The following is a 57,671-nucleotide window of genomic DNA, read 5'->3' on the forward strand; positions in this document are numbered from 1 at the left end:
TGTCCGCTGCCTTCCATCGCCTCCATTGCTTCTGACACATAGTAGACGATTTCGTCGATCGCTTCTTCTTTTTTCGTCTCCCACTTCGCAATGATCGGCGGGAGCTCCAATGTGATGCCTTTTTTGGTCGTTTGATCCTCAACACGGAGGGTGTCTTTTTCTCTGTCAAAAAAGAAGGATCGGTTCTCGTGCTGCAGGCGCTGTTTTAATAAATCCGCCAGCTTCCTTGAGGTCATTTTCAAAGCCCGTGGCCTCCTTTATGCTTTAGCAAGGGAATCGGTTAAAAATTGCTCAATTTCTTCTTTTGTTTTACGGTCTTTGCTGACGAAGCGGTTCACTTCTTTTCCTCCGTTAAACACAACAAAACTCGGAATGCCGTAAATTTCCCATTCCGCGCATGTATCAATAAATTGATCGCGGTCTACGTAGTAATAAGTGAATTCAGGAAAGTCCGCTTCCAGCTCAGGGAGAAACGGCTCCACAAAGCGGCAGTCCGGGCACCAATCCGCTGAAAACATAAATACCGCCCAATCGTCTTGTACCGCTTTTTGCAATTCTTCCGTGCTTTCAATCTTTTTCATTGTCATTCCTCCATCTGGATTATGAGTTTTTTATATGCTGATGTTTGTCCAATTGGATCATACCAGACTGTGTACGGCAAGACCAACTATATGCAATATCATTATCATATTTCATTTGCATTATCAAGCAAGTTTCGTTTACCATTTTGCTTGTAGCCGTACGAAAATCTGAATATGTACATAAGGAGGGGCAAAAGATGCAGTTTGTCGTGTATTTAGCGGGTGAAATCCACAGTGATTGGCGGGATGAGATCAAACAAAAAGCAACGGCGCTGGACCTGCCGATTACGTTTGTCGGCCCGATGGAAAACCATGAACGCTCAGACAATATCGGAGAAGAGATTATGGGCGTGCAGCCCGATTCTGTTTTAAAAGACGCCAGAGCTTCTGATATCAACAATTTCCGTACAGAGGTGCTGATGGAAAATGCCGATTTTGTGATCGCCCTGTTTGGCGCGAAATATAAACAGTGGAATACCGCAATGGATGCTTCTTATGCCATCGCAAAAGGAAAGCCGCTCATTCTCATCCGTCCGAAAGAACTTCATCATCCGCTGAAAGAGCTTTCCGGAAAAGCCAATATCACGGTCGAAACCGTCAATCAAGCGATGAAAGCACTCTCTTATTTATTTGAAACAGAATAAGCAGGCCGCCTTTATGCGGTCCTGCTTATTTTTTTACACATTTTCTCTGATCGTTTCGACCGTCTGTTTGTCACTCGCCATGACCAGCTTAATGAGCATTTCTTTCGCCGCGGCATAATCATCGACATGGATGATAGCGGCATTTGTATGAATGTATCTTGAACAAATGCCGATGACGGCAGACGGAACCCCGCTGTTTGATATGTGAACCCGTCCGGCATCCGTTCCCCCGCCTGAAGCGAAATATTGATAAGGGATATTGTGCGTTTCCGCCATATCAAGGACGAACTCTCTCATCCCGCGGTGCATGACCGTCGTTCTGTCGAGAATGCGGAGCAGCACCCCCTCGCCGAGACGGCCGAACAGCTCCTTATCGCCGCTCATATCATTTGCCGGGCTGGCATCAAGCGCGAAGAAGAGATCAGGCTGAATCATATTGGCCGCTGTCTGCGCCCCTCTAAGGCCGACTTCCTCCTGAACGGTGGCCCCGGCGTACAGATTGTTCGGCAGGTCTTTTCCGTGCAGCTCTTTTAATAGTTCAATGCTTAACCCGCAGCCGTAGCGATTATCCCACGCTTTGGACAATATTTTCTTCTCGTTGGCCATCGGGGTGAACGGGCAGACCGGCACGACCTGCTGTCCCGGTCTGATTCCCATTCTGACCGCGTCCTCTCTGTCATCGGCACCGATATCAATCATCATATTTTTGATCTCCATCGGCATTGCGCGCTGGGCATCTGTTAAAATGTGGGGCGGGATGCTTGAGATGACGCCGATAATCGGTCCGTTATCCGTCTGCACCTCGACGCGCTGGGCAAGCAGCACCTGACTCCACCAGCCGCCGAGCGTCTGAAATCTCAGCATGCCGTTATCCGTAATCTGCGTTACCATAAACCCGACTTCGTCCATATGGCCGGCTACCATAACGGTCGGCGCATCTTCAGCGCCGCGCCTTACTCCGAAAACACTTCCGAGTCTGTCCTGCACGATGTCATCCGCATATTTCGCAAGCTCCCGTTTCATAAAGGAGCGGACCTGATGTTCATTTCCCGGTGCGCCGGGAAGCTGCGTCAGCGTCCGGAAAAGCGTTTTCGTTTCCTCATTCATATTTTCCCCTCATTTCTATGTAATGCTTTTATTTTATTAGAAAAACAACCGTTTTCCAAGCGCTCAGATTGAATGGGCTGGAAAACCGCCGCTTTACTTAACACCGTCTGGCATCTTCTGTATAATAAAAACTACGACATAATTGGAGGTGCTTCATATTGAAATTACGTCATTTTCTCTTAGGTGCAGGAGTCGGATTATGCGCTGCCATCGCAGTTAAAAAGTATGCGATGAAACCTTATATCTCTTCAGAAAAAGCGCTCCGTATCGTGAAAGCGGCTTTTAAACAGCGCGGGCCGATAGACGGATCATGGATTTACACAGAGCCCGAGCCCTACCAGGTAAACGGAGAAACCATCCAGGTATACAAAACCGGCGTGACACGTTCGGCATTCGGCGAACTGGAGCAATATGAAGTTATGGTCAATGCAAAAACAGGCCAGATTGTCGATGTCATTGATTCTGTCGCCTCATAATTCGGACAAGCAAAAAATAAAGCCCAAAACCATCAGCGTTTTGGGCTTTATTCGGTTACATCGGCCGAATTCGTTTATATACGGGGTGCCACATCGCGTCCTGCACCGCTTGGATCAGATCCTCGGGTTCCGTTTCCGCTACACCGTCCTGAATCGCAGCTTTCGCTACAGCTACCGCCACAGTTGCCGATACCGTCCTGAGATCCTCCACTTTCGGAAGCATCGGCGCCCCCGGCTTGCCGACGTCCACCATACCGGCGATGGCATTCGCGCAGGCAACGAACATATTGTCCGTAATGATCCTTGCTTTTGTCACAATCGTGCCGAGTCCGAGTCCCGGGAATACGAGCGCGTTATTCGCCTGTCCGATATGGTAGGTAACGCCGTTATACGCGACAGGCGGGAATGGACTTCCCGTCGTGACAAGCGCGCGGCCTTCCGTCCATTTAATTAAATCTTCAGGTTTTGCTTCTGATAATGTGGTCGGGTTTGACATCGGCAAAATAGCGGGCCGTTTGACATGTGAGGCCATTTCTTTGACGATTTCTTCCGTAAATGCGCCTGATACGGTGGATGTGCCGATCAGAATCGTCGGCTTGGCCTGACGCACCGTCTCCGCCAGATCAATTGATCCGCCTTCACCGCTGCGGCCGTACTCTTTCACTTCATCAGCAGAGCGGGCGTACGGAACCTGAAAATCACGCAAGTCCTTCATATCATCCGTTAACAATCCGTTTCTGTCGATACACCAAAAATGGCTGTAGGATTCATCTTCGCTTAATCCGTCATGCACCATGGCTTCGCGCAGCTGCTCAGCAATTCCGATACCGGCCGTTCCCGCGCCGAAGACGACGACTTTATGCTCTTTTAAAGGCACTTTTGATGCTTTCGCACACGCTAAAACAGCTGCAAGCGATACCGCACCCGTTCCTTGAATGTCGTCGTTAAACGTACAGACTTTATCTTTATACCGTTTTAATATGCCGCGGGCGTTAGCCGTACCGAAATCCTCCCAATGAAGCAGCGCATTCGGGAATGTTTCCCGGGCAAGCGAGACATACTCATCAATAAAGCGGTCATATTTCTCGCCGCGCACTCTTGAATGCTGGTTTCCGACGTAAAGCGGGTCATTTAAGAGGCTTTCCTGATTTGTCCCCGCGTCCAATACGACCGCAAGCACTCGTGACGGATCAATTCCGGCCGCCGCCGTATACACCGCGAGTTTTCCGACAGAAATGGCGATGCCGCCGACGCCCCAGTCACCGATTCCCAGAATGCCCTCCGCATCTGTGGCAACGATTAAGTCAATGTTTTCATTTTTTCCGAACTGCTGAAATGCGGCGCGCATTCCTTCAGGGTCATCTATTGACAAATACAGACCGCGGGGTTTTCTGTACTCATGGCTGTAACGCTGGATCGCAGTGCCGACGGTCGGCGTATATACGATCGGCAGCATTTCGCCTAAATGATCATTTAACAGCCTGTAAAATAACGTTTCATTCCGGTCATGGAGAGCGGTCAAGTAGACATTTTTGCTCAGCTCATCAGGCTGCGAACTGAATTGTTCGTAGGCCCGCCTCGCCTGCTCTTCGATTGTCAATACTTTCGGCGGCAGAAATCCCTCGAGTCCGAGTTCCTCTCTTTCCTCCTGTGTAAAGGCCACCCCTTTATTTAAAAAAGGCGTAGAAAGCACTTCCAGTCCGCGCAAGGTTGTTTTAATTTCTCCGTCTTTCGTCACTTGAAATTGATTCACCTGTCTCTTCCTTTCAAAGCAATTTGTCTTAGGTTTGCTTTTATTCCCGAAATTCATACAGGTAAATCATCGATCCGCCTATTTTTTCTCCCGTCTGACAGATGCAGCCACTTCGCCGTCTTCTCCCCATTTTACCGCTCTGTAAATCGCGTCGTGATAGAAAATCAGCCAGGCATCTTTTTCTGCCGCGAACGTCTGCCATTTCTGCTTTTCTGGAATAGAGGTCATCGGATAATCATCATAGGCCAGCACCCATAACGGATTTTTATGCGCGTTCGTCGGCATCAGGTCGGCAAAATGCACAGCCGTCTCCCCTCCGTCTTCTAAGACGATGACGCTGTGGCCGCCGCTGTGGCCGCCGGTGTGATGCATCGTAATGCCTTCTGTCAGCTGATACTCGTTCTCAAAGGTTTCGACCTGATCTTGTACCGCCTCCCAATTTTCTCTCCAATATGTATTTTTCGATCTGATATTAGGATTTCTCATTTCGCGCCACTCTGTTGCAGAAGTGATAATGCGGGCATTCGGGAAAACAGAGACAAGCTCCTCTCCGCTGTATTCCGTCAAGCCGCATGCATGGTCAAAATGAAGATGGGTCATCGCGGCAATATGAATGTCCTCACAGGAAAGCCCGAGTTCACGAAGAGATTGTTTCAGATTGGATTCCTGTGTTACGCCGTAATTCCTTTTTTGTTTATCAGAGAATTTCCCTCTGCCGATACCCGCGTCAACCAATATATTCAGGCCGTTTTTTCTGATCAGAATCGGGTCTGTTCTTAATTCAATCTGGTTTTTGTCATTTACGGGGTATTTTCTCGACCATAAAGGCTTCGGGACAACGCCGAACATCGCTCCTCCGTCCATATGCGTTACACCGCCGTCCAGCCATGTTAATGAAATATTCCCAATATTCAATGTCTCCATCTTGATCCCTCCTGATGTAATGGTAGCAAATGGCGGCATAAAAAAACAGACTCCTGCATCAGAGTCTGTCTTTTGTTCTCCATTCAACTTCGGCCCGGTAAATCGGCTGGCCGAGCGCGGAGAATTTTTCTTCGTATTCTGTCATAATATTGCCCTTCGGATTGCTGTTGTGCAGATCAAGGCTGACTTCCGTCAGAAGCAGGCCGTATTCGGAAAAGCTTTTCAGAGAGTATTCGAATAAACCGCGGTTATCGGTTTTAAAATGAATCTCACCTGTTTCGCCCATCACTTCTTCGTATTTTTTCAAGAACGTTTTAAATGTTAAACGGCGCTTTTCGTGACGGTTTTTCGGCCACGGGTCAGAAAAGTTTAAATATACGCGCTTGATTTCTCCCCGTTCAAATACGTCATTCAGTGTTTCCGCGTCTATATTTAACAAACGGACATTGTGAGCCTCGCTGTCCTTTACTTTTTGAACGGCAGTGACGATGACGCTTTTAAACAGCTCAATTCCGATATAGTTGATATCCGGATTCTGCTTGGCCATTCCTGAAATGAACTGCCCTTTTCCCGTACCGACTTCAATATGGATCGGGTTGTCATTGCCAAAGACCGTGTTCCATCGCCCTTTATACTGGGCCGGATCACTGATGGCGATGTCAGCGTTTTCTGCCAGAAAATCATTCGCCCAAGGTTTATGGCGCATTCTCATATGATTGACACCTCTATCTATAATTTCGAGTAACAACATACCATGAAACATAAAGAGCCGCAAGCGCCTTTTAAAGGCGCCGGCTGCATAAAAAAAGAGGCTCCCCGGTCCGGAACACTCATGTGATGCATAAAACCGCACCGCTTTGCACAATGTATGACACAGAAAGGATGTGTATATGAATCATGGGCTTAACAAGCGAACATCAGGTCCGGTTATTAAAGGACATATTGGCCGACCATCAATTGGATTGCTGCGGCACGGTTGCCGAGTATGAACAGCTGGAGCGCGTCATCAAATCACTGATGGCCAACACCGGGCTTGATTCAAATATAAAAAACGTGCTCGAGGATGTCTACCGCTACAGCCAGTCCGGCATCACGGCCGATTCCATCGACACGCATATTCAGGAGCACCAAAACCATTTGTCCCAATGGGTGGAGCAGATGGATTCGTACTCCTGACTACTTGACAATCCGCTTCATCAGGGCATGAAGCTCTTCCATGGCATCATGATACGCTTTGTCGTTTCCTTTTGATTTGTGCCAGGCGATGAAGGTGATGGTCTCCGATAACATGTACCATGCCATCCGCAGCCGAAGCCCTTCCGTGAGCTTCATGCCGTACATCCCAAGCCAGCTGTCCCACGCTGGCTCTTCGACGTAATGATACAATAAAGGGCCGAGATCCATGGCCGGATCGGCTATCATGGCGCCGTCCCAATCTATTAAATACAGCTGGTTGTCTTCAGACAGAAGCCAGTTATTATGATTCACATCACAATGGCAAACGACTTTTTCACCGAATTGCACCTGATCCACATGAGCTTCCAAATAAGCAAGGCCTTCCTGAATAAGCGGCGAAAATTGCCGCACGGCAAAGACGGCCTGCTTCAGCTGCGACAAAAGGGTGCCCGGATCAAGCGGTTCTTTTCCCAATCTTTTCAGCATGTCGAGCAAAGCTTTTGATGTGTGGATTTTGCGGAGCAGCTCAGCCACCGGGCGTCCGCTCATATCCTTTGCCTTCAGCTCCCTGCCCGCCATCCAATGCTGAGCCGTAATGACGTCTCCGTTTTCCATCCGTTTCGTCCAAACCAGCTTCGGAACAATGCCTTCGGCGGATAACACGGCTAAAAAGGGCGAGCTATTACGTTTTAAAAAAAGCTGTTGGCCGTTATGTTTCGCATAATATGCATCTCCTGTAGCTCCTCCGGCGGGGAAGATCTCCCAATCGCTACCTAGTAATTGTCCCAACCAGTTCATATCAATGTTCAACCCATCATTTCTTAAAATATTTTAGAATAGGCCTCCAGCCTTTCTCTATTGGCGGAGCGTCCTGTCATAAACAATTTCATGAGAATAAAAAAGACAGCTATTGAGAGTCTCATATGCTAATCAATAGCCGTCCTATAAATTTTAGCGCTACAGCACAAACTTCGTCAAGCAAAACTAGCAAGAACACCTGTGAATTCTGAAGATTTATGCCGGAACCGCTCTTTGCCGTGAAACATTTGACGGGTTTCATTTGTTTATTATGTTTTTATTTTCAACGGCGTACCGCCCGGCATAAGCCGAAACGGCGTCGTTCCGATCAGCTCGCCGTCAGCGTGAAACGGAATTTTCCCATCTGTTTCAAAAACGAATTCCTTCCCCTTTATCATCGTCACTCCGTCCATTTTGATATGCCGGCCGAAGCTCATCGCCCATAAAAAACGATACAGCGAGAAAAAGGACAGGTTTTCTGCGATGACAATATCAAAATGGTTTTGACGGGGATTTGCTGAAGGCGCCGCTTTCATGCCGCCTCCGTAATAAGGGTGATTAGCCGCAATGACAAACCAGACATTGCGGAATTCACGCCTCTGGCCGTCTGCCGTGCAATTAAATCTGAACGGCTGAAACCTCGAGGCCGTATGTAAATGCGCGAGCGGGTAAATCACAAAGCCGAGACGCAAAAACCGAAGAACGCGCGAAAACGGAAAATTCGCCGCTGCTTTCAAAACTGAGGCATCGAAGCCGACAGACAGGTGGTTAATAAAATAAAGTGATTGCGCTTTGTCATGAAAAAAGTTGATGTTTCCCGCAAAAAATTTCCGTGTGAGCGGGCGGTGCAGACTTTTGATTTCTTGGAGAAGCGCCGACTTCTTAATACCGAGCCCTTTGGAAAAGTCATTGTACGAACCGGCAGGCACAAAGGTCAGCTCAATCTGATCCGTTCCTTTCAGTCCGTTAATGACTTCATGCATCGTCCCGTCACCGCCGATGACGAACAGCCGCTTAAGCTTATGATCCTGCATCATTGAAATCTGTCTCGCTAGCACCTCCGCATGTCCGGGATGCCCGGTCAAAAAAGAGCGGTGGCTGACCCCGCGCCTGGTCAGCTCTTTTTGAACTGATTTCCAGACACGCCGGCCCCGCCCGCCTCCTGAGACCGGATTAATAATAAAAAACCATTGACTCATCGTTTGTTTTCACCTGCTTCATAGATGAAGAGACAGCCGCCAAACGTCCGTTTTAATCAAGCCATTCCTGTCTCCGGCTTGAATCGCTCAAGCCGTAAGACAAGAGAGCCTTCGCCGCCTTGAGCTGGTGGTGCTTGATCGGCGCCGTATTTTTCTGCTGCTTTTCCAGCCACTCTGCGGCAGTCCGTTTATCAGCTATTTCCAGCCCGTACGGCGGCTCCGGGTAATCAATATAAGACGTTCTGCTGAGCAAAAGCTTCCGCACGGGAATGTCGGCCTGCTTTTCTTTTACGATTTGCGAAACGACCGAGCCCGTACGGTGCAGGCTGAGAGACGGATTCAATACTTGGCGCGTGCTGCCGGAGCCCCTTTCTTCCCAAAAACGGTGTTTTGATCCGATATATACGCTGTCCTCTTCCGCTTCCATAAAAGCAGCGCAGAAGATCTCCAGCGGCGAGATGATGATCATGCTCAGTTCGACGGACGCCTGCTGAATTTGCAGAACCGGATGATACATCACAAAATAGGAATCGGGCAGCTTTTGAGCCAGCATTTTTAACATCCTGTCCCTTTTGACCGCCTGCGAAAGCTCAGACTTTTGAGAAAGCGTGGAGCTCGCCCATTTTAATTGAAAGTCATACAGCTGATCTTTGAAAAAAGACGCGAGCTCAGACTTTCGAGACGGGAGATTCCCGAACAGCGCCTCTTCTCCCTCCGGCTCATCAAACCATTGGTGCCTCTTTTCATTTATATCGGCCGTATTTTCTTCTTTTCTCTTTTTTAAAGAAAATTTTTTCCTGGCCGGCGCTTGATCGGTTTCCCCGCCTGCAGCCGTTTCCGTTTCTTTTTCTTCCGTCATCCGGTCAAACGCTTCAAGAAGCGCCTTCCAGCGTTCTTTCTTCAGCCGGATAAACTGGTTCATATAATGATATGGATCAAGTTCATATCTGGATATGCAGTCGTGAATTTTGATGATCTGTGCCATGTGATTTCTCCACTCCGAATATTTGTTTATGTCAATTGAAACTGTGCGATTTCTTCGTATTTAGGCGACCGGTCAAGATGGGTCTGAAACAGTGAAAACCGGCTGACGGCACTTTGCACCCTGCCGCTTTCAAACGGCACATCGTCAGGAAACGGCCGGTCTCCCGCCCACTTCCGCGCCATCGTCATATGAGGGTGATAAGGCCGTTTTTCCACTTGAAAACCGGCTTTCAAAACAGCCTGTTTTATTTTTTCCCGCAAATCAAAGAGCAGTTCATTCCGTTCGGGCTCAAGGTGAAGCACTCTCGGCTGTCTGCGGTCGCCGAAAATATCCAGATGCTGAAACTGTACGGTAAACGGCTGCGCTGCCGACGCAGCATCTGCGAGCAGAGACGATAATTTCGCAAGCCGTTCTTCATCCGCGGCTCCGAGAAAAATGAGTGTAATATGATAGTCATGCGGGTGCACCCATTTTTTGAATGATAACGCCGGCTCCTTTTTGGCTGCTTCCCAAATCGGTTCAGCAATGTCAGCCGGAATCGGAATGCCGATAAAATAATGCGGCAATGAAGCTTTCATACGAGGATCTCCCCCTCTTTGGTTATGGTGTTATTATAAAACGGATAAGCGGAGAGGAGAACCCTGTCCGCTCATTATGATAGGATATTATGTACCGAACGTTTTATACAGAAAGGAATGAGCCGGCCTTGAAAATCGTAAACAGCACGGCGGAGCTGATCGGCGGCACACCGATCGTAAAGCTCAATCGCCTTCAGCCAGAACATGCAGCACAGGTCTATTTAAAATTAGAATCGTTTAACCCGAGCGGCAGTGTCAAAGACAGAGCGGCTTACAATATGATCATTGAAGCGGAAAACAGCGGGCATTTAAAACCCGGCTCTGTCATCATCGAACCGACAAGCGGCAACACAGGCATCGGCCTGGCGATGAACGCGGCGGCGCGCGGCTACAAGGCAATCCTCGTCATGCCTGACACGATGACGAAAGAACGCATCAACCTCCTGAAAGCGTACGGCGCGGAGGTTGTGTTAACACCAGGGGCGGAAAGAATGCCCGGCAGCATCAAAAAAGCGAAAGAACTCGCCGAACAGATTCCGGGAAGTTTTATCCCGATGCAATTCGATAACGGCGCTAATCCAGATGCCCACCGAAAAACGACCGCCATTGAAATCTATCAGGCCGTTCAGCAGCTCAACAGACCGCTCGGTGCTTTTGTGGCAACGGCGGGAACGGGCGGAACCATTACCGGAACCGGAGAAACGCTGAAGGAGCTTTTCCCGGATATGATTGTTCATGTCGCCGAGCCCGCGGGATCTCCCGTCCTGTCTGGCGGAAAACCCGGCGCTCATAAGCTTGTCGGGACAAGCCCCGGATTTATTCCCGGCATACTGAATCAGGACGTTTACGATGAAATCATGAAAATATCTGATGAGGATGCGTATACGACAACACGTCGTCTGGCCCGGGAAGAAGGTATACTCGTCGGCCCGTCTTCAGGCGCCGCCTGCTTCGCCGCCATTGAAACCGCAAAACGCCTCCCTTCCGAACAGATCGTCATCTGTATGACGGCCGATACGGGAGAACGTTATTTATCAACGGATTTATGGTCATTTGAATGATAAAAAGGGATGCCGCTTTCGGCGTCCCTTTTTATTATCACTTGGCAAGCTCATAAATGGCTTCGGCATATAAAGCCGTTGACCGGAGAAGGTCATCAATTTCAATGTACTCATCCTTTTGATGCGCGCTGTCAGGCCGGCCGGGGAACAGCGGTCCGAACGCGACGCCCGCCGAAAGGGATCTCGCATACGTTCCTCCGCCGATTGAAATCAGATCCGCTTTCTTTCCCGTCTGTCCTTCGTAAACCTTTTGAAGCGTCTTTACGAGCGGATGATCGGCAGAAACGTGGTGCGGTTTGCTGTCTTTAAATTCTTCAAGCCGGCATTCTTCAGCAGACGTAAAAGCATCACGGATGACTTTGCTGTCTGAAGTGACGGGATAACGGATGTTGATGCCGAGTTCTCCTTCCTCACCCTTTCTGTATGTAAAGGTGCCGACATTCAATGTAAGCTCTCCGCTGATGTCATCCCTGCAATCGATTTTCAGTTTTTTGCCTCGTGTATCATTTAAAAAATAGTCACTGACGGTTTTGACAAAGTGCTTTCCGGCTTCATCCAGCTCCGTTCCGTTAAGGCATTCAGCAAGCTTTAAGCCGGCATTGACACCATTATCCGGTTCCATCGCGTGGCATGATTTTCCGTATACCCGAAGCGTCAGTTTTCCATTTTCCGAAACTGCTTCACCTTGTGTTTTTGACTGCTCCAGCCATTTGCTGAAATATGCGTGCACGGCATCAAGACCGTCCCCTTCAATAACCGCTTCAGCCGCATCCGGCACCATGTTCAAGCGCAGTCCTGAACGGAATGACAGAAGCCCGTTTTTTGCGTCTTTGTCAGAAGCGCTTTTTGCAATGCGCAGTGACGCATCTATAATCCCTTTTTCCGCGTTAATGATCGGAAAATCGGCGTCAGGAGCAAAGCCGATGTCAGGCATTTTTTCGTGTTTGAAGTAGTGATCCACGCATCTCCAATCACTTTCTTCATCCGTTCCGATGATGATTCTCACGCGTTTGGATAAAGGAAGCTGCATGTCTTTGACGATTTTCAGCGCGTAAAACGCCGCCATTGTCGGCCCTTTATCATCTATGGCGCCTCTGGCATATATCCGGCCGTCCCTGATATCGGCTGAAAACGGATCGCTCGTCCAGCCGTCTCCGGGCGGAACGACATCGACGTGGCACAAAACGCCGACGATTTCGTCACCCGTTCCCCATTCAATATGGCCCGCATAGCCGTCAAGATTCTTTACGGTGAAGCCTTCTTTTTCACCGAATTCCAGCAGTGACGTCAGGCTGGCATTGACGCCTTCTCCAAACGGCCGGCCGGGACCGGCTGTTGATTCGTCCATTACGCTGTTGATCTGCAAAAACTTCTGCGTGTCACGGATCAGATCTTCTTTGTTTCTGATGACTTCAACTTCCCAGTTCATCACAAATCCCCTTTCTTGATAAAGACTTGCAAAATGTCGATAAAACGAATAATATAGATGATGTTTTGAAAAAATGTTCGTCATTGGAGGTACTTATGTTTCATCTCGACAAGCATCAAACGACAATAAAAAGAGAAATTACCGCGGGATTGACCACCTTTTTCACAATGGTGTATATCATTGTCGTCAATCCGGTGATCCTTTCCAATGCGGGAATTCCGTTTGACCAGGTGTTCACCGCGACGATTATCGCTTCCATTGTCGGAACTTTATGGATGGCTCTCGCTGCAAATTTTCCGATCGCCATTGCCCCCGGCATGGGCTTAAACGCGTATCTTGCCTTTCACGTTGTCGGCACAGGCAGCGGCATTACGTATCAGACGGCTTTCAGCGCCGTTTTTATCGCGGGAGTCATCTTTATTATTTTATCGTTAACGCCTTTAAGAAAACAACTTATAGAAGCGATTCCGGACAATTTAAAATACGGAATTACGACCGGCATCGGCTTATTTATCGCTTTTATCGGCTTACGCCAATCCGGAATCATCACGGCTGATAAATCTAATCTTGTCGCACTCGGCGATCTTCATTCGCCCGCCGTCATTTTAACGCTTATCGGACTTATCATCAGTATTGTACTGATGGTGCTGAATGTAAACGGGGCTCTGTTCATCGGAATGGCGCTGACCGCCGTCATTGCCTTTTTGACCGGGCAGATCCATTTCGCGAAAGGATTCATGTCCTTCCCGCACCTGCCGGAGGGGCTTTTGATCACAAATCCGTTCGGTGCCCTCGGGGATGTCGTGCATCACGGTCTGTACGCCGTTGTGTTTTCTTTTCTTCTTGTTACGATTTTTGACACAACCGGCACCATGATCGGTGTCGCCGAACAAGCGGGATTGATCAAAAACAATCAGCTGCCGAATGCCAGAAGAGCGCTTTTGGCTGATTCGACCGCTACGACGGTGGGAAGTATCTTCGGCACCAGCCCGACGACCGCGTTCGTTGAATCTTCAGCAGGTGTGGCGGCCGGCGGAAGAACGGGTCTGACGGCGCTGACGATAGCCGTTATGTTTGCCGTTTCCATGTTTTTCAGCCCGCTTGTCAGCGTCTTATCGGAAGTGTCCGCGATTACGTCACCGGCTCTGATTATTGTCGGCAGCCTGATGATGGGCGCGGTATCGAATATCCGCTGGAATGAGCTTGATGAAGCGTTCCCGGCCTTTCTCGTCATTTTGGCGATGCCTTTAACGTCCAGTATTTCAACCGGAATCGCACTCGGCTTCATTTCATATCCGCTTGTTAAAGCAGCTAAGAAAAAATGGCGCGAAATCCATCCTTTAGTCATCATCTTCGCCGTACTGTTTTTTATTCAGCTTTTTATTTTGAACGGACATTAAGAAAAATCCCTTTCCTTTTTCGGAAAGGGATTTTCACATATAAAGAACGGAAAGAATCGCGGCAATGAGACACCAGGCGGAACAGATGACTTGGATGACGGTTAATGCGCTGTTTCGCGCCCGGAAATAATCATCACTGTCTCTCTTGATACCGCTTAAAACCGGTTTATCCGTGATCCGGTCAAATAAAAGCGACGCGGCATAGCGGCTGACGATCGCAAACAAAATGAGGACTGCCGGCTTCAGTAAGAGCGGAAGAACGAGAATAAGAGCCGTAAAAGCCGCGGTTAAAAGGTAAAGCTGCCGGAGATACCCGCCGTTTCGGATCAGCACTTTAAAGAACAATTCTTTCCACGCCGTATACGCCGACCGTTTTGTAAAGATGTGCTTTGAGCGGGGATATAAAAACGGCTTGCTCCGCCCTTTATTTTTACCATTCGGGAGCTGCACATCATGGCTGAGCATCAAAACAAAGGCCGCGAAAGAAAGCTTGCGCCTGTTCTCCTCAAGCACTTCTTCCTCAAAGGCTGATAATGTCTCCGTCCCTTTCCAAGTCAAAAGGGCGGAACAGATGAACAATATACATCCCGCCGGCCAAAGCCAATACCATTCGGCGGCAAAGACGATCATAAAAAACGCACCCGCCATCAGAACCATCACTTTCAGCCAGCCCGCCGCCTGATTCCCGAATGTCCGCCTGCTGTTTTTTCTGTGCCGATGTACGGCTAATATCGCGGTATGGAAGCCGAACAGACAGCAAAACATACCTGAATATGCCGGTAAGGTACAGTCACCGTACTGGCGCCATAAGGGAAATAACAATACGGCAAGCGCACCCCATTTGATAAGGGAAAGGAACATCGAATACAAAAGCGCGTACCTTTTCAGCTTTTGCATCAGATGTTTTGCATGCACCAAAAATACGTGATCCGCTTCCAGCAAAAAGGTATGAATAAAACCCGTGCACAACAGCAGGGCACTGAATACATACAGCCAGCCCCATCCTAATACTCCTGCCGCTCCATTAAGAAGCCCCCTGCCGTTCAGCCATTCAGCATATTGATAAACGGCAAATGCGGCAGCGGGAAGAACGATATACAGCGCGACCGTCCAATCAATGACCGTCTGAAACACCTTCCATTGATACCGCCAATAATGAAACAGCCTTTGAAAAAACAAAGCCCGCCCGGTCATCGCTGACTGCTCCGAACCGCTGAATAAAAGCAATCCAGCAGTGAACGGCTCCCCGTTTTTTCCTGAAGCTCCTCTAACGTGCCTTGAAGAAGCAGAGCGCCCTGATCCAGCAAATAAAACCGGTCGCAGATTTTTTCCGCCGTATCCAGAACATGAGTGCACATCAAAATCCCCGCGCCCCTTTCTTTCTCAGCAATCAGCATGTCGGTAAACAGCTTCGTTGAGATCGGATCAAGTCCGATAAAAGGCTCATCAATGATGTAAATATCCGGCTTCGCCAAAAATGCCTGTATAAGCATCAATTTTTGCTGCATCCCTTTTGAAAAGCCGGAAGGCAAATCATGTTTTACAGACGTCAGCGAAAACTCTTCAAGCAGCCGCCCTGCCCGCTCACGGCATTCTTCCCCTTCTATACCCCGCAATGACCCGGTCAGCTCGAGGTGCTCCCAAAGCGTCAGTTCATCGTAAAAACTCGGACGCTCCGGTATGTAAGCATAAGATGAATCATTCCACTCAATACCGCCTTCTATATCCCGGGACAGCCCGAGAACCGCCTTTATCACTGTACTTTTCCCCGCGCCGTTCGCTCCGATTAAACCGGCAATTTCACCAGCGTTGACTGACAGAGATACATCAGAAATCACCTTCGGCCTGTCAGCATAACCGGCGCAGACAATGTTTGCATTCAATAATTCTCCCAAACTTCTCACTCCCCCGTTTTCATACGGACATGTATAAAAAAAGTTTCAGTTTCCATAATAATAAAAGCGGACCGGGCATAGTAATGCACCAAGGCGGCACCCATTTGGAAAAAATTATCTGCGCTTATTCCTAGATTCATGTTGTCCATATCGTGTATAATGGAGGCAGTTAAAAGAGAAAAAACAGAATGTCATCCTTTGTTGCTTATTCGTACGAAGTTTTAGAGTCGAAAGTTGTGGTATATCAAGTCCATCCGATCTTATGATAGGGAGTGGTTTTTTGAAACCTTCAACAAATCGTATGCTGACTCGGATTAAATCAGTTTACATGTTCATCCAGGAAAAAGGTCTTGTGACAACACAGGAACTGGTTGATGAATTCGGCATTACACCTAGAACCATTCAGCGAGACTTAAATGTGTTAGCATACAATGATCTTGTTCATAGTCCTAGCCGAGGCAAGTGGGAGACAACACGAAAAAAAGTGAAAATTACATCTTAAGCGAACAATTACATAAGGCCCTTTTCGGCCTGACATGCTGCAAGGCAAAGCAGCGTCTTTGCCTTGTTTTTTGTTCCTCTATATAAAAAGCCCAAAACAAATCTGTTTTGGGCTTTTCTGATATCGATTACACTTCAGCGCCTCTCAGCGTTTCGAGCTCCTCTTCAGTCAGCTCGCGGAATTCCCCCGGTTTAAGATCCGGGTCAAGAGGAACAGCCCCCATCGAAAGCCGCTTCAAATAAGCCACTTCATTTCCGACAGCCTTTGCCATCAGCTTCACCTGATGATATTTGCCTTCTGTAATGGTCAAGTGAATCACCGTTTCATCCGGGCTTTCTGTAATAATTTCAACGGCTGCCGGCTTCGTCTTATAGCCTCCTTCAATGACGACGCCTCTTTCCAGATGAACGATGTCTTCCGGTGACAGAGGTGAAGTTAACCGGACCTCATATGTTTTGGGCACATGCTTTTTCGGAGAAAGCAGGCGATGAGCGAGCTGCCCGTCATTGGTCAGAAGCAAAAAGCCTTCCGTATCCTTATCAAGACGTCCCGCCGGAAACGGTTCAAATCGCTGTTCTTCAGGCGTCAGCAGATCAACCACCGTTTGCTGGCGGCTGTCTTCGGTAGCGGACAGCACTCCTTGCGGCTTATTCATCATGACATAAATAAATTCACGATAGTCTGCCGGCTCTCCGTATACCGTGATGTCCTGTTTTTCCGGATCGACATGGGTTTTCACATCTTTCGCCGGCTCTCCGTCAATCATGACAGCCCCAGCCTTGACGATTTTTTTCACATCTTTTCTTGAGCCGAATCCGCTGTTGGCAAGCAGCTTATCAAGTCTCATCCTGATCCTCTCCTTTAAAAAGAAAAGCCCGCGATAAGCGGACTATTCATTATTCTTAATGGGCGGAATGCCTGCCTCTCCTCAAAACGCGGGGCAGACGGTTTCCAAACATTTTTTGTAAAAATCCGATTCGGTACGCGGCAAACATGTACACCGCACCGCCGGCAGCGGCGCAGACAAAGACGACAATCGCCGCATGCACCTGGCCGCTTTGGTATGTTACAAAGAAACTGAGCAGCCATTGAGTCAGCTTGACCGCGACTCCCATCACGACGGACAGGACTGCAATTAAAATAACCCGTTTTATAAGTACCGTATACGAATAGCCCGCATGGCGCTTAATCATAATAAAACCGTACAGAAGAGAAGCGATATAACCGAGCGCCGTTGCCAAGATGGCCCCGTCTCCCTGAAACAGCTTGATCAGCGGCACGTTCAGCACCACTTTTATAATGACGCCGATGAAAAGGCTCACGACAGCAAATTTCTGCTTATTAATCCCTTGCAGGATCGCGGCGTTTACGGTAAACAGAGAAAACAGAATCGCGACAGGCGCGTACCAGAACAATATATCCTGTCCGATATCCGGGCGAAGACTTTCAGAGCCGTAGAAGAACGTATAGGCCGGACCCGATAACACGGACATCCCGACAACAGCGGGAATAACCAAAAACAGAATGATTTGCATCGTCTGGTTAATCTGCTGGTTCAAAAGCTTATAATTCCTGCTCGTAAACGATTCAGTAATCGTCGGAATCAGCGTCAGACCGAAAGCGGTCGCCAGAGAAACCGGGATCATCACAAGCTTCGGCACATAAAGGGTGACAATCGCAAGCATGTCCTGGCTGATATCCTTATGACCCGCTGCAATCATCGCTTTATTAAACGTATTCGTATCGATATATGAATACAAAGGAATCGCCAGTCCGACAAATACGTAAGGAGCGGCATAACTGAAAAGCTCAATGAACATTTTTTTATAACTTAAGTTCGCAGACGGGACGAGATTCGGCTTCATCGCCAGAAGATCGCCCTTCCGCTTATTCCAGTAAATATAAAGGACGACAAGCCCTCCGAATGATCCGATCAGCGCCGCGAAAGTCGCGTATCCGACTGCGATGACAAGGCCGCCGTTAATCACTCTTAAAATCAAATACGTGGCGCCCAATAAAAAGATGATCCGGGCAAGCTGCTCCACAACCTGTGAAACGGCTGTCGGCCCCATCATCTGATGACCTTGGAAAAAACCGCGCACAAGACTCATAATCGGCACGACCAAAAGTGCCAGACTGACCATCCGGATGACATAAACGACGTGGTCAATCGTAAGTCCGTTGTTACTCGTGCCGCCGAGAGATGTTTCCGCAAAAAACGGCGCTGAAATATAAAGAATTGAAAAAGCGATCATCCCGGTTACGAGCATAACCGACATTCCCGCTCTCAGCATCCGCCTGCTCGTCTCATAGTCTCCCTTGGAATTATATTTCGAGACAAATTTTGAAACCGCGGCGGGAAATCCCATCGTGGCAATGTTTAAAAACAGTGTATATTGATTATATCCGTATTGAAACAAAGCTCCGCCCGTCGCTCCGACCATCGCTCCGAACGGGATCAGATAAATCATCCCTAAAATCCGCGATATATAGGTGCCGAGCGTCAGCACGAACGTGCCCCTTAACAATTTGCTTGACATGTTTCCTCATCACCATTTTCTACGAAGATTCAACTTTTCTATTTTAACACAACTGGGCAATTAGACGGTAATAATTACAGCGGGAAACTTTTTGGGAAAACTCTTTAAAAACAAAATACGTTTAAGGATTCCCTTTCTTTCGCTATAATAGCAGAAAGCGGACATTTCCGCCTATTATACGTGAAAAAGAAAGTTGTTGATGAAATATGAAACACTATGACGTGATTGTGATCGGCGGCGGCCCGTCCGGTTTAATGGCTGCGATTGCCGCAGGCGAAGAAGGGGCGGACGTATTATTAATCGATAAAGGAAACAAGCTGGGACGGAAGCTGGCGATTTCCGGCGGCGGGCGCTGCAACGTGACCAACCGCCTCCCCGTTGAAGAAATCATCAAACACATCCCCGGCAACGGCCGCTTTTTATACAGCGCGTTTTCCGAATTTAATAATGAAGATATTATCGCCTTTTTTGAAAAACTCGGCATTCAGCTGAAAGAAGAAGACCACGGGCGCATGTTCCCGGTGACGGACAAAGCGCAAAGCGTTGTCGATGCGCTTTTGAACCGATTAAAACAACTGAATGTCACCATCCGCACAAATGAAAAAATCAAAGAAGTGCGGTACGAGAACGGCAGGACAGCAGGCATTACGACAAACAATGACGAACACATTAACGCAGACGCCGTCATTATCGCGGTCGGCGGAAAATCAGTCCCGCATACCGGCAGCACCGGAGACGGCTATGCATGGGCGGAAGCGGCCGGTCATACCGTGACCGAACTCTTTCCGACGGAAGTGCCGGTTACGTCGTCAGAACCGTTTATTAAACAAAAAACACTTCAGGGGCTGTCCCTTAGAAACGCGGCCGTCAGCGTCCTGAATAAAAAAGGCAAACCAATCGTCACACACGTGATGGACATGCTGTTTACCCATTTCGGCTTGTCAGGCCCCGCCATTCTCCGCTGCAGCCAGTTTGTCGTCAAAGAACTGAAAAAGCAGCCAGAGGTCAAACTCCGCATCGATCTGTTTCCAGGCATCAACGAGGAAGAGTTATTTCAAAAGATGCACAAGGAACTGAAAGACGCACCGAAAAAAGCGCTCAAAAACGCGCTGAAGCCGTGGATGCAGGAACGGTATCTGCTTTTTCTTCTGGAACGGAACGGTCTTGATCCGCAGACAAGCTTTACGGAACTGCCGAAGGATCAATTCAGGGCTTTTGTCAAAGACTGCAAACAATTTATGGTTGCCGCTGACGGAACGCTTTCTTTGGACAAAGCGTTTGTCACAGGCGGAGGTGTTTCCGTAAAAGAGATTGAGCCGAAACAAATGGCGTCAAAAAAAATGGAAGGCTTATATTTTTGCGGAGAAATACTCGATATTCACGGCTATACCGGGGGCTACAATATCACTTCAGCCTTTGTCACGGGGCGTCTCGCCGGTTTGAATGCAGGACGTTTCTCACGCTCGCTCTAAATGGTTTAAAGCGCACTTACCTGAGCGTCCCCGTTGATAATTGACCAAAAACATGATAGAGTTTTCTGCGTTTTGTTTCACCTGATTGAGGGAATAGGAAGAAAGGATTGATCTGCAATCGTACGACCATACTAAAACAAAATGGCGTATTGAAAAAAATAGTCAGAGGGTGAGAACGTTTGAAGAAGAACATCTCCAGTGTTTTTTGGATTGTGATTGTCATCACAGCCGCTGCGGTTTTATGGGGGGCCATTTCTCCTGACAGCCTGCAGCAAGTCACTGATACGGCACAAAAATTTATTACGGATTCTTTCGGCTGGTATTATCTGCTGGTCGTTTCTATATTTGTCGGTTTCTGTCTCTTTCTCATTGTAAGTCCGATCGGCACAATAAAACTCGGAAAACCCGGGGAAAAACCGGAATTCGGCTTATTATCATGGTTTGCCATGCTTTTCAGCGCAGGCATGGGAATCGGTTTGGTATTTTACGGGGCTGCGGAACCGATCAGCCATTACGCCATCAGCTCTCCCTCAGGTGAAACAGAAACGCCCCAAGCATTTCGTGATGCGCTCCGGTACACATTTTTCCACTGGGGGCTGCACGCTTGGGCCATCTATGCGGTTGTCGCTTTATGTATCGCATATTTTCAATTCAGAAAAGACGCGCCCGGTTTGATCAGCAGCACACTGACACCGCTTTTGGGCGATAAAGTAAACGGGCCGATCGGCAAAGCGATTGACTGTATCGCCGTGTTTGCGACCGTTGTCGGTGTGGCGACAAGCTTAGGGCTCGGAGCGACTCAGATCAACGGCGGTCTGCATTATTTATTCGGCATTCCGAAAACATTTTCCATTCAGCTGATCCTGATCGCTGTCGTGACCGTGTTATTTTTGATTTCTGCGTGGAGCGGAATCGGCAAAGGGATTAAATACTTAAGCAATACCAACATGGCGCTCGCGGCTATTTTAATGATCTTTATGCTCATTGCAGGCCCGACGGTGCTGATTATGAACTCATTTACCGATTCTATCGGCCAATACATCCAAAATATCGTGCAGATGAGCTTTCGCTTGTCTCCGAATGATCCCCAAAAACGCGAATGGATTAACAGCTGGACCATTTTCTATTGGGCCTGGTGGATATCCTGGTCGCCGTTTGTCGGCATTTTTATCGCCCGTGTATCAAGGGGCCGGACGATCCGGGAATTTTTAATCGGGGTGTTGGTGACACCTTGTATATTGGCTTTCTTATGGTTTGCGATCTTCGGTGTATCCGCGATGGATCTTCAGCAGAAAGGCGTATTCAATGTCGCGGGAATGTCAACGGATACGATGCTGTTCGGCGCACTCAGCCACTATCCGCTGACAATGGTGACATCCGTATTAACGCTTGTTCTGATCGCTGTATTCTTTATTACATCAGCGGATTCAGCGACATTTGTGCTTGGAATGCAAACGTCTTACGGCTCATTAGACCCGTCAAACCGGGTGAAAATCATCTGGGGCGTCATCCAGTCCGCCGTAGCAGCGGTTTTATTATATTCCGGCGGTCTTGCCGCACTGCAAAACACGGCCATTCTCGCCGCGGTTCCGTTTTCAGTCGTGATCCTTCTGATGATCGTGTCTCTGTACAAGTCATTAGCGAGCGAGAGAAAAGGAATCAAACAAGCGGAGAAATACCAAAAACCAAGAAGTCCCCGCGTCAAAAAAGCATAATGCACAAAGAAGTCCGGCATTTCGTCCGGACTTCTTTATTTTCGGTATAAAATGAGAGCGGAAAAACAATAAAGCTGCTCACCTTCAGGATCACAGGCCGCCGCTACCGTATATTTAATATCAACGAGCTGTTCATCAGAAATCCCCTTTAAAAAAGTATTGACTTCCGTCTGCAGATCCTTTTCATGCTCCTCATCAAAAACAGCTATCTTCAGCACATCACCCTCTCCTTTCTCTATCAATTTATTCCGGTTCAATTGAAATATGATAGAGAAAAACAGATTTTCTTTTTTACTGATTTTTACTAAAAGCAACCAAAAATAGTTATTGAAAACGCTTACTAACGTATGATAATATCATTTTAATAATAACCAGGTCATTTCTGTTTAGTAAATATTTAGTAAAAAGGAGATGCAAAATGGTCCGTCTCAAAGATATTGCCTTACAGGCATCTGTATCCAGCGCGACAGTATCGAGAATTTTGAATAAGGATGACTCTTTGGCCGTGACTGATGAAACAAGAGAAAAAGTTCTGAGAATCGCCGATGAGCTGGGCTATCAGCCGTCGGCAAAAAGACGGAAGAACCGCAGCCGCAGCGATTCAGCGCCCCTGATCGGCGTTGTCAGCTGCCTGTCACCCGAAGAAGAACGGCAGGATCCTTATTTTTCAGCGATCCGAAAAGGCATTGAGGAAGAATGCTTTCGGCAAAAAGTTTTTATCACATCTTCTATCCATCTCGGTTCTTTTCAAGAGCATATGTTTCACGAACTGGACGGCGTGATCATAATCGGCAGCCTGCAAGACGAGGTGCTTACGAATATCAGCGCCGCTTTCAGGCACGCGGTATTTGTTAACGGCACCCCCGATCCCGCCCGCTACGATTCCGTCAGCGTGGATTTTTATGCCGCAGCGCAAAAGGCGATAGAACATCTTCTGTCGCTCGGTTACCAGCGGCTCGGTTATATCGGCGGCCGGGAGCGGGAGCATACCGTCATAGACGGTGTAAACAGCAATAAAACGATTGAGGATAAGCGTCTGACCGCTTTCTTACAAATGGCCGGCGCCGAGCCGGAGCATGTACTGATCGGCGAATACAGCATGCACGAAGGGTTCCGGCTGATGAATGAAGCCATCAAAGGCGGAAGTCTCCCCGATGCCTTTTTTATCGCAAGTGATTCGATGGCTGTCGGCGCTTTAAAAGCCTTGCAGGAAGCCGGTCTTCAAGTCCCGCGCGATACGGCGGTTGTCAGCTTCAACGGAATTGATGAGGCAGAATACGCCAGCACGCCGTTATCAACGGTAAAAGTATACACGGAAGAGATGGGCCGGACGGGTGTCAAATTGCTTCTCGACCGTTTAAACGGCAGAACCGTCCCGCTGGCCGTGACGCTCCCCACTTCATTGATTGTCAGACAAAGCTGCGGCTCACAAGAAAGGAGGTGACGTGTCCCGCAGCGTTTATATCATATTTAAAGGAGGAAAAGATGAAACGCTTACTGGCTTTGTTTCTTTCTTTTACTTGCATGATACTTCCCGGCTGCTCGGCAGAACAGAGCGGCGCCGGAGAAAAGCAGAAAACATTGACAGTCTATTCCACCATATCCTCAGACAGCGAACGCGCCGTATTCAGAAAGTTGGCTGATTCATTCCAAAAAGAACATCCGGACATTCAAGTAAACGTTCATTTCCCAGGCAATGACTACGAAAATATGATGAGGGTCAGAATGGCAGCCGGTGACATGCCCGATCTTTTCGACACACACGGCTGGGCCAAAATCCGCTACGGAGAATATACCGCCGACCTCAGCGGCATGTCTTGGACGAAGCGGCTCGATCCGAATTTAAACAGCATGCTCAAAGACGCCAAAGGCAGAATATACGCCTTCCCTCTGAATCAGGCAAAGGACGGACTGGCCTACAACCGCACGCTGTTGGAAAAATACGGAATAAAACCACCGGAAACAATGGATGATTTTATGAAAGCACTGCGACAGATTAAAGAAAAAAGCGGCGGAACAGTCACCCCCTTCTGGTTTGCCGGCTATGAGAAAAGCTCATTTGCCCAATATTACGATCAATTCGCCGCACCGCTTCTCATCACAGATCCCGCACACCGTTACAAAAAACAACTGTTAAACGGAACCTTCCGCTGGACACACTTCACCTATTTATCTGACAAACTGAAAGAGATGCAAAAGGAAAACCTGCTCAATATAGATGCCGTGACGGCAAAACGGTCCCAGCTCATTGAACTGATGGCGCAAAACAAAATCGCCTTTACGCTGCAGGGCGGCACCCTCGGCCAAGATGTCGCTCAAATCAATCCGAAGGTAAAAGTCGGCATCATACCGACCCCGGCCGTCCACAAGGGAGACGCGCCGGTTTGGATCGGAGGCGAACGTTACACGCTGGCGGCGTTCAAGGATTCCCCGCGGCTTAAAGAAGCGAAACAGTTTATCGCATTTATGGCCCGCCCCGAGCATGCAAAATCAATTGCCGAAGCGACCTCGCTTCCGGCCGGATTAGTGAATGTGCAAACGGACATTTTCTACGCAAATGACTATAAGCGCTATCAGCATATTAAGGTGCAGCCTTATTTTGACCGCCTTTATTTGCCGAACGGAATGTGGGATGTGATGGGAACAGCCGGGCAGGAGCTGATGGCCGATATCTTAACCCCCGCTGAAATTTCAGCGAAACTCGGCAGGGAATATAAGCGGCTCCGGCTTCAATCTGATTCACAGGGAGCTGAAAAAGAATGAGTGATCTTGCAAGAGAAACCCAAGGATTTCAACATCAAAAGCCGGTAAAATCCGCGTCACTGTGGTGGATGTACGTCCCCGCTCTTGCCACGGTATTTATTTTCATGATTTTTCCGTTTGTCAAAGGCGCTTTTATCACATTTACAAACTGGAACGGCTTCTCACAGACGTATCAATGGGTGGGAGTCACTCAATATAAAAGGCTTTTAACAGATCCGGACACGTGGCTTGTTGTGAAAAATACTTTGCTTTACGGAATCGGAAGCACTTTTTTTCAGAATATGCTCGGACTTTTATATGCGCTGCTTTTGAATCAGAGCTTAAAAATGAAGGCGCTCACAAGAACGATCGTCTACCTGCCCGTCATTATCAGTCCGCTGATAATGGGATACATTTGGTATTTTATTTTCTCATATGACGGGGGTGCGCTGAATGATGTACTTGGCGCACTGGGAATCGGTCCTGTCAACGCCTTGGCAAGCCCTGCGGCAAACCCGTGGATTATCGTGATGATTAACACGTATCAATACGCAGGCATTGCGATGATTGTATATTTGGCGGGGCTGCAAAGCATTCCGAAAGATTATTACGAGGCCGCAAAAATAGATGGCGCGGGAGGTCTTCAGCCGTTTTTCACCATCACCCTGCCTTTATTGATGCCGGCTGTCACCATCAACATGGTCATCAATATCATCGGCGGGCTGAAGCTGTTTGATGTCATTTTCGCGCTGACCGCAGGCGGGCCGGGCAATTCCTCTCAATCGATGTCGACGTTTATGTATGATTTATATTTTAAACGGCAGGATGCGGGATATGCCGCCGCCCAAGGCGTATTTATGTCCGTTATTATTCTTGTCATCAGCTTTTCGGCGCTCGTGTATTTCAAGCGAAAGGAGACAGAAATGTCATGAAAACAGCCCGAATGCGGATTTTTACGCTGTTGGCAGCCGTTATCTCGTGCGTTCATATTGTCCCATTTTATATTTTGCTGACCACGTCATTAAAAGCAAAAGGAGACTACAGTTCAAAATGGTCGCTGCCATCCGCCTTTTCATTTCAGAATTTTCGTGAAGCATGGGAACGTGCCTCTCTCGGGCAATCCTTTCTGAACACGATCATCATTACAGCCGTTTCCGCCGCTTTATTAATTTTCATGGGTTCGCTTGCCGCATACCCTCTCGCAAGAAGAAATACAAAGCTGAACAAAATCGTCTTCGGCCTTTTGATTTCAATCATGATCATCCCGCCTTTGACTTCCATGGTTCCTTTATACAAGATGGTCGCTGATGCGGGGCTGATCAATACGCATGCCGCAGCCATTCTCATTAATACTGCTGCATATATGCCGCTGACCGTTTTCTTATATTCAGGGTTTATCCGCTCTTCCATTCCGAAAGAGCTTGAGGAAGCCGCCAGGATGGACGGCGCGGGATTGATCAGGACTTTTTATACAATCGTGTTTCCTTTGTTGAAACCGATTACCGCAACGGTCTGCATTATTTCCTGCGTGTTTATCTGGAACGATTACCAATTTGCGATTTTCTTTTTACAAGATCAAAAGGTGCAGACATTGACCGTGGCCATGGCGGGATTCTTCGGCGAAAACGCGAACAATCTTCACTTAGTCGCCGCAGCCGCAATTATGGCGATGCTGCCGATGGTCGTTTTGTTTTTGGCGCTTCAAAAATATTTTATCTCAGGGCTGTCCTCCGGGGCGGTCAAAGGCTGAGAAGAAAAGGGAGGAATTTCTGTTGAAGAAAATTACGTTTATCGGAGCGGGGAGCACGATTTTCGCAAAAAATGTACTGGGGGACTGCTTACTGACTGAAGCATTAAACGGGTTTGAATTCGCGCTTTATGATATTGACGCTGTACGGCTGAAAGAATCCCAGCTCATGCTGGAAAACATGAGAGACCGCTACAATACGAGTATATCCATCATCTCCTACGATGACCGAAAACAGGCGCTGAAACACGCCGGCTATGTGATCAATGCCATTCAGGTCGGCGGCTATAAACCCGCGACGGTCATTGACTTTGACATCCCGAAGCGGTACGGTCTCCGCCAGACGATTGCCGATACCGTCGGAATAGGCGGCATTTTCCGTTCCCTTCGCACCATCCCCGTTTTATTTGACATCGCAAAAGACATGGAAGAGGTCTGCCCGGATGCGTGGCTGTTAAACTATACAAATCCGATGGCCTCTCTGACCGGAGCGATGCTCAGACATACAAATGTCAAAACGGTCGGCCTGTGCCACAGCGTCCAGGCATGTACCAAAGATCTGTTTGACTCACTCGGCATGGATCACGAAGGTACGGAAGAACGCATTGCCGGCATCAACCATATGGCTTGGCTTTTGGAGATTAAAAAAGACGGAATTGATTTATATCCTGAAATTAAAAGACGGGCACGCGAAAAACAAAAGACGAAACATAAGGACATGGTGCGGTTTGAGCTGATGGATAAATTCGGCTGCTACGTAACGGAATCATCTGAGCATAATGCCGAATATCATCCGTATTTTATAAAAAGCCGGTATCCGGAGCTGATAGATGAACTCCAAATCCCGCTTGATGAATATCCGAGGAGATGCGCGGAACAAATCAACAATTGGGAAACGATGAGAGACGGCATCATCAACAACCAAAACCTGACGCATGAACGCTCGAAAGAATACGGTTCGAGAATTATAGAAGCAATGGAGACGGGCCGTCCGTTCACATTCGGCGGAAATGTGCTGAATACCGGGCTGATACCGAATCTGCCGGCGAAAGCGGTCGTTGAAGTGCCTTGCACAGCCGTCAAAAACCACATTATGCCGTGCTATTCCGGCGAACTTCCGGAGCAGCTCGCGGCGCTCAACAGAACAAACATTAACACACAGCTTTTAACCATCGAAGCGGCCGTTACATTAAAAAAGGAAGCCGTATATCAGGCGGCCATGCTTGACCCGCATACAAGCGCCGAGCTTTCCATGAATGACATCATATCTTTGTGCGATGACTTATTTGAAGCGCACAAAGACTGGCTTCCGGCTTATCACTGATCATTCGCGATCCGGTCCTGGGCAGGCCGGACGCTTTTATATGTTCAGTACCAGTTTGACCGTCTGTAAAGTGTGTCCTTTAAAATCTTCTTCAAATTCACATACCCATTGAAACCCTTTCGCTTGATAAAAGGATAAGGCAATGCGGTTTTCTTTTTCTGCATGGACATAAAGCTTTTTTACCCCGCCGGACTGCCTGATGCATTCTTTAAGGAGTGCCGTGCCTATCCCGCTTCCCTGGCAATCCGGGTCAATATAGATGGCGGTCAGCTCCGCATTTCCGTCTTTTTGAACCGGGGTGACATTTGCAAAACCGAGCACTCGTCCCTCTTCTTCTGCCACAAAGAACAGAGAATGCAAGAGCCGGCGTTCCATTATCTCATCCTGATAGGCCGATTCGAGAAACTGATCCTGAATGTGTCTGGGAATAATCCCTTCATACGTATGATGCCAGCTGCGTTCTGCGACTTGCCGGACCTGTTTGATATCGTTTGTTTTCATCGCGCGGATCATCGGTTTCACCTGATTCGCCTCCCGTTTTTCTATAAAAAAAGAAGAAAAAGACGCACGTCCCTTTTCTTCTTCAATTCAAAGCGTTATTTCTTCGGCTTTGTTTCGCCTTCCCACTCCAGCATGCCGCCTTCAACATTAACCGTACGGAAGCCCTGCTCATGTAAATACATACAAACGTTCATACTTCTTTTTCCGGAGCGGCAGATAAATACATACTCCTTGTCCTTGTCTAACGCATCCATCTTCTCAGGGATGTCCCCCATGCGGATGTGAACGGCCTCCGGAATCATTCCTTCGGCAACTTCTTCGTCTTCTCTGACATCAATCAGATACAGCTCTTCTCCCGCTTTTAATTTTTCTTCCAGTGCGGCTGTGCTGATTTCATTTATTTTCAATGTATGACACTCCCATTCATCTTTATGGTGTTAAGTATACCAAAGCCCGCGGTGCAATTTCTATGATAGAGGCCTGATAAAAAAGCCCCTCTCTGTTGGAGAGGGGCTTCGTCCGGTCAGTTTGCCACGATATTGACAAGCTTGCCCGGTACGGCAATGATTTTCCGGATCGTTTTTCCTTCAAGCTGCTCTTTTACTTTTTCGTCAGCTTGTGCGAGCTGTTCTAACGCTGCTTTATCAGCATCAGCCGGAACCATTAATTTCGCTTTTACTTTTCCGTTCAGCTGTACGACGATTTCCACTTCATCGTCCACCAGTTTTGATTCGTCATAAGCAGGCCAAGCCTCGTATGCAATCGAACCTTCGTGGCCGAGTTTTTCCCACAGTTCTTCAGCCAAATGCGGCGCAATAGGAGAAAGCAGCTTCACAAAACCTTCAATATATTCTTTCGGCAGTTCATTCGCTTTGTAAGCTTCATTAATGAAGACCATCAGCTGAGAAATGCCCGTGTTAAAACGAAGGGCTTCGAAGTTTTCTGTCACTTTCATGACCGTTTCATGATAGACGCGCTCAAGAGTTTCGCCTGCGCCTTCTGTCACTTTGCCCGTCAGCTCGCCGTTTTCCTCGATAAACAAACGCCATACGCGGTCAAGGAAGCGGCGCGCTCCGTCAAGACCTGATTCAGACCAGGCGATAGATGCATCAAGCGGTCCCATAAACATTTCGTACAGGCGGAGCGTATCTGCTCCGTGAGACGCCACAATTTCATCCGGATTGACGACGTTTCCGCGGGATTTACTCATTTTTTCATTATTTTCCCCGAGAATCATTCCTTGGTTATACAGCTTTTGGAACGGTTCTTTCGTCGGCACGACACCGATATCGTAGAGGAATTTATGCCAGAAACGAGCGTACAGAAGGTGAAGCACGGCATGCTCCGCTCCTCCGATGTAAATATCAACGGGCAGCCATTTATCCAGTTTCTCAGGTGAAGCGAGCTGATCCGGATTTTTCGGGTCGATAAAGCGGAGGAAATACCAGCAGCTTCCCGCCCATTGCGGCATCGTGTTCGTTTCTCTTCTGCCTTTTTTGCCCGTTTCAGGATCAGTGACTTCCACCCACTCTTTAATGTTGGCAAGCGGTGATTCACCTGTTCCGCTCGGTTTGATCTCATCGGTTTTCGGCAGAATCAGCGGCAGCTCTTCCGCCGGAACGGCTGTTGACGTGCCGTCTTCCCAATGAATAACCGGAATCGGCTCGCCCCAATAGCGCTGGCGGCTGAACAGCCAATCACGCAGACGGTATGTCACTTTTTTCTCACCGTTTTTCGTTTCTTCAAGCCAGGCGATCATTTTTTCAATCGCTTCCGCTTTATTCAGTCCGTTCAGAAAGCCGGAATTGACATGCTCTCCGTCTCCCGTGTACGCTTCTTCTTCCGTGTTTCCGCCTTTTACGACTTCTTTGACAGGCAGGCTGAACACTTTGGCGAATTCAAAATCACGTTCGTCATGCGCCGGCACGGCCATTACAGCGCCCGTTCCGTAAGAGGCGAGGACATAATCCGCTATCCAGATCGGCAGCTTTTCTCCGTTTGCAGGGTTTACGGCATATGCGCCTGTGAAGACGCCCGTTTTTGTTTTCGCAAGATCCGTCCGTTCCAGATCACTTTTCGCCTGAACTTCTTTAACATAAGCGTCTACCGCTTCTTTTTGTACAGGTGTCGTGATGGCCTCCACAAGCTCATGCTCAGGAGCCAGTACGGCATAAGCCGCGCCGAACAGCGTGTCCGGTCTTGTCGTAAACACGGTAAACGTATCATCAGTGCCGTCGATCGCGAAATGCACGTTTGCGCCTTCTGAGCGTCCGATCCAGTTGCGCTGCATGTCTTTAATGCTTTCCGGCCAGTCAAGTTCTTCTAAATCTTCAAGAAGCCTGTCCGCATAAGCGGTGATTTTCAGCATCCATTGTCTCATCGGGCGGCGTTCAACCGGATGGCCGCCCCGCTCGCTTTTGCCGTCAATGACCTCTTCGTTCGCAAGCACCGTTCCGAGCGCCGGGCACCAGTTGACCGGCACTTCGTCTACGTAAGCGAGCCCTTTTTCGTACAGCTTGGTGAAGATCCACTGCGTCCACTTGTAATAGTCCGGATCAGTCGTATTGATTTCACGATCCCAATCGTAAGAAAATCCGAGTGATTGGATCTGGCGGCGGAAATTATCTATATTTTGTTTTGTGAACTCAGCCGGATCATTCCCCGTGTCAAGCGCGTATTGCTCAGCAGGAAGCCCGAATGCGTCCCATCCCATCGGATGAAGCACGTTGTATCCTTGCATGCGTCTCATGCGCGAAAGGATATCGGTTGCCGTATAGCCTTCCGGATGTCCGACATGAAGGCCGGCTCCTGAAGGATACGGGAACATGTCAAGCGCGTAAAACTTCGGCTTGTCATTCTCTTCACTGACGGCGAACGTTTTATGATCCAACCAGTAATTCTGCCATTTCTTTTCTATTTTTTCGTGCTGAAAACTCAACGTAAAAACCTCCTTCTGATTGAATACGGCGTATGTAGTCCAAGTATTGACGGGATGAGAAAGATTATATTCAGATTATTCTAAAACTAAAAAAAACTCCCTCATCCCAAAAAGGGACGAGAGATTTTTATTTCCCGCGGTACCACCCTCGTTAGCGCGGTTTTAAGCCGCACTCACTTGATACTTTTAACGCAGTTATGCGTCAGCGGTTTTGCCGCTGCAACTCTGAGGCGAGTTCGGAAACAGACTTGATTGACTTGCACCGGCCGTCAACTCTCTGATTGCAAAATCTGCTTCTTACTGCTCCTCTTCACTGTTCTTATCGCTACCGTAATCTTACCTGTATTTTATAGAATTCTGTTCATAAGTGCAAGCAGGTTTGTATACAATGGGAATGTACCCAGAACGGGTCATGAGCGGGGATATTATTTTGATGGAGGATTTTTTTGCTGGTGTGGTTTTGCTTCGGCCGAATCACTGTTTTGTTCTCTGACAAAATCAAAGCTCCTGAGAACAGCTTCTCCGCCGTAGCCTGCGATTATGGATAAGATGACGAGTTGAATTCCTGAATCGGGGTCAGCGGATAAGACAAGTAAGATGGAAGCAGCCATTCCGATAAAACCATCTTCCAAAAAACCGAGATAGATAAACCGCTTTGTCATTCTGGGTTTCTCCAGCCTGCCTCTCTTTTTCACATGACCGAGAACCCCCATGATGCCTCCAATTACACAAGCAATTATTACCTGATGCAGCATCTTCATCACCTTCCTAAAGCCCTTATTTAGTAAAGCGACTTCAGGCCATCCAGCCCCCTTACGAATACGATGATATTCGATATCTACATACCGGCGATTGAGCAGGAAAGTAAAAAGCTTGTTTCTTCCATTATATGTGAACACATGATCGGTAAGCTTGATGCATTAGATTCATTTTTCACCCAGTGACAATGACCTAGTCACTTACTTAGCAATGTGTGCCTTCCCCTTATATATTCAGTGTATATGAGGACAAGCCCGAATGACAAATTGCAAACTTCGGCTGCTTGAATCAGAACATATGTTATGCTACGGTTACTGTAGATTCATTTAAAAAGGGGAGAAACAACGGCTGAAAAAGCGCACTGCTTTACGGCCAAAAGGGGGTTTTACATGGCTGACTCAAATGTATTCGGAAAACTGGAGCAGCTGGAGCTTATCAAAAAGGCGCTTGATCACGCACGCATCGGCGTGGTGATTACAGACCCCTCTCTTGAGGACAATCCCATCATATATACAAATCAGGGATTTATGGATATGACAGGCTACTCTTCCGAAGAGATATTAGGTAAGAACTGCAGATTTCTGCAAAGCAAAGAAACCGACCGTCAACAAGTCGCGAAAATAAGAAAGAGCTTAAACCAGAAAGAAAAGATCACGGTGCGGCTGAAAAACGTCAAAAAAGACGGCACCCCGTTTTGGAATGAACTCAACATTGATCCTCTGTATGTTGAAGACAAGCTCTATTTTGTCGGTTTTCAAAAAGACATTACAGAGCAGAAAGAATACGAAAAGCTCCTTGAGGATTCCCTCGCAGAAATCACGACGCTGTCAACGCCGATTGTTCCGATCCGAAACGGCATCTCCGCTTTGCCGTTAGTGGGAAACTTAACGGAAGAACGATTTGATTCAATCGTGACAACTTTGACGGACATATTAACCGCATCTAAAGATGATTACTTAATTATAGACTTATCAGGTCTGGCCGAGGTAAACGAACAGACCGCAGACCGGATTTTCAAATTGCACCATCTGCTTAAATTAATCGGCACGGAATTGATTATCACCGGGATCAAGCCTTCCCTCGCCATGAGAATAAATCAGCTTGATGCCAGCTTTTCTTCATTAAAGACATATTTAAACGTTAAGGACGCGGTCAACGTGCTTCCGGTCGTATAAACAAAAAAATCCCGCCGAAACAGCGGGATTCTTTTATGTCGTCATCGCACTTGGACGTTTTGTTTATTAACGGTTTTCAAGCGTTTGTCGTACAGCACCGTCGCTGCGATGCTGACAACAAGAAGCACCATCAGGATCAACAGCAGCACGCTCATGCCGTACTGATCAACCAGCACGCCGCCAAGGAGCGGCCCGATCATTCTGCCGCCCGTCGCCGCACTGTTGACGAACCCTTGGTAAAACCCTTCTTTCCCCTTAGGCGCAAGCTGATTGGCAATGGTAGGCACGGCAGGCCAGACAAGCATTTCTCCGACGGTTAAAATCACCATTGCGGTGAGGTACATCGGAAATTGCTTGGCGCTGAGAAGCACGCCGAACGAGACGATAAAAATACAAAAGCCGATGACCATCTGCGTTTTTAACGCACCGGACCATTTTTTCAGAACAGCTCCTATGAGAGGCTGTCCGGCGACAATTAATATTCCGTTTACGGTCCAGAGCACACTGTATAATGAAAGCGGCATACCGATGCTTTGAGTATGTGACGCAACGGTTGTGGACCACTGCGAATAGGCAATCCACCCGAGAACATACCCGCCGCTCAATATGAGAAGCGCCGGAAATTTCGTTCTGCTGCTGACAGGCTCGTAGTCCAGGACAGAAACCTGGCTCGCATTTCCGGTTTTGATATTTCGAAACCCGAAAAATACGATAAGGAAAAACAGCACATACAGCAAAGCATTGGCTAAAAACACGTACGTAAACGAGTACGCCGCAACCATCCCGCCGAGTGCCGAGCCCACGGCGACACCTGCGTTCTGAGCTACATAGATCGCATTAAAAGCTCTCCGCCCGCCTTCTTTCCATACCGCTCCCGCCATGGCATAACTGGCCGGAAACACGATACCGGAACCGAAGCCGACAACGGTGAGCAGCCAAATATAAACGGGCCATTGGTGAAACAGAACGAGTCCGAGAAGACTAGCTAATGTGATCATAATGCCCAGCATAATGGATTTGAATCCGCCGATTTTATCAAACAAAAATCCGCCGCATAAATTCCCCGCCACACTGGCACCGGAATTCAGCATCAGAACAATCCCCGCAACAGTCAGCGATTTCCCTAAATGATTATGAATATAGATCGTATTCAGCGGCCACAAAAAAGATGCGCCCGTCACATTGATAAACATTCCGATGATTAATATCTTCAAAGCGCGCGGCATACCGATCCCCCTCTCTCTATAAAAAACCCCATGAAAAAACGGAAACCGCAAGCCGCGGCTCCGTATCGAACACGTTATCATAGCACATTCATTCTATCGCCGCGGACGTCTTTTTTCAACATCAGAATCCGAAAAAAATAATGCCGGAATGTTGAAAAAATTACAAATGATTGGATTCACAAAAACAGGCCGGCCTCACGCTCTTTTCCTCAGCAGCCAAAACGGAATATACAGAATAAAAAAGCTCAATATCACCGCCGCTTCCATTGATAGAAGATACCACGGCCAAGGTCCGAAAACATTCAGAAGCGAAGCGGTCTTCGGTTTTTTCATTAAATATAGGTAATTTGCATTCAGCACACGATCAATAAAAAAGACACACGCCCCGTACAGATTTACGATCAGCACCGATACCCACAGCCCGCGCGCCGACGGCCTGTACCTTTCTGAAGCAGCCATGAATAGACAGGTAAGAAAAACACAGCCGTGGGAGACGAAAAACACGATGTACCGAAAATGAGGGAAAGAATACGCCCCTAAATCAGGTGTTGCCATCGCCTGTATAGCGCTGCCCAAACCGGCAAAATAGAGGAAGGCGAACAGTTTTTTGCTTTTTGTCATGACCATCAGCATCGCCAAATAGACGGAAAGGTCGCTCAGCTGCAGCGGCAGAGCTGTTTTCAGCGACCAGGCATGATGACAAAGCAGCCATATATGATAGCTGATCTGCGACACGGCAAGGAGAATGAATAGTACATAGCGGAAAACGCGATTCGGCCGGCCGTGGTTGAGCTTTTTCCGGAACATGATCACGCCCGCCCCCAGCAATCCGATGATCAACAGCGTGAAAATGTGTTCCTTGGAAAAAAGATGAAAGGCCCCTGTTTCAGATTTCAATTGAAAATACTTCTGCATAAGGCTCCCCCGCGCGAAAAAATGACGTATGTCTATTCTTTTAAAAATCGCTTTCTTCTATTCATACAAAAAAAGCCTCCGCTTATGCGGAGGCTCCTCAACTTGTTTTACAAGGCGGATTGAATGACCTTTTTATAGTATAGCACCGACAGCATGCCGAAGATGGAGTACAGCAGCGTATACAGCGCCATGACGATGATCATCGGCGTCCACACTTCCGTTCCGAATAAAAACCATCCTGACTGAACGGCAAAATAGCTGTGGAACAGCCCGAGAACGAGCGGAATCCCGAAATGATACGCCTGCTTCCGGCGGATGCCTTTCAGCAGATCTCCCGTTGTGAAGCCGAGCTTCCGCAATATCGTGTAATCAGCCTTCTCATCCTCACACTCGCCCATTTGTTTAAAATAAAGGATACAGCCTGAGGTGATCAGAAAGGTTAACCCCAAAAAGCCGACAATAAACATGATCAGCCCCATGTTTTTCTTTTGGGTGTCAGCCGTTTCAAATTGCGAAAGCGCGCCGTCTGAATAGTGCTGCGCCTGAAACAGACCATCAGCTTTTTGGATGTCCTCTTCACGTTTGAGTGTAATGCCGAAAAACCGATTTGATTTTCCCTGAATGGACGGGTCGATATCTTTCTCGATCCGGTCGAATACCTGCTGCGTGACGATAACGGTCGGCAGCCCTCCGCTTGTAAATGTATATGACAGGAGGAAGTCGTTCTTCAAGCCCTTATACGCCAGCGGTATTTTATCCGTTTTGCCGTTTATATCAATGGAACCTGACGTTTTCAGGTCGAGAAATCTTTTCATCATATCATTATATCCGGTAAACACGGCTTCTCCGTCAGAAAGCTCCGTCCCTTCTGCGTCTTTCTCGCTTATAATCGGCAGCGCCAAGCTGGACGGGTCTTGTTGAAAGTTTTTCATATCGCCGTTTATGATGTTCTTCATATTGACACCGGCTTGAATGGTCTTGATTGTTTTCACTTTGTGTTCAATTCCGTCTTTCTTCAATAAAGCGGTAAATGAGTCAGTCTCCTTTTGGTTATCAAACGCAAAGTCCGCGGCTGTATTTTGCTCAGCCGATTTTTCCGCGGAGTAGTACGAGATATAGCTTAAAGACAGCAAACCGATTGCCAGCGCCGAAAGAGTCGTAATAATCGTCAGCAATACGGCGTTTGACTTCATCCGGAACATGATGGATGACAAAGACAGCACTTCACTGACATTCAGATACCCGCCTTTTGATTTCCGGATGAGATTTGCCAGAAAGCTGACCGAACCTTTATAAAACAGATAGGTTCCGATAATGACCGAGCCGAGAATAAACACCATTGCCGAAAACAGTTCATTCATGCTCGTAAAACTGCCTCCGAATAAATGCGCGGACACGGCATAGCCGGCGATAATGGCCGCGATACCGACAACGCCGATCGACATCTGCACCCAAGAAAGCCGTCTTATGCCGCTTTCTGACGATGACGCGGTTTTAAATAAAGACAAAATGCTTTGCCGTTTAATAAATAAGTAATTCATCACCATAATCAGCAGGTAAATTGCCCCGAACACAATTAACGTCTGAACGAGCGCCTTGCTTGAAAAAAACAGTGAGACAGAGGCTTTCACACCGACTGTATGAAACAGCATCATCATACATAATTTCGAGAGAGAAAAGCCGGCAAAAATACCGATCCAAATCGATCCGAAATACAAAATGAAATTTTCTGTGCTGAGTATGCGGAAAATGTGCATTTTCGTCATGCCGATTAATCGGAATAAGCCGATTTCCCGGCCGCGCCGTTTAATAAAAATGGTGTTGGCGTATAAAAGAAATACCGACACGATCGCCACAAGCAGTACAGAGGCGGCCCGGATTGCCGCCGCTCCTTTTATGGAGCTTTTCATTTCATCAAGCGCCGGATCGTATTGCATCGTTACAAATGCGAAATAAAGGGCGGCGCTGAACACCAGCGCAAAAACGTAAAGGTAATAGTTTTTCATATTCTTTTTCAGATTCTGGAAGATCAAATGATGAATACTCATGCCTGAACCCCGCCCAATACACTTTGCGTTTTCATAATATCCTGAAAAAAGTCCGGTCTGTCCTGGCCGCCTTTATTCAGCTGTGTATACACACGGCCGTCTTTAATGAAAACCACACGGCCGGAATAGCTGGCGGCAACCGGATCATGCGTCACCATCACAATGGTGGCGCGGCGTTTTTGATTTAGACGGCTGAGTTTATTCAGTAAATCCATGGCAGCCTTTGAATCGAGCGCTCCGGTCGGCTCATCAGCAAAAATAATGCCCGGTTCGTGAATAACAGCTCTTGCGGCAGACGTCCGCTGTTTTTGCCCGCCGGAAATTTCACTCGGATACTTATGTCGCAAATCATAGATCCCAAGCTCCTCTGCCGTCTCGGCAAATCGCAGGTCCGCCTCTTTCTTAGACATTTTCGTAATGGATAACGGCAGGAGTATGTTTTCCTTCACGGTCAGCGTGTCCAATAAATTATAATCCTGAAAAATAAAGCCGAGATGCCGTTTTCTGAATTCGGCAAGCTGTTTTTCTTTCATGGATGTAATCTCCGTCTCATTCAGTTTAATGGTGCCCGCGCTCACTTTATCAATGGAGGAAAGCACATTCAAAAGGGTCGTTTTCCCTGATCCCGACGGGCCCATAATGCTGACGAATTCCCCTTTGTGAATCTGAAGATCAATTCCTTTCAGCACCTCTTGTTTATTCAGCTTGTTTCCGTAGCTTTTTTGGATATTGCCTGCTTCTAAAATCATCGCGTTATGATTCTCCTTTTACATTGGTTATCTTTATTTTAAAAACAGAAGCCGTTTTTTTCGTTTGATTAAGCGAACAAAAGAGAAAAGCATGTGACACTTTTGTCACATGCTGAACATGCTGACGGCATCGTTCTGTTTCGGAAACACCAAGGTAAAAACCGTGCCGCTTTCCGGCTCAGAGCGCACGCTGATCCGGATGAGAAGAGGAGCCGCAGCTTTTTGAGCCAAATACAGGCCCATCCCCGTTGATGCGTGATCTCGCCTCATTCGCGTCGAGGTAAATCCCTTTTCAAAAATGCGCGGAAGATCTTTGGGCTCGATGCCGATGCCGCGGTCTTCGATATCCACATGCACCTGGCTGTTTTGTTCATAGCTTTTTACGGTAATGTCATCCGCCTCACTGTATTTGACGGCATTGCTTAACAGCTGCCTGATGATGAAGGAAAGCCATTTTCCGTCACTGTGAACGTCTGGTGAATCAAGCTGAATGTCAAACCCGATCCCTTTTTGTATACACCATGATTGCAGATTTTTAATTTCTTTGAAAACGAGCGGTCTGAGCTGAATGCGCTGGAATGATAAATCATTTTCAATAAAGGACAATCGTTTCTGATGAAGCTGCTGGTCCAGAAGATGGTGAATCCGCAGCCATTCATACAGCAAAGGGGCTTTCAACGGCTGTTCATCAAGGCGCTCGATCATGAGATGCATCGCTGTCAGCGGTGTTTTGACCTCGTGAATCCATGACATCAGATCGTCCTTTTCATGCTCTGACGCCGTCTGAAGATGAAGTGAACTTTTTCTTAACTGCTCTGTCTGCCCTTCAATGCTTTCTTCAACGATAGACTCAAACGGACTTTCAGGCGCTTTAAGATAAGACATGTCTAAATTGGCGTCCCACTCTCTTAAGCTTTTATAATAGGCGGTCTCTTTACGATAGCCGAACAAGAGAAATACAAGAAACACAAGAAGCGACAGGTAAACGAAATACAGCACCGAAAAAAACGGAATAGACGGATCAATATATGCCGCAAAAAGGAGCACAGCCTGCTGCAAAAGAAACATCGCGATCCAGCTTTTTCTTTCGAGCAGAAATGATTTAATCATAAAGACCGTCTTCTTCCTTTGCGATGTATCCCTGCCCCACCTTGGTTTCAATCATTTTCCCGATGCCTAATTGATCGAGTTTTTTCCGCAGCCGGTTGACATTTACCGTCAGCGTATTATCACTGACGAAACGCTCATCATTCCATAGGCTTCTGATGAGTTCTTCCCGGCTGACGATTTTATTTTTCTGCTCAGCCAGCAGTTTTAAGATCAGCATTTCGTTTTTGGTCAGCTCGACCGAACCGTTTTTACGGCTGACCGTGTTGGTTTCTGTGTCAATGACCGCCCCGCACCATCTTTTCATCAGCGCCGGTTCTGTGCCGTATTGGTGCACACGGCGGAACACCGCCTGTATTTTCGCGATTAACACATCAAAGTGAAAAGGCTTCTGAATAAAATCATCTGCCCCGAGCTGCATCGACATGACCATATCCGCGGGATGATCGCGCGAGGACAAAAAGAGAATCGGCACGTTTGATTGGGAGCGTATCATTCTGCACCAATGAAAGCCGTCAAATTTCGGCAGCTGTACATCAATGATCACCAAATCAGGCTTGATTTCGGAAAACTCCCGGATGACCCGGCTGAAATCTTTTATTCCGTGCACCGCAAATGACCAGCCCGTTAATCTCTCTTTCATCTCGTGAAATAAAGTGTTATCATCTTCTATTAACAAAATGTGAAACATGGTATCCGCCCTTTTCTGATAAATAGAGGAAAAACCGGCTGATGTCCAGCCGGCTTTTTTCCTTTACAGTTCTCTTCTTAATGCGGTCAGAACGTTGGTTTTTGTCGCTTTGCGGGCCGGATTCATACCGGAAATCACCGCGACCCCCGCACAAATGACAACTGCGATCACAACGAGGCTGAGCGGGATATAGGAGAAGGTATAATGAAGATCTTCAGCTCCGGTATTTCCCCCTACCGCTTTCAAAATAACCGGCACAGCCAGATTGACGGCAAAACTCACTCCGTAAGAAATGATAATCCCGATGACAGAACCTAATATCCCGATATAGGCGCTTTCCATCAGGAACATTCTGCGGATGATGGACGGGCTTGCGCCGATCGCTTTCATAATCCCGATTTCCTGCGTTCGTTCCGTCACCGCCATCGTCATCGTGTTGAAAATACCGATAGCAGAAATCACGACGGCGATAAAGCCGACAAAGATCAGGCCGATTTTAAAGACGAGGAAAAAGGTGTTGACGCCCTTCAGCTCGGTAGTGACAGATCTGACATAAAAGCCGTCATCCGTGAGGTCATGGGTAAGCTGATCGACATGATCGAATTTGTCCGCATACACATTGATGCTTTTTTCCGCATTTCCATTCTTCAGATCCAAGAATGTCGAGAAGTCTTTCTTGAATTGATCACTCACAAAAATATTTGTATCCTCCATCCAATCTTGGGACGGTTTTTTTGTAATTCCGACTACTTTAAAGTCGTACGTTTTCGTTTTCTCAACGTCTCCGTCTTTGTTTGTTTTGGAGATGCTCAGCTGTATCGTTTTATTAAGCAGGTCTTTCGTATAGCCTTTTGGTTTTTTCACCTCCGACATGTCGCCTTGGTGATCCTTTAACTCTTTGTCGTAAGCGTCAGCCTCTTTTTTCGTCAATAGGTTCTTCGCAAAATCATAGCCGACCACGATTTCATTCTCTGTGCGGGCGACTCTTCCCTGATCAAGCTCCATATTGGCTTTGACTTCATCGTTCATGTTTGTCAGCACAATGGCTGAATCTTCATTTGTTCGGTTTCCCAATGACGCTTTGTTCGGTTCATACACTTGTGTTCTTTCAACGACAGACTTGACATTTTTATACTTTTCCAAGTCTGATTTCTTCACGGCTTTTCCGTTTTCTTGGCCGAGTACGTTGATTTCCGTAACAATTTGCTGGCTCATCGTAATGTCTGTAATCGTTTTTTGGATGCCGAATCCGACGGAAGCCAGCACCACTAAAAACGCGCACGCCATTGTCGTCGCCAGCACCGTCATGAAAACACGCAGCCGGTTTTTCTTCATATTTCTTCTGATAAAGTGAATCTGATCCTTAAATCTCAACAGTAACGCCCCCTTTTAATACACCGTCATGCAGCTGGAATTTTGAATGCGCGATCGAAGCGACTTCATCGTCATGCGTAATGATGACAAATGTAATCCCGCGCTCCCGGTTCAGCTGCTGAATTAATGCAAGCACCTCAAGTTCCGTCTCTGAATCAAGGCTTCCCGTCGGCTCATCAGCTAAAATAATCGACGGATTTAAAATCAGGGCTCTTGCGATACTGACACGCTGCTGCTGGCCGCCTGACAGCTCATTCGGATAATGATTCGCATGATTCTCAAGTCCGACCCGTTTCAGCATATCCGCGACTTTCTGCTTGCGTTCAGACGGTTTGACGCCTTTTAAGGCAAGCGGCATTTCAACATTTTCATAGGTTGTCAGACTCGGAATGAGCTGAAAACTTTGAAAAATAAAGCCGAAATGCCCGAGGCGGAACTGCGCCCACTCTTTTTCACTGAAGCCCGTCACATCAGTGCCGTTAATGACGATACGGCCCTTCGTCGGCGCTATGTACCCGGATATTAAATTCAGAAGTGTTGATTTTCCGGAACCGCTCCGACCGACGATACAGGCAATTTCCCCTTTTTCAACGGTCAAAGAGACATCCTTCAATACCGGAACCTCACTCTCTCTGCCTTTCCTGCCGATTTTAAATGAATGATCAATATGCTGTACTTCTATCACGTACACCACTCCCCCTTATATCTGTTTCGTTTTTTTATAGATGAAGTAATAACTGATGAAAAACCCGATAACCGCGCCGATAAGCATGCCGAATATGTAACCGGTATACGAACCGTTATAAGCATATCCGCATACCCCCGCACTTCCCAGCATACTGAGCACCATGACGAGCACTTGAATGGTGCGTTCAATGTGTTTGCTTAGGATAAAATGTCCGCTTCGTTCACTCGGCGTTTTCAGGAAATTCGCATAGCCGAATAGATAGAAACAAAATCCCATTAATGCGGAGATTAACAATGCGTGTTTCATGTAATACATCCATGATAAATGAATGTAAGCGGCAGGCATGAAATAGATCAGAAACCCGCTCCAAGGGAAATCAATATCCGGCACAGCCTGCCTGCCAAAAAGGAACTCAGCGTTTAACAGGTAAATCGTCATAACCACGATCGGAAAGACGGAAACCGTGAACGCTGTGATCAGCTGCGCCGCTAAATTGCCCGTTATCGTGCCGGCAGCTGTCACTAATGCATAAATCATCAAGCTGATGACCAGCATCCCTGAGCTGAACGATTGAAAATGATGGACAGCGTCAGGTTTAAGCGCTAGAAACAATAGGTCAGATACTCCGTAAGAAACAAATTGCGAGCCGGCTAACACGGCTGCTCCCAAGAAAAACTTCGTATGAAATATCCGGCTTCTCGAATACGGAAGACTCAGTGTAAACATCCTTTCAGCCCGGCCTCCTCTTATCAGAAAAAGCCCCATCATAACCGGAGGAATGAAATGCAGCCCAATCAAATTCCGATTGCTGTAATCAATGCTGAACGTACAAACTGAACCTGAATATTGATGAAGCGCACTCAAACAATCCTTATAGTGAAAATACTCATTTATAATTGCCAAAGGGCCTAAAATAGCTAAGAACCCCGCTGTAAGGAGCAGCAGCGTCTGCCGCTGCTTCCATTCTTTATAAAGCAAACCGCTAATCGGCACCTTGCCTTCCTCCAAACTGTTCATTTTCAAACAGATCTACATATGCTTTGACTTCCTGTAAACCGTAAAATAACTGATGAAAAACCCGATAATCGCGCCGAAGATAATGCCGGCTAAATAGCCGAACATCGTGTCTGTGACCCCATATCCGAAAACGCCGAAACCCATAACAGCAAAGGCAATCACCAAGATCTGCACCGGCCGGTCCAATTTTCTCCAAAGAAAGAATCTGCCGTTCCGTTCATTCGGATGTTTCAGAAAGCTGACATAACCGATCAGATAAAAGACAAGGCTCATCACAATCGGAATGATTAAAACCAAATCCCTTTCTCTGATCCAGTCGTTAAACACATATCCAATAGGGGTTACAAATATAAAAAGACGGGATTCGATATAACTGCTGATAAAAGAAAATTGATCTCCGACACTAAAATCGAAAACGACCTCCAAATTCGCGGCCGGCAGACCGATGAGTAAAAAGGGCAGAACCGTGACGGTAAACGCCGTTAACAGCTGGGCGAATATCTGTCCCGTTAATGCGCCGGATGCCATTAACAAGGCGTAAGCCATAAAACTGATGACAATCATTCCGATTGAAAAATGATCAAAATCGTACGTATGGCGCGGTTTCAGCAAAGATATCAGCAATGACGCCGCTCCATAGCCTATCGCCTGAGGAACAACAATGACTGCCCCGCCGAGCCAGAATTTCATCTGAAAGATTTGGCCTCTGCTGTAAGGCATGCTTAACAAAGCATCCATCGTTCCCTTTGTCCGTTCCAAGCCTAATAAGAAGACAGCAATGATGACACTCACAACCCAGCTGAAGGAAAGAGGCGACCCATTCGTATAATTGACAACGAATTCACAATCTTGAAGAGCTGGGTTATTCAAACATTCTTGATATGTTGAGTAGTTGTTATAAACCATAAAAGGGTTTGCCGCCATTAAAAGAATGCCGCTGCATAAAAACAACCACTGATTTTTCTTCCATTCTGTGTACAACAATCCCCGCGGTATCATTCCGGTCCTCCTCTCTTACACATGCTTCGTTTTTTTATAAATCACAAAATAACTGACTAAAAATCCGACCGCTCCCCCGACAATCATCCCGGCCACATACCCTGTCATCGTATGTCCCGTCGAGTACCCCGCCAGGCCAAAACCGAGAACGGCGATTATGATCACCACAATCTGAATGGGCCGGTCAAGCTGTCTCCAGAGAAAAAAACGGCCGTTCCGTTCCACCGGCTGCCTGACATAGCAAAAGTACCCGATGGCATAAAATACAATGCTCATCACTGCCGGGATAATTAATATATACTTGCTGGCAGATACCCAATCTGTATCAATGTACATGATCGGATTCAAGTATTGAAAAAGATTGTATACTTTGATATAAGCATCGACTGACGGCATCAGCTCATACATGCCGGCTCCGAAGATGACTTCTACATTGGACAATGGCAACGTAATGATCAAGTATGGTGATATCGACACAGTAAACGCCGTTAACAGCTGGGCGAACGTATTGCCCGTTAAGCAGCCTGCGCTCGCAACCAATGTAAAAGCCAAAACACTCACAATAATCTCTCCGACGCTGTAATGGTGAAAGAAATATACGCGCTCAGGCTTTAACAGAAGAATGAGCAGCTCAGCCAGCCCGTAGCCGATCACCTGAGCGCCGGTAATGAGCGCCGCCCCGAGCCAAAATTTAGTGTGAAACACCTGAGCGCGGGAATAAGGCAGACTGAACAGCGCATCAATCGTTCCTTTCGTACGCTCCAGTCCGAATAAGCAAACCGCTAAGATGACAGCGGGCGCCCAGTTTAAGTTCAGCATTCCGCTCTCCAGAGAATTCACATAAAAGTTACAATATGCTTCCGGGGTGTCCAGACAGCCTTGATAGACCAGATAGGTATTTAACACTTCAAACGGATTGACCGCCGCTAAAAAAATACCGACCATCACAAGAACAGTTCGATTCTGCACCCATTCCCTGTACAGCAATCCCCTGTCTACCATCTTCGGTTCCCTCCAAACTTCGCGATGAAGACTTCTTCTAAGTTCACAGGAAGTTCGTTCCATACTTTCGGCTGCAGCTCTTGCAGAAAGTTCTTTTTCTTTTCATCGTTCTTTTGAATCAGCACCGTATAAAACACACCGGCATGGTCGAGAATCGGTATGTTTTGTTCTCTGATCTTCAAGGCGACGTTTTCTTCAAATGCCATTTGGATTTTCATGTACTCTTCCTTCATATCATCCAAGTCCATCACATTCGTCAGCTGATTTCCTTCCAAAAACCCGATCCGGTTGCACATTCGCTCAATATCTTCTAAACGGTGTGAGGTAATCAGAATGCTCGTTTCCCGTTCAGCCACTTCATCCACCATAAGCTGAAGCACATCATGACGCGTTACGGCGTCAATTCCGTCCGTCGGTTCATCCAAAAGGATAAGTGCCGGGCGTGAAGCAAAGGCAAGGACGAGCGCAAGCTGTTTTTTCAGGCCTGTCGATAATTCACGGTATTTCTTCGTTTCCGGAATGCCGTACCTGTTCATCAGCTCATTGGCGTAAGTCACATCAAAATTCGGATAGATTCTGCTTATAATCGCAACAAGCTGTTTATATGTATACTTGTCATAAAAAGGATTTTCAACAGGCATATAAATGATGTTCTGTTTTACTTTCGGATGCCGCTTTATTTCCACCTGATTAAATAAAACCGTCCCTTGATCCGGCAGCAGAATCTGCTGAATGAGCCGGAGCAGTGTTGTTTTCCCTGATCCGTTTCGCCCGAGCAGCCCGAAAATCTCCCCTTTTCCGATGGTGAGCGAAATATCCTTGAGCACTTCTTTACCGTCTATCGTTTTTGAGAGATTCCGCAATTCAATCATGATCCTTGCCTCCTTTCACATCAGCGCTGATTTCCTTTATCCATTCCTGCAGCTTCTCCAGCTCAACTCCCGCGTAATGGGCATCGATGATGAGCTGTTTCAATTGCTCTTTTATCATCGTCATCTTCCCTTCAACCAATGTCGTTTTTGCATTCTCCGATATATACGTTCCTCTTCCCCTCAGCGTTTCAATGACACCATCGCGTTCGAGCTCCTTGTACGCTTTGCTGACTGTGTTCGGATTGGCGATAATGATCGTTGCCAATTCCCTGACAGAAGGAAGTTTATCCCCCGGCTTCATGATCCCTTTTAAACAAAGCTCTTTCAGTTGCTGTATGATCTGCTCATAAATCGGAGTTGAGCTTCTCGGATCGATTTGAATCATTTACTTCCCTTCTTTCTTTTACGAGCTGCTCTCTTTCTTTAAATGTTCTGCCATTGAAAACCGATGACGACAAGAACGACAAAAAGACTGCTGGCCAAAACCGAGGCGGCGATAATAAGAGGCACATCTTGTTTTACGGATCTTTTGTTTTTCATGAAAGTTCCCCTTCCCTATGCTTAACATTTATATGTCGATTTCATTTTTTGAGTGTTTTATGTGTATTACATCAAGTAGTACACATAATACAATAAACACACTCCGCCCTATTGTCAATTCTTTTTTTAAAAAAATACAAAAAAACCCGCCGGGATTCCGGCAGGTTTGCTGAACCATTTGAAACGGCGCGGTCAGTAATCAAAATTACGCTGCAAAATCATATTGTTTTGCAAGGTCTGCAGCTGCAATCTCATTCGGTAAAGCTGCTCTCTTTGCTGATCATTCGCAGATAATGACAGCTTGTTTAATTCATTCACCGCGTTTTCAAGCATCATTTGCGCTTCACTGTACTCATTATCATTATAATGCTCTTGTTTCGAAGCGGTCATAAATTGCTCATTCGCAAATTCATACGCCTGTTCGCTTCTTTGGAGATGTTCATCTACTGATTGTCTTGTTGCCAACGAAACCCCTCCTCAGTGAATGGGAAATCAAACTTAGTTTGAGCGGACCAAAAATAATAACACCCGAAGGTTGAAGGAAAGAGAACCAAATTTTCCGTGTTTAACTAAAGGAATGAGAATCCTGCCTGCAGTCATAATAAACAAAAGAAAGCCGCATCCTGTTTTCAGATTGTGAACCCCCATCATTCATGCTACAATTTTAGGATGCATCTGATGTGAGGGAGGCTTTTTGAACATTGAACGAGAATAACCCTTTTCCTTATTCAAATACGGAAAAACGGTACCATACATTAAATTATCATCTGCGGGAGCATTTCGGGCATAAAGTGTTTAAAGTCGCGCTTGACGGCGGTTTTGACTGCCCCAATCGGGACGGCACGGTTGCACACGGAGGCTGCACATTCTGCAGCGCGGCGGGCTCCGGCGATTTTGCCGGCAATCGGGCCGATGACTTACTCACGCAATTTCACGATATCAAAAACCGCATGCACGAAAAGTGGAAAGACGGCAAATATATCGCATATTTCCAAGCGTTCACGAATACGCATGCCCCGGTAGAGGAGCTGCGTGAAAAATTCGAATCCGTCCTCAAGCTTGACGGCGTTGTCGGCATGTCTATCGCGACCCGTCCGGACTGCCTTCCGGACGATGTCGTGGAATATTTGGCCGAACTGAATGAGCGGACATATTTGTGGGTTGAACTCGGGCTGCAGACCGTGCATGAGCGGACCGCCCTTCTGATCAACCGCGCCCATGATTTTGACTGCTATGTTGAGGGTGTCAATAAACTGAGAAAACACGGCATCCGCGTTTGTTCCCATATCATTAACGGGCTTCCGCTTGAAAACAGGGACATGATGATGGAGACGGCCAAAGCCGTCGCTGATTTGGATGTACAAGGCATTAAAATTCACCTGCTTCACTTATTAAAAGGCACACCGATGGTGAAGCAATATGAAAAAGGAAAGCTGGAATTCCTTTCACAAGAAGAATATGTAAGTCTTGTATGTGATCAGCTCGAAATCATTCCCCCGGAAATGATCGTTCACCGCATTACGGGAGACGGGCCGATCGAATTAATGGTCGGACCGATGTGGAGCGTCAATAAGTGGGAAGTACTGGGCGCCATTCAAAAAGAGCTGGAAACACGGGGAAGCTATCAAGGAAAGCTCTTCAGAAAGATCGGGGAGGAGACCGCCCTATGACCTTGATTCACATCCTCCCTTTCAGTAAAGAATTGCTGAAGTCCGCCGCACAGGAAGGTGATATCACAGTTGACGCGACGATGGGCAACGGACATGATACATATTTCCTGGCCGGCCTTGTCGGTGAGACAGGACATGTCCATGCCTTTGATATTCAAGCGGACGCACTCGCTAAAACGAAGGAGCGGCTCGGTGCCGACTTCGGCCCGCGCGTCACGCTTCACCATAAGAGCCATGATCAAATAAAGGCATCGCTGCCTGAAGATGCGCACGGTCGTGTGGCTTGCGCCGTGTTTAATCTCGGCTATCTGCCCGGCGGCGATAAAAGCATTACGACAAACGGCCACTCAACCATTTCCGCGATCGAACAGCTCCTTGAACTGCTGAAGGAGAACGGGCTGATCGTTCTCGTTGTGTACCACGGGCATCCCGAAGGCAAGACGGAAAAAAGTGCATTACTGGAGTACTGCAGCAATCTTGATCAGGAAAAAGCGCGCGTGCTGAGCTACGGCTTTCTCAACCAGCGAAACGACCCACCGTTTATTATAGCGATTGAAAAGAAATCTGCCGGCAAATAAAGAATCGGCCTGTCATAAGCGGGCCGATTCTTTTTGTGTTTACTTTTTCTGAAAAATCAATTACTATGAAACAATGGAAAAAAGTTCATCTTTTAAGTGTAACATCTGGGAGGAGCGGCAGTTTGAATATTCTTCGCATCATATTTTCAAGTGTTCCCTATGTGATGTTCGTCATCATTTTATCAAGACATTTAGGATTTGAGTTCGCAAAAACCTATTACTGGTGGTTTGCTGCATTTTTTGTCATCGGGCTGATCGGCAAATTCGCAATGCACCTTGCGGCAAAAAAGAAACCGTTAAAAAAAGAGACAGCGTAAAATGCGCATGTCTCTTTTTCATCAGAAATATTAAGCGTAAGCACTTTCACCCATTACGAACTTTTCGTCCAAGCCATCTTCTGAAATTTGCGGTAGGCTCTTCCGTTGATATAAAAGAAAAATGACGTTTTTCCGCTTGCCCTGATCAGCTTTCGCGCGAGGCGGCCCATTTCTTTTTGGCCGGCGACTTTGTCATCGGATAAATAGACGCCGAGCAGCCCCCTGTTGATCAGCCGGTGAAAATTTTCATGCGGAATGCCTTGCAAATGTTCATCCGCTTTTTCAATAAAATGCTGCAGTCTCTGCATCATTTCTTCATGAGACTGATAATACGTACAGAAATTCAGATCGCCTTCAAGCAGATCCTCTTCCTGGTCAATTAAATAATCGAGCAGTATGTGCAGCCCTTGTATGTACGGAAAATAACTGCTGCGGATTTTCTCAGCGGTATGTTCGTTAAAATCAGACTGGAATGAGTAAGCGACGAGACAGAAAATGCCTAACGTCGATCCGGCGCAGGCCGAGAACTCAAACCACTCCATTTCCGGAAGCTGTGACCGGTACTGCTCAAACCAGCCTTTAAGCCTCGGCACGCGTTCATGCTCAACGACATGCTTATGAACCTGAAGATCGCAATAATAATCACACAGCTCAAGCAAATAAGGTTTAATGATACCGTAATGTTCTATTGACCCGAGCACCCGCTGGCATGTTCTCACCAGCTCATGAAGATAACCGCCGTCATCCCGCTCGTCTCTGTACTGATAGTACGGCCGCACCTCGGCGCCGACCGTCAGCGCGTCACGCATGGAGAGATGAAGCATGCGGAAGTCCTCGGGATCAAGCGAGGTGCTGCGGTCGCACAGATTGTCCAGATAATCACTGATTGTCTGATACGCGATGATAAATTGCACGCATTTCTGTTTCTGCTCTCCCGAAAGCAGGGCTAAAATGCCGCCGCCTTCACAATGAAACGATTTATCGCGGATACTTGCGGCCGCCTGCTGCCGCAGTTCGGTATTTTTAATGGAATCTGATTTTTCCCGCCACATGTTCAATTCCTGATGAACGAGCGGAAAAATTTCCCGATACACTTTTGCCATAAGGTTAAAAGGATGTTCCGGTACTGTCAACATATGCACCCCCAGCGAATTCAAATATACTGATCTGTAAAGGCTTTTGCCGCCTTAAACACAGTTTCTCTTTCCGGTTCATTAAAAATTTCATGATAAAGCCCTTCCCATTCCCGGTACGATTTATTATGGGAAGCCACACCGGAAAACCATTTGCGGACCTTCATTTTATCGACGATTTTGTCATCACCGCCCTGCATAAGCAAAAGCGGCACCTTTAAAAACGCATCAGTCGGCACCATAGCGGCATCAATGGTTTTTAAAAGCTCTCTGTACCATCTTACGGATACCTTCGTGACATATAAAGAATCGTTTTGATCCGCTTCAATCATATCCGCATTCCTCGTTGCCATATCAGGTGATAAGCCGGAATCCACTCTGAGGGACGGAGCGAGGACGTTCAGTCCTTTAGACGCAAAATCAAGGACTTTATTGACTTTTATTTGCAGACCCAGACAAGGTGATGATAAAATGAGTGCCGTAATGCGGGGATTTCTCTGCTGCTTAAACCATTCTATCGCAATCAGTCCGCCCATGCTGTGGCCCAAAAGGAAAACGGGCGCTTCAAGCGTTCTCGCTTTATCAATCCATATATCTACTTCATCAATGTATTCTTGGAAAGAGCGAATATGCCCTCTGGCGCGGGTCGACGTTCCCTGACCGGGCAAATCGCCCATCACCACGTTATATCCGAAAGATCTCCACATTTCAACGAGCCATTTATAGCGCCCGTGGTATTCGCTCGCCCCGTGGATAATGACAATGGTACCGACGGGCCTGTCTGCTTTCCAAGTCCACATGCAGTTCACCTCTTACATAAATTTAGAGAAAGAAGGATGAGACATGATAATCTACCCTTATAAACAATTTACGCCTGACATACATCCTGAAGCGTTCATTGCGGATAACGCCGTCATTACGGGCGACGTCGTGATCGGAGAACAATCGAGCATTTGGTTCTCAGCCGTCATCCGGGGGGATGTTGCGCCGACAAGGATCGGAAAAAGAGTCAGCATACAAGACTTGAGCTGTCTGCATCAAAGTCCGAACCGCCCGCTTCTTATTGAAGATGACGTCACGATCGGCCATCAGGTTACACTGCACAGCGCAATCATCAGAAAGAATGCTTTAATCGGTATGGGCTCCGTCATTCTTGACGGGGCGGAAATCGGAGAAAGCGCATTTATCGGCGCCGGAAGTCTCGTTCCTCCGGGCAAAACCATTCCTCCCGGCTGTCTTGCGTTCGGCCGGCCCGCAAAGGTTATCCGCCGGCTGACAGAAGAAGACATACGGGACATGGAAAGAATCAGAACGGAATATGTTGAAAAAGGCCGATACTATAAAACACTGCAAGAGAAATAAAAATAGATCAGCTTTGTTTTACTACTGTACCATTTTTCAAAATATTATTTAAGTAATAACCATTTGCGTTCCGCTGATTGTCAGGAAACAGTAGCAAAATGTTCAGGAATTTGTTTTATTCTTCCCCCTTTTACCCGATCCTATGAAAAAAGAGCCCATTTCAGCGGGCTCTTTTTTTACGCTTTTTCGGCGAATGTCTGTCCGTTTTCCAGGTTTATGTCTTTTCTTTTATGGAAACCTTTTCCGTAATAGGCGGCTAATAATATGCCGAACCAGACAGGACCGATGATGACGGCCACCCGGGTCTCTGCATCAAAAGCCATCAGCACAACGACAAAAGCGAGAAATGCCAATGAGATATATGAGGAAAAGGGGTATAAAGGCATTTTATATTTCAGTTTTTTCCGTTGTTCCGGCTGTAAGCTTTTACGGTATTTCATTTGGGAAAGCAAAATAATCGACCATGTCCAAATCGCCCCGAACGTCGCAATGCTCGTCACCCACGTAAACACTTTCGCCGGCACCACGTAGTTCAGCAAAACGCCGATGCATAACGCACCCGCTGAAACCAATACCGCTTTTCCCGGCACGCCGCCTTTTGTGACCGTACCGTATGCTTTAGGCGCTTCATTTTGCTCCGCCAGATTGAACAGCATACGCCCCGTGCTGAAGATCCCGCTGTTGCAGGAAGAAAGAGCCGCCGTCAATACGACAAAATTAATGATTCCGGCTGCAGCGGGTATTCCGATTTTTTCAAATGTCAAAACAAACGGGCTTCCGCCTGAACCGATTTCCTGCCACGGATAAATTGACATAATGACAAACAAAGCTCCGACGTAAAAAATGAGAATGCGCCAAAAAACAGTATCTATGGCCCGCGCCAGTGATTTTTCCGGATTTTTGACCTCACCGGCTGTGACACCGATCAGCTCAATCCCGAGATAGGCAAACATGACCATTTGAAGCGACAGCAGCACCCCTTTAATCCCATTCGGGAAAAAGCCGCCGTGGCTCCATAAATTGCTGATTCCGAGCGCAACGCCTCCGTTTCCGAGACCGAATACGATCATCACCAGACCGATCGCGATCATTGACAGAATCGCCAAGACTTTAATGAGCGCAAACCAGAATTCAAGCTCACCGTACGCTTTGACCGCCAGAAAGTTGACAGCCGTCATAATGACGAGTGCACAAAGCGCCCAGATCCATGACGGCACGTCAGGGAACCAGTAGCCCATATAAATGCCGACCGCGGTGATTTCCGCCATGCAGGTAACAACCCATAAAAACCAATAATTCCAGCCTGTTAAAAACCCGGCAAGCGGACCGAGATAATCTCTGGCATACCGGCTGAATGAGCCGGCTACAGGCTTTTGAATCGCCATTTCCCCTAATGCCCGCATAATAAAAAACATAATCAGTCCGCTGCAGGCGTAAGCGGCTAAAATCCCCGGCCCGGCAAGCTTTATGGCAGAAGCCGACCCGAGAAACAGCCCGACTCCTATCGCGGCGCCCAACGACATAAGCGAGATATGCCGCTCTTCCAAGCCGCGGTGAAGCGTTTTTTCTTTGTTTTGCATAACTCTCCCTCCCCCTGATTTTGACAAAGAAACAACAAACCGAGACGAAATAGCCAGAAAACACTTTCCGGAATCTACCCGATTAGTCCTATTATAACCTTTTTCTGAATATTGCGTAATACTTTGTCGAAAACAGAGCGGAATAGACGGTTTACAAAAAACAATAGAAAAAAGGCTTTCGATAACATCGAAAGCCTTTTGGATTAAACGAAAATGACTTCTTTCGGCTGATGATTCAGCTCTTCCGGCACCAGTCTTTTTTCGACATTGATGCTGTGCCAGATCATGAAGATCAGCACGGTCCAGATTTTGCGGCTGTTGTCCGCTCTGTCGGCACAATGATCTTCCAGAAGCTGAAGGACATAATCCTTTTCAATATAAGCATCTGTTTCACTTTCACGAATGATGTTGCGAACCCATTCGTTCATTTCATTTTTCAGCCAGTGGCGGATCGGCACAGGGAAGCCGAGCTTTTTGCGGTTAAGCACATGATCAGGCACTACCCCTTCAGCAGCTTTGCGCAGAAGGTATTTCGTCGTGCCGTTTTTCGTTTTCAGTTCATCCGGAATTTTAGAAGCCACGTCAAACACAACTTTATCAAGGAACGGCACGCGCAGTTCCAATGAGTTGGCCATCGTCATTTTGTCAGCCTTTAACAGGATGTCGCCGCGCATCCACGTATGGATGTCAACATACTGCATTTTATTAATGTCGCTGTATGAACGGCTTTCCGTAAAGTACGGTTTCGTGACATCACGGTATGAAAGCTCGGGATTGTAATGTTTGAGCAGCTGTTTTTTCACGGGCTCTTCAAAAATCTTCGCATTACCGATATAGCGCTCCTCAAGCGGTGTGCAGCCGCGGACTAAGAGGCTTTTCCCTCTCATTCCTTCAGGCATGACGGACGCCACATGAAGAAGCATTTTTTTCAGACCGGACGGAATGCGTTCAAACGGTTTAAGCGAAAGCGGTTCGCGGTAAATATTGTACCCGCCGAACAGCTCGTCCGCGCCTTCCCCGGATAGCGCGACCGTTACATGTTTTTTCGCTTCTTTCGCGACAAAGTACAAAGGAATCGCCGCCGGATCTGCAAGCGGGTCATCAAAGTGCCAGACGATTTTCGGAAGCTCGTTCATATACTCCTCGGGAGAAATGACTTTGCTGATGTTTTCAATCCCGAGCGCGGCAGCCGTTTCCTTCGCTACGTCAACCTCACTGAAGCCCTGCTGCTCAAAACCGACGGAAAATGTTTTAAGGCTCGGGTGAAATTCTTTCGCAACTGAGACGATAAAAGAAGAGTCGATACCGCCGGATAGAAACGAACCGACAGGCACGTCACTTCTCATGTGGACTTTGACAGAGTCAAAGATTGCGTCTCTGACTTCTTTCACCAATTTATCTTCATCAGACTGAACAGGCTTAAAGTTCGCTTTGAAATATGTTTTAAACGCGATATCGTCTTCCGGACGGATCGTAAACTGGCTGCCCGGCTCGACTTTTTTCACTTCAGCGTCAAGCGTGCTCGGTTCAGGAACGAATTGGAAAGACATATATTGCTGTAAAGAAGCTGTATCAAGATCAATGCCATTTTGAGCGGCCATTAAACTTTTTCTTTCAGATGCAAAATATACTTTGTCCCCGATGGTTGTGTAATACAGCGGTTTAATGCCGAACGGGTCTCTCGCGCCGTACATGACGCGGTCAGCTTTGTTCCAGATTAAAAACGCAAACATTCCGCGAAGCTTTGAAGCGGCTTCTTCTTTATAATGACGGTATGTCGCAAGGAGCACTTCGGTATCGGAATCTGTATTGAAAGTGTAGCCTTTCGCTTCAAGCTCTTCTCTCAATTCAATGTAGTTATAGATTTCGCCGTTAAAAATGATCCAATATTTTTCGTCTTCATATGATAAAGGCTGTCCGCCGTTTTCTACGTCAATAATACTGAGCCGTCTGAAGCCGAATCCGACGTGCTCGTCATGATAATACCCATCGCTGTCAGGACCGCGGTGAACGATCATTTGGTTCATTTGTTTGATTAGCTCTTCTTGATCTGCGGTTTGAGTTAATGGATGCTTATTAAAAACACCGACAAATCCACACATAGTATAGCCTCCATAAGTGTAATTTTCTAATTGGACCCCCTTTTTATAGACGCTTTGTTACGCCATTGGTTTCACGCTATGTAAAAAATAAGCATGGCAGCATCTACAAAAAGGGAAAGCCGCTTAAGTAAGCGGCTATAAAATTATTCTCCTAGTGCTTCTTTGCGAAGCGCATCCGCCTTGTCAGTACGCTCCCAAGGAAGATCCACATCATGACGTCCGAAGTGGCCGTAAGCAGCTGTCTGCTTATAGATCGGGCGGCGCAGATCAAGCATTTTAATAATGCCGGCAGGTCTCAGGTCGAAGTTATTCCGTACGACTTCGATCAGTTTTTCTTCAGAAGCTTTTCCTGTATCAAATGTATTGATGGAAATAGAAACAGGCTGTGCCACGCCGATTGCGTATGCAAGCTGCACTTCACAAGAATCAGCAAGACCTGCTGCCACGATGTTTTTCGCTACGTATCTCGCAGCGTATGCCGCAGAACGGTCTACCTTCGTCGCATCCTTACCGGAGAATGCACCGCCGCCGTGGCGTGCATATCCGCCGTATGTGTCAACGATGATTTTACGGCCGGTAAGACCCGCATCACCTTGAGGTCCGCCGATTACGAAACGTCCCGTAGGGTTGATGAAGTATTTTGTTTCTTCATCGATCAGCTCCTCAGGCACGACAGGGTTAATGACATGCTCTTTCAGATTGCGCTGAATCTGCTCAAGCGTAATTTCCGGGTGGTGCTGAGTTGAAATAACGATCGCGTCGATGCGGACCGGCTTGTTGTTTTCATCATATTCAACGGTAACTTGCGTTTTACCGTCAGGGCGAAGGTACGGAAGAATGTCTTCTTTGCGGACTTCGCTCAAACGGCGGGCTAATTTATGCGCCAAAGAGATCGGAAGCGGCATAAGCTCTTTCGTTTCGTTACACGCATAACCGAACATCAGGCCTTGGTCTCCCGCTCCGATTGCTTCGATTTCAGCATCGCTCATTGTGCCTTCACGCGCTTCAAGAGCCTGATCGACACCCATTGCGATATCCGCAGACTGTTCATCAATTGATGTTAAAACAGCGCAAGTCTCCGCATCAAATCCATATTTGGCGCGTGTGTAGCCGATTTCTTTAATCGTTTCACGGACTGTTTTCGGAATGTCAACGTATGTTGATGTAGTAATCTCTCCGCTTACCAGCACAAGTCCTGTCGTTACAGATGTTTCGCAGGCCACGCGCGCGTTCGGGTCATTTTTTAAAATCTCATCTAAGATACTGTCAGAAATTTGGTCACAGATTTTGTCCGGATGACCCTCAGTAACAGATTCAGATGTAAATAGTCGACGGTTTTTACTCATTCACTTTTCCTCCTGAAAAAAGATCTTTTGCAAGACCTTCTCATATGATACGGAACTCGCTCCCTCTTAATACAATGTCATACTATATCAGAGAATGTTAATTGGCATATTTTATGAAATAAAAAAACCTTTTCCACTCGAGGAAAGGGTTTGGTCTGTGTGCCTTTCACTCTTATCGCTCAAGGAAAATATTAAACCTTGCATCAGGTTAGCACCTTGGTTTCCCACAGTGTTTTCACCTGCTTTTTTACAGAGAAACCGGTTGCTGGGCTTCATCGGGCCTGTCCCTCCGCCAGCTCGGGATAAGAGTATCCGCTCAATGAAATATCTTATCGTAAAAGGGCGGAAAGTGTCAATATGAATTAAAGCGATTACGCGCCTTTATTTCGGGAAGCAATGGAAAAACACAAACAAAAAACCTCAAATAGTATAGACTATTTTCAGATATATGTTATACTAATTCCACATTCAGCGAAATACAAATAAACCGGCAAAGGAAGGTTTTTATGAAATTAGTTGATTTAACCGCAGATCTTCAAGCATTACTTGCAAGTCCGAATGTGCATCATAATTTATCGGCTCCAAAACTTACCGAAAAAGTGATCAGCCGAAATGAAGGAACGCTGACATCAACGGGCGCCGTACGCGCCACCACCGGCGCATATACAGGCCGGTCACCTAAAGATAAATTTATCGTCCGTGAACAAAGCACAGAAAATCAAATTGATTGGGGCGCGGTGAATCAGCCCATTTCTGAAGAGACGTTTGAAAAACTGTACGCCAAAGTCGTCAGCTACTTAAAACAGCGGGATGAACTGTTTGTTTTTGAAGGATTCGCGGGGGCGGATGAAAAATACAGACTCCCGATTACGGTCGTAAATGAATTTGCGTGGCACAATTTATTCGCGCGCCAGCTGTTTATCAGACCGGAGAC

General features: G+C 47.2%; 58 protein-coding genes, 1 riboswitch and 1 other annotated feature (2 of these 60 only partly in view). Of the genes, 19 read left to right on the plus strand and 39 right to left on the minus strand.

Annotated features, from left to right (window positions below; translation table 11 throughout):
• Both SB847_RS10135 and SB847_RS10140 read right to left on the minus strand, forming a co-directional pair.
• On the minus strand, positions 1–242 hold the start of the coding sequence (locus SB847_RS10135; protein ID WP_410561295.1) for a DUF1444 domain-containing protein. 568 nt of this gene lie to the left of the window's left edge; only the first 242 of its 810 coding nucleotides appear in the window; its start codon is at positions 240–242; its stop codon lies beyond the left edge, outside the window.
• Between the two features lie 15 nt (positions 243–257).
• Entirely contained in the window at positions 258–581 is a 324-nt protein-coding gene (locus SB847_RS10140) for a thioredoxin family protein (protein WP_003152373.1), read from the minus strand.
• A gap of 197 nt (positions 582–778) precedes the next feature.
• Between SB847_RS10140 and SB847_RS10145 the strand changes: the two genes are divergently transcribed.
• A complete protein-coding gene (locus tag SB847_RS10145; protein ID WP_410577654.1) occupies positions 779–1,225 on the plus strand; it encodes a YtoQ family protein in 447 nt (148 codons plus the stop codon).
• 33 nt (positions 1,226–1,258) lie between these two features.
• On the opposite strand, the gene SB847_RS10150 is transcribed toward SB847_RS10145, so the two are convergent.
• Complete coding sequence (locus SB847_RS10150; RefSeq protein ID WP_410561293.1) at positions 1,259–2,332, minus strand: M42 family metallopeptidase; 1,074 nt, start codon at positions 2,330–2,332, stop codon at positions 1,259–1,261.
• A gap of 158 nt (positions 2,333–2,490) precedes the next feature.
• On the opposite strand from SB847_RS10150, the gene SB847_RS10155 reads away from it, so the two are divergent.
• Positions 2,491–2,808, plus strand: coding sequence for a PepSY domain-containing protein (locus tag SB847_RS10155; protein WP_003152366.1), 318 nt, complete (start codon positions 2,491–2,493; stop codon positions 2,806–2,808).
• A gap of 55 nt (positions 2,809–2,863) precedes the next feature.
• Here the strand turns inward: SB847_RS10155 and SB847_RS10160 are convergent, their stop codons facing one another.
• The 3 genes from SB847_RS10160 to trmB all read right to left on the minus strand — a co-directional run bounded on the left by SB847_RS10160 (position 2,864) and on the right by trmB (position 6,197).
• A complete protein-coding gene (locus SB847_RS10160) occupies positions 2,864–4,561 on the minus strand; it encodes an NAD-dependent malic enzyme (RefSeq protein WP_410561292.1) in 1,698 nt (565 codons plus the stop codon).
• A gap of 78 nt (positions 4,562–4,639) precedes the next feature.
• Positions 4,640–5,485: a YtnP family quorum-quenching lactonase gene (locus SB847_RS10165; protein ID WP_410561291.1), complete on the minus strand. Its 846-nt coding sequence runs from the start codon at positions 5,483–5,485 to the stop codon at positions 4,640–4,642.
• 58 nt (positions 5,486–5,543) lie between these two features.
• The gene (gene trmB, locus SB847_RS10170; RefSeq protein ID WP_410561290.1) at positions 5,544–6,197 is read right to left on the minus strand and encodes a tRNA (guanosine(46)-N7)-methyltransferase TrmB; all 654 of its coding nucleotides are present in this window, start codon (positions 6,195–6,197) and stop codon (positions 5,544–5,546) included.
• A gap of 185 nt (positions 6,198–6,382) precedes the next feature.
• Here trmB and SB847_RS10175 point away from each other — a divergent pair, with 185 nt between their 5' ends.
• Positions 6,383–6,661: a YtzH-like family protein gene (locus SB847_RS10175; RefSeq protein ID WP_003152357.1), complete on the plus strand. Its 279-nt coding sequence runs from the start codon at positions 6,383–6,385 to the stop codon at positions 6,659–6,661.
• On the opposite strand, the gene SB847_RS10180 is transcribed toward SB847_RS10175, so the two are convergent.
• The 4 genes from SB847_RS10180 to thpR form a co-directional block, all read right to left on the minus strand.
• On the minus strand, positions 6,662–7,459 hold the full coding sequence (locus tag SB847_RS10180; protein ID WP_410561289.1) for a phosphotransferase family protein: 798 nt from the start codon (positions 7,457–7,459) through the stop codon (positions 6,662–6,664). It lies immediately after the preceding gene.
• 269 nt (positions 7,460–7,728) lie between these two features.
• Positions 7,729–8,658, minus strand: coding sequence for a YegS/Rv2252/BmrU family lipid kinase (locus SB847_RS10185; protein WP_410561288.1), 930 nt, complete (start codon positions 8,656–8,658; stop codon positions 7,729–7,731).
• Positions 8,659–8,710: 52 nt separating this feature from the next.
• The gene (locus tag SB847_RS10190; RefSeq protein WP_410561287.1) at positions 8,711–9,643 is read right to left on the minus strand and encodes a hypothetical protein; all 933 of its coding nucleotides are present in this window, start codon (positions 9,641–9,643) and stop codon (positions 8,711–8,713) included.
• 26 nt (positions 9,644–9,669) lie between these two features.
• On the minus strand, positions 9,670–10,221 hold the full coding sequence (gene thpR, locus SB847_RS10195) for an RNA 2',3'-cyclic phosphodiesterase (RefSeq protein ID WP_410561286.1): 552 nt from the start codon (positions 10,219–10,221) through the stop codon (positions 9,670–9,672).
• Positions 10,222–10,310: 89 nt separating this feature from the next.
• Here thpR and cysK point away from each other — a divergent pair, with 89 nt between their 5' ends.
• Positions 10,311–11,282: a cysteine synthase A gene (cysK, locus tag SB847_RS10200; protein ID WP_020954278.1), complete on the plus strand. Its 972-nt coding sequence runs from the start codon at positions 10,311–10,313 to the stop codon at positions 11,280–11,282.
• Between the two features lie 37 nt (positions 11,283–11,319).
• Here cysK and pepV read toward each other — a convergent pair whose 3' ends face one another.
• Entirely contained in the window at positions 11,320–12,711 is a 1,392-nt protein-coding gene (pepV, locus tag SB847_RS10205) for a dipeptidase PepV (RefSeq protein WP_410561285.1), read from the minus strand.
• A gap of 95 nt (positions 12,712–12,806) precedes the next feature.
• On the opposite strand from pepV, the gene SB847_RS10210 reads away from it, so the two are divergent.
• Complete coding sequence (locus SB847_RS10210) at positions 12,807–14,111, plus strand: NCS2 family permease (protein WP_012118223.1); 1,305 nt, start codon at positions 12,807–12,809, stop codon at positions 14,109–14,111.
• A gap of 33 nt (positions 14,112–14,144) precedes the next feature.
• Here SB847_RS10210 and SB847_RS10215 read toward each other — a convergent pair whose 3' ends face one another.
• Positions 14,145–15,305 (minus strand): ABC transporter permease, encoded by a 1,161-nt coding sequence (locus tag SB847_RS10215; protein ID WP_410577656.1) that lies wholly within the window; start codon positions 15,303–15,305, stop codon positions 14,145–14,147.
• The gene (locus tag SB847_RS10220) at positions 15,302–16,006 is read right to left on the minus strand and encodes an ABC transporter ATP-binding protein (RefSeq protein WP_014418670.1); all 705 of its coding nucleotides are present in this window, start codon (positions 16,004–16,006) and stop codon (positions 15,302–15,304) included. Before SB847_RS10220 ends, SB847_RS10215 begins: the two co-directional genes overlap by 4 nt.
• A gap of 280 nt (positions 16,007–16,286) precedes the next feature.
• On the opposite strand from SB847_RS10220, the gene SB847_RS10225 reads away from it, so the two are divergent.
• Positions 16,287–16,508 carry a DeoR family transcriptional regulator gene (locus SB847_RS10225; RefSeq protein ID WP_003152337.1) on the plus strand — a complete coding sequence of 74 codons (222 nt, stop codon included), beginning with the start codon at positions 16,287–16,289 and terminating at the stop codon, positions 16,506–16,508.
• A gap of 127 nt (positions 16,509–16,635) precedes the next feature.
• Here the strand turns inward: SB847_RS10225 and SB847_RS10230 are convergent, their stop codons facing one another.
• Both SB847_RS10230 and SB847_RS10235 read right to left on the minus strand, forming a co-directional pair.
• Positions 16,636–17,355, minus strand: a complete 720-nt coding sequence (locus SB847_RS10230) for a pseudouridine synthase (RefSeq protein ID WP_410577658.1) — start codon at positions 17,353–17,355, stop codon at positions 16,636–16,638.
• 55 nt (positions 17,356–17,410) lie between these two features.
• The gene (locus SB847_RS10235) at positions 17,411–19,048 is read right to left on the minus strand and encodes a putative polysaccharide biosynthesis protein (protein ID WP_410561282.1); all 1,638 of its coding nucleotides are present in this window, start codon (positions 19,046–19,048) and stop codon (positions 17,411–17,413) included.
• A gap of 206 nt (positions 19,049–19,254) precedes the next feature.
• On the opposite strand from SB847_RS10235, the gene SB847_RS10240 reads away from it, so the two are divergent.
• The gene (locus tag SB847_RS10240; protein WP_101670318.1) at positions 19,255–20,520 is read left to right on the plus strand and encodes a BaiN/RdsA family NAD(P)/FAD-dependent oxidoreductase; all 1,266 of its coding nucleotides are present in this window, start codon (positions 19,255–19,257) and stop codon (positions 20,518–20,520) included.
• A 179-nt stretch (positions 20,521–20,699) separates the two neighbouring features.
• Entirely contained in the window at positions 20,700–22,235 is a 1,536-nt protein-coding gene (gene opuD / locus SB847_RS10245) for a glycine betaine transporter OpuD (protein WP_012118228.1), read from the plus strand.
• A 35-nt stretch (positions 22,236–22,270) separates the two neighbouring features.
• On the opposite strand, the gene SB847_RS10250 is transcribed toward opuD, so the two are convergent.
• Positions 22,271–22,453, minus strand: a complete 183-nt coding sequence (locus SB847_RS10250) for a sporulation protein Cse60 (RefSeq protein ID WP_003152309.1) — start codon at positions 22,451–22,453, stop codon at positions 22,271–22,273.
• A gap of 200 nt (positions 22,454–22,653) precedes the next feature.
• On the opposite strand from SB847_RS10250, the gene SB847_RS10255 reads away from it, so the two are divergent.
• From SB847_RS10255 to melA, 5 genes are read left to right on the plus strand one after another with little or no spacing between them, the layout of a single operon-like run.
• Positions 22,654–23,679, plus strand: a complete 1,026-nt coding sequence (locus tag SB847_RS10255) for a LacI family DNA-binding transcriptional regulator (RefSeq protein WP_410561281.1) — start codon at positions 22,654–22,656, stop codon at positions 23,677–23,679.
• A gap of 41 nt (positions 23,680–23,720) precedes the next feature.
• Entirely contained in the window at positions 23,721–24,998 is a 1,278-nt protein-coding gene (locus SB847_RS10260; protein WP_325084343.1) for an ABC transporter substrate-binding protein, read from the plus strand.
• On the plus strand, positions 24,995–25,909 hold the full coding sequence (locus SB847_RS10265) for a carbohydrate ABC transporter permease (RefSeq protein ID WP_326150473.1): 915 nt from the start codon (positions 24,995–24,997) through the stop codon (positions 25,907–25,909). Before SB847_RS10260 ends, SB847_RS10265 begins: the two co-directional genes overlap by 4 nt.
• Positions 25,906–26,727, plus strand: a complete 822-nt coding sequence (locus SB847_RS10270) for a carbohydrate ABC transporter permease (RefSeq protein WP_007408803.1) — start codon at positions 25,906–25,908, stop codon at positions 26,725–26,727. The genes SB847_RS10265 and SB847_RS10270 overlap by 4 nt, the downstream gene beginning before the upstream one ends.
• 22 nt (positions 26,728–26,749) lie before the next feature.
• Positions 26,750–28,048: an alpha-galactosidase MelA gene (melA, locus tag SB847_RS10275; RefSeq protein ID WP_410561280.1), complete on the plus strand. Its 1,299-nt coding sequence runs from the start codon at positions 26,750–26,752 to the stop codon at positions 28,046–28,048.
• A gap of 36 nt (positions 28,049–28,084) precedes the next feature.
• Here the strand turns inward: melA and SB847_RS10280 are convergent, their stop codons facing one another.
• The 4 genes from SB847_RS10280 to SB847_RS10295 form a co-directional block, all read right to left on the minus strand.
• Complete coding sequence (locus SB847_RS10280; RefSeq protein WP_410563123.1) at positions 28,085–28,561, minus strand: GNAT family N-acetyltransferase; 477 nt, start codon at positions 28,559–28,561, stop codon at positions 28,085–28,087.
• 83 nt (positions 28,562–28,644) lie between these two features.
• Positions 28,645–28,956 carry a rhodanese-like domain-containing protein gene (locus tag SB847_RS10285; RefSeq protein WP_003152299.1) on the minus strand — a complete coding sequence of 104 codons (312 nt, stop codon included), beginning with the start codon at positions 28,954–28,956 and terminating at the stop codon, positions 28,645–28,647.
• Positions 28,957–29,072: 116 nt separating this feature from the next.
• Positions 29,073–31,487, minus strand: coding sequence for a leucine--tRNA ligase (gene leuS / locus SB847_RS10290; RefSeq protein WP_410561279.1), 2,415 nt, complete (start codon positions 31,485–31,487; stop codon positions 29,073–29,075).
• Between the two features lie 109 nt (positions 31,488–31,596).
• Positions 31,597–31,810: a binding site (T-box leader), on the minus strand.
• Between the two features lie 102 nt (positions 31,811–31,912).
• The gene (locus tag SB847_RS10295; protein ID WP_015418038.1) at positions 31,913–32,248 is read right to left on the minus strand and encodes a DUF4257 domain-containing protein; all 336 of its coding nucleotides are present in this window, start codon (positions 32,246–32,248) and stop codon (positions 31,913–31,915) included.
• 387 nt (positions 32,249–32,635) lie between these two features.
• On the opposite strand from SB847_RS10295, the gene ytvA reads away from it, so the two are divergent.
• Positions 32,636–33,421, plus strand: a complete 786-nt coding sequence (gene ytvA, locus SB847_RS10300) for a YtvA family blue-light photoreceptor (protein ID WP_032873584.1) — start codon at positions 32,636–32,638, stop codon at positions 33,419–33,421.
• A 41-nt stretch (positions 33,422–33,462) separates the two neighbouring features.
• On the opposite strand, the gene SB847_RS10305 is transcribed toward ytvA, so the two are convergent.
• The 14 genes from SB847_RS10305 to SB847_RS10370 all read right to left on the minus strand — a co-directional run bounded on the left by SB847_RS10305 (position 33,463) and on the right by SB847_RS10370 (position 47,114).
• Positions 33,463–34,647 carry an MDR family MFS transporter gene (locus SB847_RS10305; protein ID WP_410561278.1) on the minus strand — a complete coding sequence of 395 codons (1,185 nt, stop codon included), beginning with the start codon at positions 34,645–34,647 and terminating at the stop codon, positions 33,463–33,465.
• Positions 34,648–34,842: 195 nt separating this feature from the next.
• The gene (locus SB847_RS10310) at positions 34,843–35,562 is read right to left on the minus strand and encodes a YwaF family protein (protein WP_285979128.1); all 720 of its coding nucleotides are present in this window, start codon (positions 35,560–35,562) and stop codon (positions 34,843–34,845) included.
• 107 nt (positions 35,563–35,669) lie between these two features.
• Positions 35,670–37,610: an FtsX-like permease family protein gene (locus SB847_RS10315; RefSeq protein WP_032873578.1), complete on the minus strand. Its 1,941-nt coding sequence runs from the start codon at positions 37,608–37,610 to the stop codon at positions 35,670–35,672.
• Entirely contained in the window at positions 37,607–38,359 is a 753-nt protein-coding gene (locus SB847_RS10320; RefSeq protein ID WP_007613227.1) for an ABC transporter ATP-binding protein, read from the minus strand. Before SB847_RS10320 ends, SB847_RS10315 begins: the two co-directional genes overlap by 4 nt.
• 105 nt (positions 38,360–38,464) lie before the next feature.
• Positions 38,465–39,469 (minus strand): sensor histidine kinase, encoded by a 1,005-nt coding sequence (locus SB847_RS10325; RefSeq protein ID WP_410577660.1) that lies wholly within the window; start codon positions 39,467–39,469, stop codon positions 38,465–38,467.
• Positions 39,462–40,157: a response regulator transcription factor gene (locus SB847_RS10330; protein ID WP_014418686.1), complete on the minus strand. Its 696-nt coding sequence runs from the start codon at positions 40,155–40,157 to the stop codon at positions 39,462–39,464. The genes SB847_RS10325 and SB847_RS10330 overlap by 8 nt, the downstream gene beginning before the upstream one ends.
• Before the next feature lie 63 nt (positions 40,158–40,220).
• The gene (locus SB847_RS10335) at positions 40,221–41,531 is read right to left on the minus strand and encodes an ABC transporter permease (protein WP_012118242.1); all 1,311 of its coding nucleotides are present in this window, start codon (positions 41,529–41,531) and stop codon (positions 40,221–40,223) included.
• Positions 41,521–42,216 carry an ABC transporter ATP-binding protein gene (locus SB847_RS10340; RefSeq protein ID WP_007408816.1) on the minus strand — a complete coding sequence of 232 codons (696 nt, stop codon included), beginning with the start codon at positions 42,214–42,216 and terminating at the stop codon, positions 41,521–41,523. The genes SB847_RS10335 and SB847_RS10340 overlap by 11 nt, the downstream gene beginning before the upstream one ends.
• A gap of 15 nt (positions 42,217–42,231) precedes the next feature.
• On the minus strand, positions 42,232–43,212 hold the full coding sequence (locus SB847_RS10345) for a hypothetical protein (RefSeq protein ID WP_045208551.1): 981 nt from the start codon (positions 43,210–43,212) through the stop codon (positions 42,232–42,234).
• A gap of 36 nt (positions 43,213–43,248) precedes the next feature.
• Positions 43,249–44,235 carry an ABC-2 transporter permease gene (locus SB847_RS10350; RefSeq protein ID WP_410577663.1) on the minus strand — a complete coding sequence of 329 codons (987 nt, stop codon included), beginning with the start codon at positions 44,233–44,235 and terminating at the stop codon, positions 43,249–43,251.
• Between the two features lie 15 nt (positions 44,236–44,250).
• Complete coding sequence (locus SB847_RS10355) at positions 44,251–45,237, minus strand: ABC transporter permease subunit (RefSeq protein WP_044801524.1); 987 nt, start codon at positions 45,235–45,237, stop codon at positions 44,251–44,253.
• The gene (locus tag SB847_RS10360; protein WP_044801523.1) at positions 45,231–46,109 is read right to left on the minus strand and encodes an ABC transporter ATP-binding protein; all 879 of its coding nucleotides are present in this window, start codon (positions 46,107–46,109) and stop codon (positions 45,231–45,233) included. Before SB847_RS10360 ends, SB847_RS10355 begins: the two co-directional genes overlap by 7 nt.
• Positions 46,102–46,494 (minus strand): GntR family transcriptional regulator YtrA, encoded by a 393-nt coding sequence (gene ytrA, locus SB847_RS10365; protein WP_003152275.1) that lies wholly within the window; start codon positions 46,492–46,494, stop codon positions 46,102–46,104. The genes SB847_RS10360 and ytrA overlap by 8 nt, the downstream gene beginning before the upstream one ends.
• A gap of 347 nt (positions 46,495–46,841) precedes the next feature.
• The gene (locus SB847_RS10370) at positions 46,842–47,114 is read right to left on the minus strand and encodes a YtzC family protein (RefSeq protein WP_003152272.1); all 273 of its coding nucleotides are present in this window, start codon (positions 47,112–47,114) and stop codon (positions 46,842–46,844) included.
• A 236-nt stretch (positions 47,115–47,350) separates the two neighbouring features.
• On the opposite strand from SB847_RS10370, the gene mnmL reads away from it, so the two are divergent.
• The 3 genes from mnmL to SB847_RS10385 all read left to right on the plus strand — a co-directional run bounded on the left by mnmL (position 47,351) and on the right by SB847_RS10385 (position 49,214).
• Positions 47,351–48,319 (plus strand): tRNA modification radical SAM protein MnmL/YtqA, encoded by a 969-nt coding sequence (gene mnmL, locus SB847_RS10375; RefSeq protein WP_007408822.1) that lies wholly within the window; start codon positions 47,351–47,353, stop codon positions 48,317–48,319.
• On the plus strand, positions 48,316–48,897 hold the full coding sequence (gene mnmM, locus SB847_RS10380; protein WP_410577666.1) for a tRNA 5-(aminomethyl)-2-thiouridylate-methyltransferase MnmM: 582 nt from the start codon (positions 48,316–48,318) through the stop codon (positions 48,895–48,897). Before mnmL ends, mnmM begins: the two co-directional genes overlap by 4 nt.
• 122 nt (positions 48,898–49,019) lie before the next feature.
• Positions 49,020–49,214 carry a hypothetical protein gene (locus SB847_RS10385; protein WP_003152265.1) on the plus strand — a complete coding sequence of 65 codons (195 nt, stop codon included), beginning with the start codon at positions 49,020–49,022 and terminating at the stop codon, positions 49,212–49,214.
• Positions 49,215–49,267: 53 nt separating this feature from the next.
• On the opposite strand, the gene SB847_RS10390 is transcribed toward SB847_RS10385, so the two are convergent.
• On the minus strand, positions 49,268–50,347 hold the full coding sequence (locus SB847_RS10390; protein WP_052827769.1) for a tetraprenyl-beta-curcumene synthase family protein: 1,080 nt from the start codon (positions 50,345–50,347) through the stop codon (positions 49,268–49,270).
• A 20-nt stretch (positions 50,348–50,367) separates the two neighbouring features.
• On the minus strand, positions 50,368–51,147 hold the full coding sequence (locus tag SB847_RS10395) for an alpha/beta hydrolase (RefSeq protein WP_410577668.1): 780 nt from the start codon (positions 51,145–51,147) through the stop codon (positions 50,368–50,370).
• A 46-nt stretch (positions 51,148–51,193) separates the two neighbouring features.
• On the opposite strand from SB847_RS10395, the gene SB847_RS10400 reads away from it, so the two are divergent.
• A complete protein-coding gene (locus SB847_RS10400; RefSeq protein ID WP_325084463.1) occupies positions 51,194–51,709 on the plus strand; it encodes a gamma carbonic anhydrase in 516 nt (171 codons plus the stop codon).
• Positions 51,710–51,885: 176 nt separating this feature from the next.
• Here the strand turns inward: SB847_RS10400 and alaP are convergent, their stop codons facing one another.
• The 3 genes from alaP to metK form a co-directional block, all read right to left on the minus strand.
• The gene (gene alaP / locus SB847_RS10405) at positions 51,886–53,289 is read right to left on the minus strand and encodes an alanine permease AlaP (protein ID WP_410561273.1); all 1,404 of its coding nucleotides are present in this window, start codon (positions 53,287–53,289) and stop codon (positions 51,886–51,888) included.
• A 203-nt stretch (positions 53,290–53,492) separates the two neighbouring features.
• Entirely contained in the window at positions 53,493–55,391 is a 1,899-nt protein-coding gene (gene asnB, locus SB847_RS10410; RefSeq protein ID WP_410561272.1) for an asparagine synthase (glutamine-hydrolyzing), read from the minus strand.
• 143 nt (positions 55,392–55,534) lie between these two features.
• Positions 55,535–56,737: a methionine adenosyltransferase gene (metK, locus tag SB847_RS10415; protein ID WP_003152253.1), complete on the minus strand. Its 1,203-nt coding sequence runs from the start codon at positions 56,735–56,737 to the stop codon at positions 55,535–55,537.
• A gap of 169 nt (positions 56,738–56,906) precedes the next feature.
• Positions 56,907–57,046, minus strand: a riboswitch (SAM riboswitch).
• Positions 57,047–57,243: 197 nt separating this feature from the next.
• On the opposite strand from metK, the gene pckA reads away from it, so the two are divergent.
• On the plus strand, positions 57,244–57,671 hold the 5' portion of the coding sequence (gene pckA / locus SB847_RS10420; protein WP_410561271.1) for a phosphoenolpyruvate carboxykinase (ATP). It continues 1,156 nt past the right edge of the window; the window shows 428 of its 1,584 coding nt (coding positions 1–428); its start codon is at positions 57,244–57,246; its stop codon lies beyond the right edge, outside the window.

This window comes from Bacillus sp. SIMBA_026, assembly GCF_046535335.1.
Classification (GTDB): Bacteria; Bacillota; Bacilli; order Bacillales; family Bacillaceae; genus Bacillus; species Bacillus velezensis.

What these genes read in the sequence shown, in the direction of transcription:
- SB847_RS10305 (WP_410561278.1), bottom strand. Translation starts at nt 34,647, where the DNA reads ATGCCGCGCGCTTTGAAGATATTAATCATCGGAATGTTTATCAATGTG.
- mnmM (WP_410577666.1), top strand. Translation starts at nt 48,316, where the DNA reads ATGACCTTGATTCACATCCTCCCTTTCAGTAAAGAATTGCTGAAGTCC.
- trmB (WP_410561290.1), bottom strand. Translation starts at nt 6,197, where the DNA reads ATGAGAATGCGCCATAAACCTTGGGCGAATGATTTTCTGGCAGAAAAC.
- SB847_RS10270 (WP_007408803.1), top strand. Translation starts at nt 25,906, where the DNA reads ATGAAAACAGCCCGAATGCGGATTTTTACGCTGTTGGCAGCCGTTATC.
- alaP (WP_410561273.1), bottom strand. Translation starts at nt 53,289, where the DNA reads ATGCAAAACAAAGAAAAAACGCTTCACCGCGGCTTGGAAGAGCGGCAT.
- SB847_RS10325 (WP_410577660.1), bottom strand. Translation starts at nt 39,469, where the DNA reads ATGATTAAATCATTTCTGCTCGAAAGAAAAAGCTGGATCGCGATGTTT.
- SB847_RS10180 (WP_410561289.1), bottom strand. Translation starts at nt 7,459, where the DNA reads ATGAACTGGTTGGGACAATTACTAGGTAGCGATTGGGAGATCTTCCCC.
- thpR (WP_410561286.1), bottom strand. Translation starts at nt 10,221, where the DNA reads ATGAAAGCTTCATTGCCGCATTATTTTATCGGCATTCCGATTCCGGCT.
- SB847_RS10330 (WP_014418686.1), bottom strand. Translation starts at nt 40,157, where the DNA reads ATGTTTCACATTTTGTTAATAGAAGATGATAACACTTTATTTCACGAG.
- SB847_RS10190 (WP_410561287.1), bottom strand. Translation starts at nt 9,643, where the DNA reads ATGGCACAGATCATCAAAATTCACGACTGCATATCCAGATATGAACTT.
- SB847_RS10350 (WP_410577663.1), bottom strand. Translation starts at nt 44,235, where the DNA reads ATGATACCGCGGGGATTGTTGTACACAGAATGGAAGAAAAATCAGTGG.
- SB847_RS10280 (WP_410563123.1), bottom strand. Translation starts at nt 28,561, where the DNA reads ATGATCCGCGCGATGAAAACAAACGATATCAAACAGGTCCGGCAAGTC.
- SB847_RS10355 (WP_044801524.1), bottom strand. Translation starts at nt 45,237, where the DNA reads ATGGTAGACAGGGGATTGCTGTACAGGGAATGGGTGCAGAATCGAACT.
- cysK (WP_020954278.1), top strand. Translation starts at nt 10,311, where the DNA reads ATGTACCGAACGTTTTATACAGAAAGGAATGAGCCGGCCTTGAAAATC.
- SB847_RS10215 (WP_410577656.1), bottom strand. Translation starts at nt 15,305, where the DNA reads ATGACCGGGCGGGCTTTGTTTTTTCAAAGGCTGTTTCATTATTGGCGG.
- SB847_RS10295 (WP_015418038.1), bottom strand. Translation starts at nt 32,248, where the DNA reads ATGAAGATGCTGCATCAGGTAATAATTGCTTGTGTAATTGGAGGCATC.
- SB847_RS10185 (WP_410561288.1), bottom strand. Translation starts at nt 8,658, where the DNA reads ATGAGTCAATGGTTTTTTATTATTAATCCGGTCTCAGGAGGCGGGCGG.
- SB847_RS10145 (WP_410577654.1), top strand. Translation starts at nt 779, where the DNA reads ATGCAGTTTGTCGTGTATTTAGCGGGTGAAATCCACAGTGATTGGCGG.
- SB847_RS10230 (WP_410577658.1), bottom strand. Translation starts at nt 17,355, where the DNA reads ATGAGACTTGATAAGCTGCTTGCCAACAGCGGATTCGGCTCAAGAAAA.
- SB847_RS10360 (WP_044801523.1), bottom strand. Translation starts at nt 46,109, where the DNA reads ATGATTGAATTGCGGAATCTCTCAAAAACGATAGACGGTAAAGAAGTG.
- SB847_RS10175 (WP_003152357.1), top strand. Translation starts at nt 6,383, where the DNA reads ATGGGCTTAACAAGCGAACATCAGGTCCGGTTATTAAAGGACATATTG.
- SB847_RS10235 (WP_410561282.1), bottom strand. Translation starts at nt 19,048, where the DNA reads ATGTCAAGCAAATTGTTAAGGGGCACGTTCGTGCTGACGCTCGGCACC.
- SB847_RS10210 (WP_012118223.1), top strand. Translation starts at nt 12,807, where the DNA reads ATGTTTCATCTCGACAAGCATCAAACGACAATAAAAAGAGAAATTACC.
- SB847_RS10395 (WP_410577668.1), bottom strand. Translation starts at nt 51,147, where the DNA reads ATGTGGACTTGGAAAGCAGACAGGCCCGTCGGTACCATTGTCATTATC.
- SB847_RS10265 (WP_326150473.1), top strand. Translation starts at nt 24,995, where the DNA reads ATGAGTGATCTTGCAAGAGAAACCCAAGGATTTCAACATCAAAAGCCG.
- SB847_RS10240 (WP_101670318.1), top strand. Translation starts at nt 19,255, where the DNA reads ATGAAACACTATGACGTGATTGTGATCGGCGGCGGCCCGTCCGGTTTA.
- asnB (WP_410561272.1), bottom strand. Translation starts at nt 55,391, where the DNA reads ATGTGTGGATTTGTCGGTGTTTTTAATAAGCATCCATTAACTCAAACC.
- SB847_RS10255 (WP_410561281.1), top strand. Translation starts at nt 22,654, where the DNA reads ATGGTCCGTCTCAAAGATATTGCCTTACAGGCATCTGTATCCAGCGCG.
- SB847_RS10150 (WP_410561293.1), bottom strand. Translation starts at nt 2,332, where the DNA reads ATGAATGAGGAAACGAAAACGCTTTTCCGGACGCTGACGCAGCTTCCC.
- SB847_RS10310 (WP_285979128.1), bottom strand. Translation starts at nt 35,562, where the DNA reads ATGCAGAAGTATTTTCAATTGAAATCTGAAACAGGGGCCTTTCATCTT.
- metK (WP_003152253.1), bottom strand. Translation starts at nt 56,737, where the DNA reads ATGAGTAAAAACCGTCGACTATTTACATCTGAATCTGTTACTGAGGGT.
- SB847_RS10140 (WP_003152373.1), bottom strand. Translation starts at nt 581, where the DNA reads ATGAAAAAGATTGAAAGCACGGAAGAATTGCAAAAAGCGGTACAAGAC.
- SB847_RS10315 (WP_032873578.1), bottom strand. Translation starts at nt 37,610, where the DNA reads ATGAGTATTCATCATTTGATCTTCCAGAATCTGAAAAAGAATATGAAA.
- SB847_RS10260 (WP_325084343.1), top strand. Translation starts at nt 23,721, where the DNA reads ATGAAACGCTTACTGGCTTTGTTTCTTTCTTTTACTTGCATGATACTT.
- ytrA (WP_003152275.1), bottom strand. Translation starts at nt 46,494, where the DNA reads ATGATTCAAATCGATCCGAGAAGCTCAACTCCGATTTATGAGCAGATC.
- ytvA (WP_032873584.1), top strand. Translation starts at nt 32,636, where the DNA reads ATGGCTGACTCAAATGTATTCGGAAAACTGGAGCAGCTGGAGCTTATC.
- pepV (WP_410561285.1), bottom strand. Translation starts at nt 12,711, where the DNA reads ATGAACTGGGAAGTTGAAGTCATCAGAAACAAAGAAGATCTGATCCGT.
- SB847_RS10165 (WP_410561291.1), bottom strand. Translation starts at nt 5,485, where the DNA reads ATGGAGACATTGAATATTGGGAATATTTCATTAACATGGCTGGACGGC.
- SB847_RS10320 (WP_007613227.1), bottom strand. Translation starts at nt 38,359, where the DNA reads ATGATTTTAGAAGCAGGCAATATCCAAAAAAGCTACGGAAACAAGCTG.